This window comes from Variovorax paradoxus EPS (assembly GCF_000184745.1).
Lineage (GTDB): Bacteria > Pseudomonadota > Gammaproteobacteria > Burkholderiales > Burkholderiaceae_C > Variovorax > Variovorax paradoxus_C.
Genome location: NC_014931.1, coordinates 677422 through 735092 on the forward strand (window position 1 = coordinate 677422; position 57671 = coordinate 735092).

The following is a 57671-nucleotide window of genomic DNA, read 5'->3' on the forward strand; positions in this document are numbered from 1 at the left end:
CCCGGTTCCGCATGAAGGAGATGGCCGCCGACCTCTTCGCCGACCGCATTCCGGCCGAGCGCATGGAAGAGTTCCATGCCGACTTCACCGCCTATCGCTTCGACGAGGTGCTGGGCGACTGGAAGCCCTACGAGGTGGTGCTGAAGAACGCGGTGCGGCGCCTGTGCAAGAAATGGAAGATCCAGTACTTCGACCTGGACGCGCAGAAGATCTACGACGCGGTGCCCACCTGGAGCCCGCACGATGACGTGGCGGCCGGCCTGGCAAAGGTCGCCAAGGAGATTCCCCTGGTGATCCTGTCGAACGCTTCCGACGACCAGATCCAGAAGAACGTCGCAATGCTCGGCGCGCCCTTCCACCGCGTCTACACCGCGCAGCAGGCGCAGGCCTACAAGCCGCGCCTGCAAGCCTTCGAATACATGCTCGACTCGCTGGGTTGCAACCCGGAAGACGTGCTGCACGTGTCGTCCAGCCTGCGCTACGACCTGATGTCGGCGGACGACATGGGCATCGTCAACAAGGTGTTCGTGAACCGCGGCCACGGCCCGGGCAACCCGGCCTATCGCTACACGGAAATCCAGGACATCGGCGGCCTTCCCGGCGTCGTCGGTCTCTGATCGCTCCGCGGCCCGCACGCCTCATCACGCCATGAAGCTCGACTCCTACTGGACCGATTCGGCGCCGGCCTTTGCCCCCGCAGCGTGTGCGCTGCCGGGGCAGGTCGACGTCGCGATCGTCGGCGGTGGCTTCACCGGCCTCTCGGCGGCGCTGGCATTCGCCCGGCGCGGTGCCCGCGTCGCGGTGCTGGAGGCCGGCACGCGGGTGGCGGCGGAAGCGTCGGGCCGCAACGGCGGGCACGTCAACAATGGGCTGGCCGTGGACTATGCCGATGTGGCGGCCAAGGTCGGCGTTGAAAAAGCCCGCGCCTGGTACCACGCCTACGACGCCTCGGTGGACGCCGTGGCGCGGCTGGTGCGCGACGAGGAGATCGACTGCGACTTCATGCGGCACGGCAAGCTCAAGCTCGCCACGCGCGCCAGCCAGATGGACGCGCTCGAACGCAGCGCGCAGCGCCTCGTCGACGACGGCGTGGACACCGAGGTCGAGATTCTCGATGCGGCGCGGGTGCGCGGCGAGGTGCAGAGCGATCGCTTCCACGGCGGCCTGCTCTACAAGCGCAGCGGCCAGATGCACATGGGCCGCTTCGCCCACGGCCTGGCCACGGCCGCGCAGCGCCACGGCGCGCAGATTCATACAAGCACCGCCGTCGAACGCATCGAGCGCCTGGGCCAGGGCCACGCGCACAGGCTGCACACGGCGCGCGGCAGCGTCACCGCGCAGCAGGTGCTGCTGGCCACCGGCGCCTCGCGCCATGGCGGCTACGGCAGCTTCGGCTGGCTGCGCCGGCGCATCGTGCCGATCGGCAGCTTCATCGTGGTGACCGAGCCGCTGGGCGCCGAGCGTGCGCACGCGCTGCTGGCGGCGCGGCGCACCTACACGACGGTCGCGAACATCCATCACTACTTCCGCCTCACGGCCGATCACCGGCTGGTGTTCGGCGGGCGCGCGCGCTTCGCGATCTCCAGCCCGCAGTCGGATGCCGCGAGCGGCGAGATCCTGCGCGCGGGGCTGGCCCAGACCTTTCCCCAGTTGGGCGCGGTGCGCCTGGATTACTGCTGGGGCGGGCTGGTCGACATCACGCAAGACCGCCTGCCCCATGCGGGCGAACGCAACGGCCTCTACTACGCCATGGGCTACAGCGGCCACGGCACGCAGATGTCGGTCCACATGGGCGAGCGCATGGCCGCCGTGATGAATGGCGACGCCAACGCCAACCCCTGGCGGGACCGTGCATGGCCCGCCATCCCCGGCCACTTCGGTGCGCCCTGGTTCCTGCCGGCGGTGGGCATGTACTACCGGCTCAAGGACAGACTGGCCTGAGCGCCCGCTGCCGATCTGCGTTTTCCCCTTTCGATTTCTTCCACCCCACGGCCTCCCAGGAGTACCCACCATGAGCGACAGCAACAAAAAGAGCCTCGAACATCTCGTCGGCCCCGGCGAAAGCCTTCGCGTGATGGATTCGCTGAAACGCGGCGCCTCGCGGCGCGACATCCTCGCGATGCTGATGGCCGGCGGCATGCAGGCCACGCTGGCCGGCAGCCTCGCGGGCATGGCGGTGTCGGCGCATGCGCAGACGCCGCGGCGCGGTGGGCGCATTCGGGTGGCGGGCGCCACGGCCGCGGCAACCGACACGCTCGATCCGGCCAAGCAGTCGAACCAGACCGACTACTCGCGCTGCAACATGGTCTACAACGGCCTGACCTCGCTGGACGGCAGCCTCACGCCGCAGCCCGCGCTGGCCGAATCGTTCACCACCAAGGACGCCAAGACATGGGTCTTCACGCTGCGCAAGGGCGTGACCTTCCACGACGGCAAGTCGCTCTCGCCCGCCGACGTGGTGTTCTCGGTGATGCGCCACAAGGACCCAGCCACCGCGTCCAAGGCCAAGGTGCTCGCCGACCAGATCGAGAGCGTCAAGGCCACCGGCGCCAACGAAGTGACCTTCGTGCTCACTGCGCCGAACGCCGACCTGCCGGTGATCCTGGGCACCTCGCACTTCCATATCGTCAAGGAAGGCACCACCGACTTCAACGCGGGCATCGGCACCGGTCCCTACAAGCTGAAAGAGTTCAAGCCCGGCATCCGTTCGGTGGTGGTGCGCAACGACGCCTACTGGAAGCCCGGCAAGCCCTACCTGGACGAGATCGAGTTCGTGGGCATCGGCGACGAGAGCGCGCGGGTCAATGCGCTGCTGTCGGGCGGGATGGATCTGGTCGGCGTGGTCAACCCGCGTTCGGTGGAACGCGTGAAGGGAACGCCGGGCTTCAGCATCTTCGTCACGCAATCGGGCCAGTACACCGACCTGGTGATGCGCAAGGACGTGGGCCCCGGCGCCAACCCGGACTTCGTGCTCGGCATGAAGCATCTGTTCGACCGCGAACAGATGAAGAAGACCATTGCGCTCGACTACGCGGTGATCGGCAACGACCAGCCGATCGACCCGACCAACCGCTTCCACTTCGGCGGCCTGCCGCAGCGTCCTTTCGACCTGGACAAGGCGAAGTTCCACCTGCAGAAGTCCGGCGTCACGGGCAAGGTGCCGATCGTGGCTTCGCCGGTGGCGCTGTACTCGGTGGAGATGTCCCTCATGCTGCAGCAGACGGCGCAGCGCGCGGGGCTGGAGCTGGACATCAAGCGCATGCCGGCCGACGGCTACTGGTCGAACCACTGGCTCAACAGCCATGTGGGCTTCGGCAATGTCAACCCGCGCCCGAGCGCCGACGTGTTGCTCACGCAGTTCTTCCAGTCGGGCGCGGCCTGGAACGAGTCGCGCTGGAAGAGCGAGAAGTTCGACCAGCTGCTGCTCGCCTCCCGCGCCGAGACCGACCTGGCCAAGCGCAAGCAGATGTACGCCGACATGCAGACCATGATCCACCAGGACGCGGGCCTCGGCATTCCGCTGTTCCTTGCGAGCATCGACGGTCACACGTCGAAGCTCAAGGGCCTGTCGCCGATTCCGCTGGGCGGGCTCATGGGCTACAACTTCGCCGAGAACGTGTGGCTCGAGGCATGACGCGCGCGGGCCATCGCTGCATGGGATGTTCGCCATGAACCGCGTGATCCTCAAGCTCCTCGGCCAGCGCATTGCGCTCGCGCTGCTGTCGCTGCTGACGGTGTCGGTGGTCGTTTTCGCGATCACCGCGGTGCTGCCGGGCGACGCGGCGCAGGAGCAACTCGGCCAGGACGCCACGCCCGAAGCGGTGGCGGCCCTGCGCGCCCAGATGGGCCTGGACGTGCCGGCGCCCCAGCGCTATGCGAAGTGGCTCTTCGGCATGCTGAAGGGCGACCCCGGCCTTTCGTCCACCACGCAGATGCCGGTGGCCGAAATGGTGGCCAGCCGCCTGCCCAACTCGTTGTTGCTGGCCGCCGTCACGGCGCTGTTCTCGGTGCCGATCGCGCTGACGCTGGGCATCGCCTCGGCGGTGTGGCGAGGCTCCTGGTTCGACCGCGCGGCCTCCACCACGGCGGTGGGCGTGGTGTCGGTGCCGGAGTTCCTGGTCGCGACGCTCGCGGTGCTGGTCTTCGCGGTCAAGCTGCGATGGTTGCCTGCGCTTTCGTTCGTGAGCGACATCGAGTCGCTGGGCCAGATGCTGCGCGCCTTCGCCATGCCGGTGCTGGTGCTGTGCTGCGTGATCGTGGCGCAGATGATGCGCATGACGCGCGCCGCGGTCATCGACCAGCTCGAGGCGCCCTACATCGAGATGGTGCGCCTGAAGGGCGCTTCGCCGATGCGCATGGTGCTCGCGCATGCGCTGCCCAATGCGGTGGGGCCGATTGCCAACGCGGTGGCGCTGAGCCTGTCTTACCTGCTGGGCGGCGTGATCATCGTGGAGACGATCTTCAACTACCCGGGCATCGCCAAGCTGATGGTCGACGGCGTCTCGCAACGCGACATTCCGCTGGTGCAGACCTGCACCATGATCTTCTGCTGCGCCTACCTGATCCTGGTGACGACGGCCGACATCTTCGGCATCCTTGCCAACCCGCGGCTGCGGCACCGCTGAAGGGAATCTCATGGAAACCTCCACATCTTCAGCCGTTGCGAACGCCGCGGTGCCCGCGGTGCCGGTGCCGCAGAAACGCAGGGGCCGCATGCTGCCGTGGCTCGGCGGCTTCGGCGTCTCGGGCCTGCTGGGCCTCGCGGTGCTCGTGTTCTGGCTGCTCGCGGCGCTGCTCGGCCCGTGGCTGCTCTCGCACGGCACGGCCGCGATGGGCACCTCCAACGTCTTCGAGCCGATCAGCGCGGCGCACTGGCTCGGGACCGACTACCTTGGCCGCGACATGCTGGCGCTCATCATCGAAGGCGCGCGCTACACGATCGGCGTCGCGCTGCTGGCCACGCTGCTGGCCAGCGGAACCGGCACCACCCTCGCGCTGCTGGCCGCCGCCAGCGGCCGCTGGACCGATTCGGTGCTCAGCCGCGGGCTGGACACGCTGACCGCGATCCCGAGCAAGATGTTCGCGCTCATCATGGTGGCGGGCTTCGGTTCGTCGGTGGCGATGCTGGTGGTCACCGCGGCCATCATCTACGTGCCCGGCGCCTACCGCATGGCGCGCTCGCTGGCCGTGAACATCAACGCGCTCGACTACGTGACCGTGGCGCGCACGCGCGGCGAAGGCACGCTCTACATCATGCTGCGCGAGATCCTGCCGAACATCCTCGGCCCGATGCTGGCCGACCTGGGCCTGCGCTTCGTCTATGTGGTGCTGCTGCTGGCGAGCCTGAGCTTCCTGGGCCTGGGCATCCAGCCGCCGGCGGCCGACTGGGGTTCGCTGGTGCGCGAGAACATCGGCGCGCTGGCCATGGGCGGTGCCTCGGTGATCGTGCCGGCGCTGGCCATCGCGAGCCTGACCATCGCGGTCAATCTGGTCATCGACAACCTGCCCGGCCGAGCCGCGCGCGAACGGGGGAAGCTCTGATGGGTGCCTCACTCACTGTCAAGGGCCTGTGCATCTGCGCAGGCACCAGCACGCTGGTCGACAACCTGAGCTTCTCGGTGCAGCCGGGCGAAGTGCTCGCGCTCATCGGCGAATCGGGCTCGGGCAAGACCACCACCGCGCTCGCGCTCATGGGCCATGCGCGCGACGGCTGCCGCATCTCGGGTGGCAGCGTGCGCATCGGCGAGACCGACGTGCTGGCGCTCGATGCCCGTGCGCAGCGCGCATTGCGCGGCCGCACGGTCGCCTACATCGCGCAGAGCGCGGCCGCATCGTTCAACCCGTCGCGCACGATCATGGACCAGGTGGTCGAGCCCACCGTGATCCACGGCCTGTGCAAGCGCGCCGAGGCCGAGGCCAAGGCGGTGCAGCTCTTTCGCGAGCTCGCGCTGCCCGATCCGGAAGGCATCGGCGCGCGCTATCCGCATCAGGTGTCGGGCGGCCAGCTGCAGCGGCTGATGGCGGCGATGGCGCTTATCGGCGACCCCGACCTCGTGATCCTCGACGAGCCGACCACCGCGCTGGACGTGACCACGCAGATCGAGGTGCTGCGCGCCTTTCGCCGCGTGGTCCGCGAGCGCCGCGCCACCGCGGTGTACGTGAGCCACGACCTCGCGGTGGTGGCGCAGATGGCCGACCACATCCTGGTGTTGCGCAACGGCGGCATGCGCGAGATGAACGCGACCGCGCAGATCCTCGCCGCGCCGGCCGACGACTACACCAGGAGCCTGCTGGCAGCGGCCCGGCCGGTGGTGCGCGCGTCGGCCAAGGCCGCGAACGACGATCCCGAGTTGCTGCTGGAAGTACGCCAGCTCTCGGCCGGCTACGGGCCGGTGGATGCACAGGGGCGGCCGGCCAAGCCGATCCTGGAAAACATCGACCTCAAGCTCTACCGCGGCCAGGCCATCGGCGTGATCGGCGAATCGGGCTCGGGCAAGACCACGCTCGCGCGCGCCGTGGCGGGCCTGCTCAAGCCCAGCCACGGCAGCGTGCTGTTCCATGGCCGCGAACTGAAACCGACGCTGCAGCAGCGCGAGCGCGACGAGTTGCGCCGCATCCAGATCGTGTTCCAGATGGCCGACACGGCGCTCAACCCGTCGCAGACCATCGAGCGCATCCTGGCGCGGCCGCTGCAGTTCTACAAAGGCCTGCGCGGCGAGCCGCTGCGCAAGCGCATCCGCGAGCTGCTCGACCTGGTGAAGCTGCCGCAGACCGTGGCCGGTCGCCTGCCGGGCGGCCTCTCGGGCGGGCAGAAGCAGCGGGTGAACCTCGCGCGCGCGCTGGCGGCCGATCCGGACCTCATCCTCTGCGACGAGGTGACCTCGGCGCTCGACACGGTGGTCGGCGCGGCGGTGCTCGACCTCATGGCGGAGCTGCGGCGCGAGCTGGGCGTGTCGTACCTCTTCATCAGCCACGACCTGCACACGGTGCGCGCGGTGTGCGACGAGATCGTGGTGATGCAGCACGGCAAGAAGCTCGCGCAGGTGGCGCGCGCCGACTACGACCGCGGGCCGCACCACCCCTACTACGAACTGCTCGCGCGCTCCGTTCCCGAACTGCGCTGCGGCTGGCTCGACGAGATGGACCGCGCCGCGACCGCGACTGCCACCTCCGCCGCCACCACCATCGCCACACCATGACAAGGACCGAGATGACACCGACCTTTCGCATTGCGCTGATCGCCGGCGACGGCATCGGCAAGGAAGTGATGCCCGAAGGCCTGCGCGTGGTGCTGGCCGCCGCGGAGCGCTTCGGCTTCGAGCTCGATTGCCGCACCTTCGACTGGGCCAGCGCGGACTACTACGCCGCACACGGCCAGATGATGCCGGACGACTGGAAGGCGCAGCTCAAGGGCGTCGATGCGCTGTACTTCGGCGCCGTCGGCTGGCCCGCGACCGTGCCCGACCATGTGTCGCTCTGGGGATCGCTCTTGAAATTCCGCCGCGAGTTCGACCAGTACATCAACCTGCGCCCGGTGCGCCTGTTCGAAGGCGTGCCCTGTCCGCTGGCCGGCCGCAAGCCTGGCGACATCGACTACCTCGTGGTGCGCGAGAACACCGAGGGCGAATACACCTCGCTGGGCGGCGTGATGTACGAAGGCACGGACCGCGAGATCGTGATCCAGGAGTCGGTGTTCTCGCGCCACGGCACCGACCGCGTGCTGCGCTACGCGTACGAGCTGGCCAACAGCCGCAAGCGCAAGCACCTCACGGTCGCCACCAAGAGCAACGGCATCGCGATCAGCATGCCCTGGTGGGACGGCCGCGCCGATGCGATCGGCAGCGAATACGCCGATGTGACGGTCGACAAGCAGCACATCGACATCCTGTCGGCGCGCTTCGTGCTGCAGCCCACGCGATTCGACGTGGTGGTGGCGAGCAATCTGTTCGGCGACATCCTCTCGGACCTCGGGCCGGCGACCACCGGCACCATCGGCCTCGCGCCCTCGGCCAACCTCAATCCGGAGCGAAGGTTTCCGTCGCTCTTCGAGCCGGTGCACGGCTCGGCGCCCGACATCTACGGCCAGAACATCGCCAACCCGATCGCGATGATCTGGTCGGGCGCGCTGATGCTGGACTTTCTCACGCAAGGCCAGGGCGCCGGCCGCGCGGCGCACGACGCCATCCTGGGCGCGATCGAGGCGGTGCTGCGCGAAGGGCCGCGCACGCGCGACCTGGGCGGCACCGCTTCCACGACGGAACTGGGCATCGCCATTGCCGAACGCGTGGCCGCGGCCTGAAGCGTTCCCTGCCTCAACTCTTTACCGACCTCTTCATTCCATGCCACTCACCCTTCAACGCCAGGACCTGCTGCCGGGCCTTCATCTCATCGGCGCCGAATGGCGCGACGCCAGCGATGCGCGCCGCCTCGACGTGACCGACCCCGCCACCGACAGCGTCTTCGCGAGCGTGCCCGACGGCACGGCCGCCGATGCGCGCGCCGCGGTCGATGCGGCGCATGCCGCCTTTCCCGCCTGGCGCGCCGTGCCGGCCAAGCAGCGCGCGCAGATCCTCAAGCGCTGGAACGACCTGATGCTCCTGCACCAGGAAGACCTGGGCCGCCTGATCTCGCGCGAACAGGGCAAGCCGCTGGCCGAGGGCCGCGGTGAAGTGGCTTATGCGGCCAGCTATGTCGAGTGGTTCGCCGAAGAGGCCACGCGCGCCAACGGCGAGGTGATTCCCGCGCCGGTGAGCGGCCGCCGCATGCTCGCGCTGAAGGAGCCCGTGGGCGTGGTCGCCGCGATCACGCCGTGGAATTTCCCGGCCGCGATGATCGCGCGCAAGATCGCCCCCGCGCTCGCTGCGGGCTGCACCGTGGTCTGCAAGCCGGCCGAAGACACGCCGCTGACTTCGCTCGCGCTCGTGAAGCTGGCCCAGGAAGCGGGCGTGCCGGCAGGCGTGCTCAACATCGTCACCGCCTCGCGCGAACGCACGCCCGAGGTGGTCGATGTGTGGCTGGCCGATGCGCGCGTGCGCAAGATCAGCTTCACCGGCTCGACACCCGTCGGCAAGCACCTCGCGCGCGCCTCGGCCGATACGTTGAAGAAGCTGTCGCTCGAACTCGGCGGCAACGCGCCCTTCATCGTGTTCGAAGACGCCGACATCGATGCCGCGGTCGAGGGCCTGATGGCCGCCAAGTTCCGCAACGGCGGCCAGACCTGCGTGTGCCCGAACCGCGTGTTCGTGCAGGCCAAGGTGCACGACGCCTTCGTCGACAAGCTGGCGGCGCGCGTCGGTGCGCTCCAGGTCGGCCCGGCCACCGAACCCGATTCGCAGATCGGCCCGATGATCAACGCGCGCGCCGTGGACAAGATGGAGCGCCACGTGCGTGATGCCGTGTCCCGCGGCGCGCGCATCGCGGTCGGCGGCGAGCGGCTGCGTTCGGCGCGCTGCGACGGCCCCAACTACTACGCGCCGACCGTGCTGGTGAATGCCGACGCCAGCATGGAATGCAGCTGCGAGGAGACCTTCGGGCCGGTGGTTCCGGTCACGCGCTTCGAGACCGAGGCCGAGGTGATCGCCGCCGCCAACGACACGCCCTTCGGCCTTGCCGCCTACTTCTATTCGACCGACGCGCGCCGCATCTGGCGCGTGACCGAGGCGCTCGAATCGGGCATCGTCGGCGTCAACGAGGGCGCGCTGGCCGCCGAGGCGGCGCCCTTCGGCGGCGTGAAGGAATCGGGCTACGGGCGCGAAGGCTCGGTGCATGGCCTGGACGACTACATGCACATCAAGTACGTGTGCCAGGGGCAGCTTTAACGGCGCATCGTTTCGCCCTGGTTGCGTCGAGAAAAACCCAACCGCAGGCTACCGAACCAGCCGGTGGACCGCACCTCCTTCTCGACGCGCCAACGGCCACCGCACGATCCATCAGCGCACGCCCGCAAAGACATATTTCCCGCTGTTATCGCCCGCTGGTTCAGCATCAACGCAGCCGGAATTTTTCTAGCATTGGTTCACCATCCAACCAACGCGAACAGGGTTTCACATGTCCAAGCTTCTTGTCCCTTTCAACCTCGACCAACTCGGCGAACCGCGTGAATACCGGCCGCCGGCGGAACGCGTCATCGAGGGCGATGTCGTATGCCGCAACTGGGACGTCGACAGCGCGAAGGACGGCAAGGTGCGCGCCGGCGTGTTCGAGTCGACCGTTGGCGTCAATCACTCCATCAAGGGCGAGACGTGGGAGTTCTGCCTGATCCTTTCGGGCGTGGTGGAAATCACGGAGCAAGGCCAGCCCCCGTTGACCTACCGAGCCGGCGACTGCTTCATCATGAAGCCGGGCTATGTCGGAACGTGGCGCACCATCGAAACCGTCCGCAAGGTGTGGGTCATAGCTTGACCGGAAAGCGCCGTGATGACAACTGAACTACGCATGAACGACGCCCGCTTCTATATCGATGGATGCTGGCAAGACCGCACCGATGCCGCAGGCATTGCGGTCGTCGATCCGTTTACCGAAGAAGTCATCGGGCACGTTGCAGCGGGCTCGTCGACGGATGTGGACCTGGCCGTCGCCGCGGCCCGGAGGGCTTTCGAAACGTTTTCGCGAAGTTCCGTCGAGGCGCGGCTTGCGCTGCTGGGCCGAATCCTGGCGTTGCTGGAAGAACGCGCGGAGTTGTTCGCCCAAGCCATCGTGGCGGAGATGGGTGCGCCCATCGGATTCGCCAGGGCCGCCCATGTGCCCTTCGGCATCGCGCATGTTCGCGCGCAGATGGAAGTGCTTCAGCGCTACAGGTTTCTTTCCTTGGATGGCAGCACCGCGATTTCGAAAGAGCCGATCGGCGTCTGCGCACTGATCACGCCGTGGAACTGGCCGCTGTATCAGATCACCGCCAAGGTCGCGCCGGCAATCGCCGCGGGTTGCACGGTCGTCCTGAAGCCCAGTGAGTTGTCGCCCTACAGTGCGCAGCTTTTCGCGCAGGTGATGCACGACGCCGACACGCCGGCCGGCGTCTTCAACCTGGTCGGGGGCAGGGGAGAGGTGGTCGGTGCGGCACTGGCAGCGCATCCCGATGTCGACATGATCTCCATCACCGGATCGACGCGCGCCGGCGTGCTCGTGGCCCAGGCCGCCGCGGTGACGGTGAAGCGCGTCGTGCAGGAACTGGGCGGCAAGTCGCCGAACCTGTTTCTGGACGACGCCGATTTCGAACAAGGCGTGGCCAAGGGCGTGCTGGCGGGAATGCGCAACGCGGGCCAGTCGTGCAGCGCGCCGACACGGATGCTGGTGCCCGCGTCGCGCCTGGCCGAGGTGGAAGCATTGGCGCAAGCGGCGGTGATGGGCATCAACGTTGGCGATCCACGCGACGAAAAAACCTCGATGGGTCCGATCGCAAACGCTGCGCAATATGCGAGGGTGCAGGAGATGATCGCCAGCGGCATAGAAGAGGGCGCCAAGCTGGTCTGCGGCGGTCCGGGCAGGCCGGCCGGTTTGACGCATGGCTACTTTGCACAGCCGACCGTGTTCTCCAACGTAACGCCCGACATGCGGGTGGCGCAGGAAGAAATATTCGGCCCCGTGCTGGTCATCATTCCGTATCGGGACGAGCAAGAGGCCATTGCGATTGCGAACGACACGGTCTATGGCCTCGGTGCCAGCGTGCAGTCCGGCGACCGGGAGCGAGCGCAGCGCGTAGCCAGGCAAATTCGCGCCGGCCAGGTGCACATCAACTATCCGGCGTGGAACAGCCATGCGCCGTTCGGCGGATACAAGCGGTCCGGCAATGGCCGCGAATACGGCGTCCATGGGCTCGAGGAGTACCTCGAAACCAAGGCCATCCTCGGCTATTGACCTTGCTTCCAAGAAACGAGGAAGCGAGGAAGCCGCGTCACGCGAAACCAAACCTGTCCTCCAGTTTTCACTGAACTTTCATTGGTAATCACAAGCATGCCCGCACCTCTAGTTTCCGTCGAGTCCAGTCCAGAACTGCCGACGCACGCCGACGTTGTCGTGATCGGCGGCGGCATCATCGGCGTCTTTGCCGCGTACTACATGGCCAAGCGCGGGATGAAAGTCGCGCTCGTCGAAAAAGGACGTGTCGGCGCCGAGCAATCGAGCCGCAATTGGGGTTGGTGCCGTCAGCAAAACCGCGACGCCCGCGAGTTGCCGATGGCCACGAAGAGCCTGGACCTGTGGGAGCAGTTCGCTGCGGAAACCGGCGAGGTCACGGGGTTCCAGCGATGCGGGTTGCTGTACCTCAGCAACAACGAGAAGGAACTGGATGGGTGGGCACGCTGGGGCGAATTTGCGCGCACCGTCGATGTGAAAACCCACATGCTGACGGCCGACGAGGCGGCTCGACACGGTCGTGCCAGCGGCAAGCCCTGGAAGGGAGGCGTCTTCTCGCCGACCGACGGCACCGCGGACCCCTCGCGAGCGGCCCCCGCCGTGGCGCGGGCCTTGATGAAGCTCGGCGGCACGATTCACCAGGGCTGTGCGGCGCGAGGTATCGAGACCGAAGGCGGGCGCCTCTCGGCCGTGGTCACCGAGCGCGGCACCATCCGCACCAAGGTCGCGGTGCTCGCCGGCGGCGCCTGGGCATCGTCGTTCTGCCGCCAATACGGCATCCGGTTTCCGCAGGCGTCGATCCGCCAGACGATGCTGTCGGTTGCCACGGGCAGCAAGGAGATTCCGCCTGCGCTCCACACGACCGGCGTTTCCATGACGCGGCGCATGAACGGCGGATACGCGATCGCCATCAGCGGCCGTGGTCGCGTGGACCCGACGCTGCAGCTCTTGCGTTTTGCACCGCAGTTCCTGCCCATGTTCCAGCGGCGATGGCGCAATCTCGCGCCCGGTGGACTCGAAGGCGTCCGCTCGGGCCATGAAGCCTGGTCCCGCTGGCGGCTCGACAAGCCGACGCCGATGGAGCGGATGCGCGTGCTCGATCCGAAGGCGGACGCCTCGGCTGTTCGCCTCACGTACAAGCGCGCCGTCGAACTGATGCCGACGCTGAAGGGGAGTTCGGTCACCGCATCCTGGGCCGGCTATGTGGACAGCACGCCCGACGGTGTGCCGGGCATCGGCGAGATCACGAACCTGCCCGGGCTCGTGCTGGCGGCAGGGTTCAGCGGCCATGGCTTCGGTATCGGTCCAGGGGCCGGGCACTTGATCGCCGACATCGTCAGCGGTGCAGAACCCCTTGTCGACCCGCGCCCGTATCACCCGGACCGATTCCTGTCTTCGGCCTGGGGCAAGGTCTCGGACTTCTAGGCCGTGCCATGACGCTCGACCCCTCTCGTGGCCTGCACGCGCCGGCGCACAAGACGGCGCCGCACCTCATCGCGCTGCGCGCCGATCATTTGCCGGGTGCGGTCCAACAATCGGTCGCGCTGGGATGGCCGTACCGGGAAGCCGACTGGCGCTTCGCCTTCGATCTCGGCAGCGGCTTCGCGGCGGAAGTCGACGGCCGCCTGGTCGCCACGGCGCTGTGGTGGCCCTATGGACAGACCCATGCCTCGATGGGCATGGTCATCGTCGATCCGGGCATGCAAGGCCGCGGCCTCGGGCGGGCCTTGATGGAAAAGCTGCTCGACGAGTCGCGCGATCGCACGGTGTTCCTGAACGCCACCCAGGAAGGTCTTCCGCTCTATACACAGCTTGGGTTCGTTGCCCGCGGGCAGGTGTTTCAGCATCAGGCGGTACTGCCCGCGGACACCGTTCTTGCCGCGACACCGGCGGGCGTGCGCCCCATGCGAGCGGCAGACGACGAGAGCGTGCGCCGCCTGGACCTGGCCGCCACGGGGATGGACCGAACCGCATTGCTGAGCGCGTTGTTCGCGGCCGGGACGACGATGGTCGTCGACCGCGGTGCCGGTGTGTCGGCCTACGCCTGCGCGAGGGAATTCGGACGTGGCGTGGTGATCGGCCCGGTGGTCGCATCGGGCGCAGACAGTGCGGCGGACGCAATGGATCTCATCGCCGCACTGGCTGGCCGAACCCGCGGCCGGTTCCTTCGCATCGACGTGACCGAGAGCAGCGGGCTGTCTGCATGGCTGAGCGAAATGGGGCTGCCCTGCGTTGGCCATGCGGTGCCCATGGTGCGCGACATCCAGGCGCGTGCCATCGGTGCGGATGCAGATGCAGATGCAGATGCAGATGCGGACGCGCGCCTGTTCGCCCTTTCCAACCAGTCGTTCGGCTGACGCCGCGACCCACCTCGCAAATTCGTCCCCAAGACGATGAAAGTTTGTCCATGAAGCTGATGCCCTACTGGCTCGATACCGCGCCCAAGTTCACCGCCGCACAGACCGAAGCGCCCAGCGGCGATGTCGATGTGGCGGTGGTCGGTGCGGGCTTCACCGGGTTGTCCGCGGCCATCGCGCTCGCCAAGAAGGGTGCGAGCGTTGCGGTGTTCGACGCCAGCACGGTGGGCAGTGCCGCGTCCGGCCGCAACGGCGGCATGTGCAACAACGGCTTCGCACAGGACTATGTCGCGTTGTCGGGCAGGCTCGGACGAGAGCGCGCCAACATGCTCTATCGCGCCTTCGACGCGGGTGTGTGCAAGGTGGAATCGCTGATCGCGGAGGAAGGCATCGACTGCGACTTCAAGCGTGTCGGCAAGCTCAAGCTCGCTGCCAAGCCGGAGCACTACGACAAGCTGGCCCGCGCGCAGGCACTGATGGAGAAGGAATGCGATCCGGACACCCACATGGTCACGCGGGCGGACCTGCGCAGCGAGATCGGGTCGGATCGGTACTTCGGCGGCATGGTCTTCGGCAAGAGCGCCGGCATGCACGTGGGCCGCTATGGCCACGGCCTTGCCGTGGCGGCAGCCCGGCGCGGCGTGCGCATCTACGAGAACGCGCCGGTCGTCGGCCTGCAGCGCCAGGGCGGTTCGGTGCATCAGGTCGAAACCCCCGACGGCAGCGTTCGCGCCAAGCAGGTGCTGCTCGCGACCGGCACGTCGGCCATAGGGCCGTTGGCATGGTTCCGCCGCCGCATCGTTCCCGTGGGGGCATTCATCATCGTGACCGAGCCGCTGTCGGTCGATGTGCTCGACCGGCTCACGCCGCGGCGCCGGATGACGACGGACACGAAGAACTTCGTCAACTACTTCCGCGTCACGCCGGACAACCGCCTGCTGTTCGGCGGCCGCGCGCGTTTCGCGGCGACCAATCCCAAGTCGGACATGAAGAGCGGCGTCATCCTGCAACGGTCGCTCGTGGAGGTTTTCCCCGAGCTGAAAGACACCCGCATCGACTACTGCTGGGGCGGCATGGTCGACATGACACGCGACCGCCTGCCGCGCGCCGGCGAGCGCAACGGCCTTTTCTATTCCATGGGCTACAGCGGGCATGGAACGCACATGTCGACCTACATGGGCGCGGTCATGGCGGAAGTGCTGGATGGCCGCGCCGACCTGAACCCCTGGCGTGATTTCGACTGGCCTGCGATTCCGGGCCATTTCGGCAAGCCATGGTTTCTTCCCATCGTCGGGGCGTATTACCGCTTTCAGGATCTGTTGCGCTGAATGCCTTTGCCTCGGTCCACACAGTCGCGAGCGTGAGCAGTGCTGCGACTCGGCAGTTTGTGCGTTGAGTGCCCAGTTATGAATACAGATCTGATCCGTCAACGCCGAAGCTTCAGAGGTCCAGCTTCAGGCTGGCCACGATGCTGCGTTTTGCTCCGGGAATCACGTACAAGGTGCTCCACGAGGCGGTATAGAAGTTCCTGTTGAAGAGGTTGTGCACATCGATCGACACGCGGGCAGTCTTGTTGACTTGCCAGAAGCTCACCAGCTTGACGGTGGTGTAGGCGGGCAGGGCATAGGTGTCGGCGCTGTTGCCCGAACGGTTGCCCACGTAGTTGATGCCGGCACCGATCCCATAGCGGCTGCCATCGGCCAGTGCATCTTCACGGATGGCGAACAGGCCCGCGCTCGTCCTCGGGATGTTCGCGATTCGTGTGCCTGGCGCCAAGGTGGCGTCCTTGGAGACGCGGGCATCGATATGGGCGAAATTCCCGCTGACCCGCCAGTTCTTGTCGATCTGGCCATAGAGATCCGCCTCGAAGCCGCTGCTCTTGACTTCGCCCGCCGCCACGGAGAAGCCTGGCGTGTCACTTGCAGTGAGGACGTTGGTCTTCTTGATGTCGAACACGGCCAGGTTGGCCCCCAGGCGCTGGTCGGGCGTTTGCAATTTCAAGCCGGCCTCGAGCGCGGTGGAGTGCTGGGGATCGAATGCCCGGCCGTTCTTGTCGGTGCCGCTGTTGCCGCGAAACGACTTGCCGGCAGAGACGTACCAGGAACTCCAGTCGTTCGGCAGATAGGTCAGCCCGGCGCGGGGCGAGACGGCATCGTGCTGCTGAGCACTGTTGCGGGTCGCGACGCGATCCTCGATGCTCTGTCTGAAGTGGTCGTAGCGGGCGCCCACCAGAAGCTTCCATTGCGGCGAAAGGCTGATCTGGTCTTGCAAGAAAAGTGCACTCGCGCGCTGATGCTCGTCCGTGCTGGAGGTCAGCGACGCGAGCGGCGGCTGGGGTCTTCCATACACCGGCTGGTAGATGTCGATCGGATAGTTGCCCGAGCGAAGGATCTCGGTGTTCATCCAGAGCCTGGACGCTTCCATGCCGATCAACAGCGTGTGGGCCAGGAAACCGGTCGTGAACTTTCCTTCCAGTTCCGCCTGGAAAGACGTGTCGCGCGACGGCAACTGACGCCAGGTCGCGCGGCGGTTGAGGGTCCGGTTGTCGCCGGCCAGCGAAGTCGCTTCGGTGTAGTTGCCGGAAAAGGTGCTTTCCTTGTAGCTCGCGCCCATGCGGGCACGCCAGTTCTGCGAGAACTCGTGCTCCAGCGTGAGTTGGTGCGTATTGCTGGTGAGCGTCATGTTGCCGTCGCCGGGTTCGTTGAGCACCCGGTCGCGAGGCAGGGTTCCTAGCACGCCGCGAACGTTGATCAGTCCGCGGTCGAGCGGCGTTTTCGAACGCAGGAACTCGGACTCGTAGTTGAGCACTGTCTTGTCGTCGATGACCCAGGTCAGCGCGGGCGCGACCAGGGTGCGTCGGTTGCTCAACAGATCGCTTCGGCTGTCGCCTTCTTCCACCGCCAGGTTCAGGCGGTAGGCCACGTTCCGGCTCAGCGCGCCGGTGCTGTCCAGGGTGCTGCGGCGCAGGCCCTGGCTGCCGATGCTGAAGTCGGCCGTATTGCGGCGCGTGAACTGCGGCTTTTTCGTGACGATGTTGATGGTGCCGCCCGGCTCGCTGCTGCCGTACACGGCCGAAGCGGGGCCCTTGAGGAATTCGAAGCGCTCGACAGTGGCGGTGTCTCGCTGCGGGTTGTAGCCGCGTGATCCGGGGAAGCCGTTGACCAGAAATCCCATATCGGTGCTGCTGAAGCCGCGAATACCGAAGTTGTCCCATGTGCCGCCGAAGTCGTTGAGGCGCGTGATCCCGCTCACAAAATCCACCGTGTCGGCCAGGCGCGTCGCACCCATGTCTTCGATCATCTGGCTGGAGATGATGCGTACCGATTGCGGCACCTCACGAAGCGGCGTGCTGGTGCGTGTGGCGCCGCTGCTGTTTGTCGGGTTGTAGCCGCCGGAGTCGGGCTCCGAAACGACATGCACTTCTGGCAGCGAATTGCTCATAGGAGCGGCCGGTACGTTGCCGGTGCCGTCTTGTGCGGCTGCGAGGGAGGCGAGAGAGGCTAGGGGAAACAAGGCGAAGGCGATACGGAACATCAAGGAGCTTTGCTACACGTTATTGAGAATGAATCTTATTTTCATTTTATAAGAAGCACTTGGCTATCCGCCAACGATGGCCCCTCGCTCGGCGCGTTGTTGCGCGGCAATGCATCCCGCACGAAGCTGATCCATGTGCGTGCCGAACAGCGCCGTCAAAAATGCCAGGCCGCTCGCGCATTGACCAAGAATCTGCTCGGTATCCACAGCGATATGGCATCTCCTGCAGAGGGGGCAAACCTAGACTTGTTTCCTCTCAACGCAGCAGGTCTACCGATGATCTTCAAACCCAAATTCATCAGCTTCGATTGCTACGGCACGCTCATCAATTTCGAGATGGGCCCGACGGCAAAGGTCTTGTTCAAGGACCGCGTTCCAGCCGAGCGGATGCCGGCATTCCTGGACAGCTTCAAGGCCTACCGCCTCGACGAGGTGCTGGGCGACTGGAAGCCTTTTTTCGACGTGGTGCAAAACGCGACCCAGCGCACCTGCAAGGCGCACGGTATCGAATGCCTGGCATCGGATGCAGTCGCCTTGTACGCCGCGGTGCCGACCTGGCAGCCGCATCCGAACGTGGTCGAAGTGCTGGAGGCGATTGCGCCGCATGTGCCGCTGGTGATTTTGTCGAACTCGATGGTCGACCTCATTCCCCACAGCGTCGCGCACCTCAAGGCGCCTTTCCACGCGGTCTACACCGCCGAGGAAGCGCGCGCCTACAAGCCACGCATGCAAGCCTTCGAGCACATGTTCGACCGGCTGGGATGCGGACCCGACCGCATGATGCATGTCTCCTCGAGCTTCCGGTACGACCTGATGACGGCGTCCGATCTCGGCTTCATGGCCAAGGCCTTCATCGACCGAGGCCACGAACCCACGTCGACCGAATACGGCGTGAACCGCCTGACAGACGTTCGCCAGCTCCCCGCACTGCTGGGACTCTGATGGCCAGCCTCGACTCCTCCCCTGGCCGCCAGGGAGCGGTGCCCGAAGAGCGCCCGGACGAGGCCGCCGAACTGGGCACCGCAGTGCCCGACCTGGCGCCGGCCGAGGTGCAGGCGCTGGTGGCGCATCTGTACGGCATGGATGTCGGCGTGAAGGCACTGGCCGGCGAGCGCGACCAGAACTGCGCGCTGGAATCCTCGGACGGCGCGCGCTACGTATTCAAGATCAGCAACCCTTCGGAGCCGGTGTCGCTGGTCGATTTCCAGATCGCCGCCATCGAGCACATCGCCCGCACCTCGCCCGGCCAGCCGGTTCCCCGCGTCGTGCGAATGCTCGATGGACGTGCGCGCGGCACCGTGGCGCTCGCCGACGGCACCCCCGCCACCGTGCGCATGCTCACCTACCTGGAGGGCGTCCAGATCCGGGAGACGCCGCGCACCGCCGCCCAGCGCATCGCGATGGGCAAGGGCCTCGCCGAACTGAACCTTGCCCTGAGGGACTTCACGCATCCCGCGGCCACGCACGACCTGCTGTGGAACGTGTCGGCAGCGCACCGGCTGACCGCGCAGCTCGACAGCCTGGCCGAAGGACCGCGGCGTGCGCTGGCCCGGTCGTTCATGGCGCGCTTCACCGCGCGTGTGCTGCCCCGCCTTGCATCGCTCCGGGCGCAGGTGATCCACAACGACTACCACCTCTACAACGTGCTGGTCGCGCCCGATGACCCGGCGCGCATCACCGGCATCATCGATTTCGGCGACATGCTCCACGCGCCGCTGGTGGGCGAGGTGGCGACGGCTGCCGCCTTCCACATGACCGGCAGCGCGGATCCGTTCGAAGGGCCGGCGCAGTTCGTCGGCGCCTACCAGTGCGTGCTGCCGCTGACCGCGCCGGAGCAGGAAGTCGTGGCCGACCTCATGGCGACGCGCCATCTCATCACTGCGTTGATCTCGGAGTGGCGCGCCCTGCGCTATCCCGAAAACCGCGCCTACATCCTGCGGCACAACCCCGCGGCCTGGGAGGGGCTGTCGCAGATGGCAGACCTCTCCCGCCACGACGCGCGCGACCGCTTGCTGACCCCCACACGAACCGGAGCCTCCTCATGAAAACCACTGCCGACTTCAACATGGTCAACGCCTACATTCCCGGCCGCGCCAACGTCGGGCCCGCCACCGAGGCGATGATCGAGCGGCGCAATGCGCTGCTCGGCCCGGCCTACCGGCTGATGTACGAACACCCGCTGCACATCGTGCGCGGCGACGGCGTCTGGCTGATGGACCCGGAAGGCCGCCGCTACCTCGACGTCTACAACAACGTCACCTCGCTCGGCCACTGCCACCCCGCGGTGACCGAGGCGATCTGCCGCCAGGTGCAGACGCTCGCGACCAATACGCGGTACCTGCACGACACCATCCTCGAGTTGGCCGAACGCCTGATCGCCAGCGTGCCTGGCACGGACCTGGCCCACCTGATGCTCACCTGCACCGGCAGCGAGGCCAATGACCTGGCCTACCGCATCGCCAAGGTGCGCACGGGCGGCACGGGTGTGATCGTGACCGACACGGCATACCACGGCATCACCGACGCCGTGTCGCAGTTCTCGCCATCGCTCGGCGTGACGGTCGCCCTCGGCCCGCACGTTCGGCTGGTGCCGGCCCCGCGCCTGTACCACGCCGAAGGCGCCGACCTGGGAGAGCGCTTCACGCGCGACGTGGAGGCAGCGATTGCCGACCTGCAGCGGCACGGCATCAAGCCGGCGGCATTGATCGTCGATTCGCTTTTCACCAGCGACGGCATCCTGCCCGAGCCCGCGGGCTTCCTGAAGGGAGCGGTCGAGGCGATCAAGCGCGCCGGCGGGCTCTTCATTGCCGACGAGGTGCAGCCAGGCTTCGGCCGGACCGGCGAGCACATGTGGGGCTTCCAGCGCCATGGCCTCGTTCCCGACATCGTCACGCTGGGCAAGCCGATGGGCAACGGCCAGCCGATCGCGGGGCTTCTTGCGACCGCCGACGCGCTGGCGGAATTCGGCAAGCACTCGCGCTACTTCAACACCTTCGCCGGCAACACGGTCTCTTGCGCGGCCGCGCTGGCGGTGCTGGAGACCATCGAACGGGAGCGGCTGTTGCCGCACGCCGCCCACGTTGGTCGGTTGCTGCGCGACGGCATCGCCGGGCTCGCCGCAAGGCACGAGGCCATCGGCGACGTGCGCGGCGCGGGGCTCTTCGTGGGCGTTGAACTCGTATCGAACCGCGCGACACGCGCGCCGGATCGCGGCCTCACCAGCCGGGTGGTCAACCTGATGCGCGACAAGGGCGTGCTGCTCAGTGCCTGCGCGCAGGGGCACAACGTGCTCAAGATCCGCCCGCCGCTGGTGCTGTCGGCGGAGCAGGCGGGCATGGTGATCGAAGCGCTCGACGCCTCGCTCGCCGAGGCGCAGCGCACGCCGCAAGCGTCGGCTTGAACGTACGATGGCGCGATGAGATCCGCAGTTTCCTTCGACCGGTTCGACCTCAAGATCCTTGTGCATCTGCAGCGCGAGGGGCGCTGCTCGAACGTCGACCTGGCGGAGTCGGTGGGCCTGAGCCCGAGCCCGTGCCTGCTGCGCACCAAGCGGCTGCAGGAGACCGGGCTGATCCGCGGCTACGGTGCCGACATCGCGCTGGAAAAGCTGGGCGACCACGTCATCGTGTTCTCGGAGGTCACCATCGGCAGTCACCGCCCGCACGATTTCCGCAAGTTCGAGGAGGCCGCCGCGAAGTACGAGGAAATCGTCGAGTGCTACAACGTCAGCGGCGGCTACGACTACCTGCTGAAGATCGTGGCGCCGGGCATCGGCTACTTCCAGGCGGTGATGGACAAGATGCTGGAAGAAGACATCGGCATCGAACGCTTTGCCAGTCGAATCGTCCTTCGCCACTCGATGGGACGGCGTGGATATCCGCTGGGCATCATCGCGACGCAAAAGCGGTGGGAGTGAGGTTGTGGGTCTCACGCCCGATGCGAGGAGTGGCAGGATCGCACCGTGCGCCTCTTCATCGCTGGGCTCGAAGTTATTCAGCTTGCCGGATCTTTGCTTCACATCACGGTCCGGGGCAGTGTCCTGTTTGATATCGGCGGCGTGTTGAATGCGGGGCGTGCAGCTGGAGCAGTGCGCATCCCGACCACGATTTCACTCGCTTGCCCTGCAGTTCTTTTTGGGGCCAGTAAAGTACCGGGCACTTTTTGAACTCCGCTTGCTTGCTTTGAACTCCACCAGCCTCGACCTCATTTATTTCGATGCCGCCATCGTCGACCTCGACGGCACCATGGTCGACACGCTCGGCGATTTCGCCGAGTCCCTGAACCGCATGCTGCGCGACCTCGACCTGCCGCCGGTGGCGCCCGCCGCCATCGAACGGATGGTGGGCAAGGGCTCCGAGCACCTGATTCACTCGGCGCTCGTGCATGTCATGACGCCCGCCGGCGCGGTCGATGTCCAGGCCAGGGCACAGGCGCTCTTCGAGCGCGCCTGGGACCGTTACCAGCACCACTACCTGGCGATCAACGGCCAACACTCGGCGTTGTACCCGGGGGTGATCGAGGGGCTGAATGCGTTGCGCGCGCGGGGCTTGCGGCTGGCCTGCCTCACCAACAAGCCGACCTCGTTCGCCAGACCGCTGCTGGCCGCGAAAGGTCTGGATGGTTTCTTCGAGCTGGTGTTCGGTGGCGATGCCTTCGAGCGCAAGAAGCCCGATCCGCTGCCGCTCCTGAAGACCTGCGAGGCGCTGTGCACGGTGCCGGCGCGCACGTTGATGGTCGGCGACTCGAGCAACGATGCGCGCGCCGCAAGGGCCGCCGGTTGCCCGGTCGTGCTCGTGACCTACGGCTACAACCACGGCGAGCCGGTGCGCGGCGTGGATGCGGACGGCTTCGTGGATTCGTTGGCCGATCTCTAGCCTCCAGTGGCTAGGAGGACTTGCCGAGCAGCGCGTCCTTGAGCTTCCAGTCGGCGGGGCTCGGGCCGAGCCAGATGCGCAGCAGCGCATTGAAGAAGGCCGGCTCCTTCACTGGATCGGGCTGCGGCACGCCGCGCACGGTGATCACCGTGCCGGTGCCGGGCAGCCAGTCGATGGTGAAGGTGTCGCCGGTCTTCAACTGCTTCTGGTCCGCGAACATCTGGCCCATGCGCAGCAGGCCCGGAATGAGGTTGACCATTTCGCTCTTCGGCGAGTTCTCTTCCACACCCTTGGTGAAGAGCTTGCCCAGTTCGTTGGCGTCGATGTCGCGCAGCATCGTGATCGCCACGCGCTTGGGGCCGGGGGCGGCCAGCGCCTCTTCGGGAGTGGACACCTTCTTGCCGACGTACAGGCCTGCCGTGTAGACCTTGAAGATCGCCTTGAAGCGAACGCCCGCGCCGTTGAGCTGCAGCGGGGTGCCGCGCAGGTCGAGGTGGTCTTCCAGCTTGACGCCGGCGACATCCACTTGCGCGGCCGAGGCGCCGAGCGCCGACGCCAGGCAGGCCAGCAGGGCGAGACGCGAGAACACCTTGGGGATCGAGAATGCGGGCAAGTGAAGCCTCCTTGAATTTGCGAACGGTCGTGCGAATGTATCTTTTCGTGTTACCGCCAAGGCTTCGGGGGAACCCTGAAACCGGCTTTATTGCTCAATCGGCCGTTTTCGTGGGCTAAACTCCCGCTTCCATGTTCGTTCATCACATCAATCAAACAGGTGAAGGCAGCCGGGGAGCCTGGCCCTGGCGTAGCCATACTTCGCTGACTGTTTGATTGCACGGCGCACGCCGTGCGCCCGCGGCGCCGGATCGATCCCTTCGACTCCGGGCCACCAGTGAATGACCTTGCCACCGACCGAAGAAGCGTCGGCCGGCAATTGGAGAACGAATCCGTGATCACCGAACTTGAATTCAAGAGCCTCAGCGCCCAGGGCTACAACCGCATCCCGCTGATGGCCGAGGCCTTTGCCGACCTCGAAACGCCCCTTTCCCTCTACCTCAAGCTCGCCCATTCGCAGGGCGGCGGCAAGCACAGCTTCCTGCTCGAATCGGTCGTGGGCGGCGAGCGCTTCGGGCGCTACAGCTTCATCGGCCTGCCCGCACGCACCTTGCTGCGCGCAAGTGGTTTCGGCGCCGATGCCGTGACCGAAGTGGTGACCGACGGGCAGGTCGTCGAGACCGCCGCCGGCAATCCACTCGACTTCATCGCCGACTACCAGAAGCGCTTCAAGGTGGCGCTGCGGCCGGGCCTGCCGCGCTTCTGCGGCGGCCTCGCCGGCTACTTCGGCTACGACACGGTGCGCCACATTGAGCGCAAGCTCGAAAAAAGCTGTCCGCCCGACACGCTCGGCTGTCCCGACATCCTGCTCTTGCAGTGCGAGGAGCTCGCGGTCATCGACAACCTCTCGGGCAAGCTCTACCTCATCGTCTACGCCGACCCGAAGCAGCCCGAGGCTTACGCCAACGGCAAGCGGCGCCTGCGCGAGCTGAAGGAAAAGCTCAAGTACTCGGTGAGCGCGCCCATCGTGAAGCCCACGCAGGCGCATCCGCCCGAGCGCAGCTTTGCCAAGGCCGACTACCTTGCGGCCGTGGAGCGCGCCAAGGAAATGATCGCCGCCGGCGACTTCATGCAGGTGCAGGTGGGCCAGCGCATCAGCAAGCGCTACACCGAGTCGCCGCTGTCGCTGTACCGCGCGCTGCGGTCGCTGAACCCGTCGCCCTACATGTACTACTACCACCTGGGCGACTTCCATGTGGTGGGCGCATCGCCCGAGATCCTGGTGCGCCAGGAAAACACGGACGATGGCGAGCAGAAGATCACCATCCGCCCGCTGGCCGGCACGCGCCCGCGCGGTGCTTCGCTCGAGCTGGACAAGGCGGCCGAGGAAGAACTGATCAACGACCCGAAGGAGCGCGCCGAGCACGTGATGCTGATCGACCTCGCGCGCAACGACATCGGCCGCATCGCCAAGACCGGCACCGTGAAGGTGACCGAGGCCTTCGCGGTGGAGCGCTACAGCCACGTGATGCACATCGTGAGCAACGTCGAAGGCACGCTGAAGGACGGCATGACCGCCATCGACGTGCTCAAGGCCACGTTCCCGGCCGGCACGCTGACCGGCGCGCCCAAGGTGCATGCGATGGAACTCATCGACCAGCTCGAGCCCACCAAGCGCGGCCTCTACGGCGGCGCCTGCGGCTACATCAGCTATGCGGGCGACATGGACGTGGCGATCGCGATCCGCACCGGCATCGTGAAGGACCAGATGCTGCACGTGCAGGCCGCGGCCGGCGTGGTCGCCGACTCGGTGCCCGAGCTGGAATGGAAAGAAACAGAGGCCAAGGCGCGCGCACTCCTGCGTGCCGCCGAACTGGTCGAGGAAGGTTTGGAATGAGCGCAGCGCCGGGCCGCCCCAAGCAAGCTCGCACCGCAGTGCGCAGCACGGAGGTAATACGATGAATTCCGCACCCGATATTCAGAACGATTTTTCGCACGAGATCATCGGCGCGGCTGTCGAAGTACAGCGCGTGCTTGGCACGGGGCTCGACGAAAGCGCCTACGCCGCGGCGCTGGCCATCGAACTGGCCGAGCGCGAGATCGGCTTCACGCGCGACGTGGCGCTGTCGGCCACCTACAAGGGCCGCTCGCTCGGCGAGGTGTACCGCGCGGGGTTCGTGATCGAGCAATCGGTCATCGTCGAGCTCAAGGCGGTCGATGTGCTGACCGACCTGCACCGCGCCCAAGTGCTCGCGGCGCTGCGTCTCTCTGGCCTCAAGCTGGGCCTTCTCATCAACTTCAACGTGTTCCCCGTCGTCAAGGGCGTGCACCGGATTGTGAGCAAGCCATGAAACTGCTGATGATCGACAACTACGACAGCTTCACCTACAACATCGTCCAGTACTTCGGCGAGCTGGGTGCGGATGTGCAGGTGCATCGCAACGACGAGATCACCGTCGCGCAGATCGGCGAGCTGATCGCCTCCGGCGTGACGCGGCTCGTGGTGTCGCCGGGGCCGTGTTCGCCGGCCGAGGCCGGCGTGTCGGTGGCGGCCATCGAGGCCTTCGCGGGCAAGCTGCCCATCCTGGGCGTGTGCCTCGGCCACCAGGCCATCGGCGCGGCGTTCGGCGGAAAGATCGTTCGGGCGCAGCAACTGATGCATGGCAAGACCAGCGAGATCACGACCACGCAAGAGGGCGTGTTCGCCGGGCTGCCCGAGAAGTTCATCGTCAATCGCTACCACTCGCTCTCGATCGAGCGCGAGAGCTGCCCGAAGGAATTGGCTGTCACCGCGTGGACCGAGGATGGCGAGATCATGGGGGTGCGGCACACCGGATTCGCGCACGGCGTGCGCATCGAAGGTGTGCAGTTCCACCCCGAATCGATCCTCACCGAGCACGGTCACGCCATGCTCAAGAACTTCCTGGACTGACCCACCATGACCGAACGCACTTCCGTCGTCGACCTGCGCAGCGACACCGTCACCCAACCCACGCCCGCGATGCGTGAAGCCATGATGGCCGCGCCGCTCGGCGACGACGTCTTCGGCACCGATCCGACCGTCAACGCGCTGCAGGAAAAGATCGCCGCGCTGCTGGGTTTCGAGGCGGCGCTGTTCGTGCCGACCGGCACGCAGAGCAACCTCTGCGCGATCCTGTCGCACTGCGGTCGCGGCGACGAATACATCGTCGGCCAGCAGGCGCACTGCTACCGCTGGGAAGGCGGCGGCGCCGCGGTGTTCGGCAGCGTGCAGCCGCAGCCGCTGGACCACGCACCCGACGGCACGCTGCCGCTCGCGCAGATCGAGGCGGCGATCAAGCCCGACGACGCGCATTTCGCGCGCACGAAGCTGCTGGCACTGGAAAACACGCTGGGTGGCAAGCTGCTGCCGTTCGAGTATGTGCAGGCCGCAACGGATCTCGCCAAGAGCAAGGGCCTGCAGCGGCATCTGGACGGGGCGCGCCTCTTCAATGCCGCAACGGCGCAGGCTGCGCTGAATAAGCGCAGCGATATCCGCGCCGAAGCCCGGCGCATCGCGCAGTGCTTCGACAGCGTGTCGGTGTGCTTCAGCAAGGGCTTGGGCGCGCCCATCGGCTCGGCGCTGGTCGGTTCGCGTGAGTTCATCGCGCGGGCGCACCGCATCCGCAAGATGGCGGGCGGCGGCATGCGGCAGGCGGGGCTGCTGGCTGCGGCTGCGTCGCATGCACTCGATCACCATGTCGATCGCCTGGCTGACGACCACGCGCTGGCCCAGCGCCTCGCGCAGGGGCTCGAAGGCATCGAAGGCCTGACCGTCGAAGCGCCGCACACGAACATCGTTTTCGTCGATCTCACGGGTGCGGCGCAGGCGCGTTCGTCGGAACTGCTCGCGAGCCTCAACAGCCAGGGCATCCTCGCGACGGGCCTCTACCGCCTGCGCTTCGTGACGCACCTGGATGTCGACGCGGCCGGTGTGGACCGGGCCGTCGCTGCGATCCGCGACTTCTTCAAGTCCTGAGCCCGGCGAGGACGCGATGCCTGATCTTCCCCATCTGCTCGCCTTCATCGCCGCCGGCTGGCTGCTGAATCTCACGCCCGGGCCCGACGTGCTCTACGTCGTGACGAACTCGCTGCGCTCCGGCGTGCGCGCAGGCATCGTCGCCGGGCTCGGCATCACCGCCGGCTGCTTCGTCCACATCTTCGCGGCGGCGGTCGGCGTCGGCACGCTGATGGCGACATCGGCAGCGGCCTTCACCGTGCTCAAGTACATCGGCGCGGCCTACCTGCTGTACCTGGGCGTGCGCATGGTGCTGTCGCGACCAGCGCCGCCTGCAGATCTCGGCAGGGCGGCCGCAGCAGACGGGGAACGCGGCCTCAAGGCGATCTTCCTCGGCGGTTTCTGGACGAACGTGCTCAACCCCAAGGTGGCGTTGTTCTTCCTGGCCTTCGTGCCGCAGTTCATTGCGCCCGGCGCCGATGACAAGGCGCTGTACTTCGTGCTGCTGGGCGTGCTGTTCAACCTCAACGCCATCCCGGTCAACGTGGGATGGGCCGTGGCGGCGGGCTGGATGGCGCGCCGCGGCGCCGTGCAGAAGGGCATGCACTGGCTCGACCGTGCGGCCGGCGTTCTCTTCATCGGCTTCGGCCTCAAGCTCGCGTTCACCGACGCACCGGCCGGTCGCGTCGGCCACTGACCACAGACAGACACCAGGAGACTTCCCATGATCACCCCCCAGGAAGCGCTGCAGCGCACCATCGAGCACCGCGAGGTCTTCCACGACGAGATGCTGCACATCGTGCGGCTCATCATGAGCGGCGAGTGCTCGCCCGTGATGATGGCCGCGCTGATCACGGGCCTGCGCGTGAAGAAGGAAACCATCGGCGAGATCACCGCCGCCGCGCAGGTGATGCGCGAGGTCTCGACCAAGGTGCCCGTGACCGACACCACGAATCTCGTGGACATCGTGGGCACCGGCGGCGACGGCTCGCACACCTTCAACATCTCGACCTGTTCGATGTTCGTTGCGGCCGCGGGCGGCGCGAAGGTGAGCAAGCACGGCGGGCGCAGCGTGTCGAGCAAGTCGGGCAGTGCCGATGTGCTGGAGTCGCTGGGCATCAACATCAACCTGAAGCCCGAGCAGATCGCGCGCTCCATCGAGCAGTGCGGCATCGGCTTCATGTTCGCGCCCAACCACCATCCGGCGATGAAGAACGTCGCCCCGGTGCGCAAGGAGTTGGGCATCAAGACCATCTTCAACATCCTCGGCCCGCTGACCAACCCCGCGGGCGCGCCGAACATCCTGATGGGCGTGTTCCACGCCGACCTCGTGGGCATCCAGGTGCGCGCGCTGCAGCGCCTGGGCACCGAGCATGCATTGGTGGTCTACGGCCGTGACGGCATGGACGAGATCTCGCTGGGCGCCGCCACGCTGGTGGGTGAGCTCAAGAACGGCGAAATCCGCGAGTACGAACTGCACCCCGAGGACTTCGGCTTCGCGATGTCGAGCAATCGCGCGCTGCGTGTGGAAACGCCCGAGCAGTCGAAGGCGATGCTGCTGGGGGTGCTCGACAATCAGGCCGGTCCGGCGCTCGACATCGTGCTGCTGAACGCCGGCGCGGCGCTGTATGCGGCCAACGTGGTCGACTCGGTGGCCGCGGGCGTCGAACGCTCGCGCGACGTCATCGTGTCGGGCGCGGCGAAAGCCAAGCTCGCCGAGTTGGTCAAGGCCTCCGCGACCGTTTGAGCCCCTAAAAAAAGAAAGCATCACAAGCCATGTCCGACATCCTCGACAAGATCGTTGCCGTCAAGCGCCAGGAAGTGGCGGCGGCGCTGAAGCGCGCACCGCTCGAAGCCGTTCGCTTCGACGCCGAAAGCCGCGTGCTCACGCGCGATTTCGAAGCCGCCCTGCGCGCCAAGATCGCTGCGGGCCAGGCCGCCGTGATCGCCGAAGTCAAGAAAGCCAGCCCGAGCAAGGGCGTGCTGCGCGAAGACTTCATTCCAGCGGACATCGCGCAGAGCTACGCCGAGGGTGATGGCAAGGTCAGCGCGGCATGCCTCTCGGTGCTGACGGACAAGCAGTTCTTCCAGGGCGGCGTGGACTATCTCAAGCAGGCCCGCGCCTCGTGCGACCTGCCGGTGCTGCGCAAGGACTTCATCATCGACGCGTACCAGGTGTACGAGTCGCGCGCGATGGGCGCCGATGCCATCCTGCTGATCGCCGCGTGCCTGGACGATGCGCAGATGAAGGACTACGAAGCGATCGCGCGCGGGCTCGGCATGGCGGTGCTGGTGGAGGTGCACGATGCGGCCGAACTCGATCGCGCGCTGAAGCTCAAGACGCCGCTCATCGGGGTCAACAACCGCAATCTGCGCAACTTCGAGGTGTCGATCCAGGCCACGATCGATTTGTTGCCGCGGCTTCCGGCCGATCGGTTGCCGGTGACCGAATCGGGTATCGGCACGCGCGAAGACGTTGCCACGCTGCGTGCGGCGGGCGTCAACGCCTTCCTGGTCGGTGAAGCCTTCATGCGCGCCAAGGAACCCGGCGAGGCACTCGCTGCGTTGTTCGAATGAACCGGCCGGATCAGCTGTCGAGCAGCGATCCTGCCGACTGGCCTGTGGCGTCGGGCTGGCAGCCGCTGGTCGACGATTTTTTTGCGGGCGTCGTGGGACAGAAACTGCTCGGCTTCCTGCGCGAGCGCCTCGATGCGCACGCCGTGATCTTTCCGCCGCAACCGCTGCGGGCACTGGAATTGACGCCGCCTGAAGACGTGCGCGTCGTGATCCTGGGCCAGGACCCGTACCACGGTCGCGGACAGGCCGAAGGACTCGCGTTCTCGGTCGCGCCCGGCGTGGCGCTGCCGCCGTCGCTGCGCAACATCTTCAAGGAACTCCAGCGCGACCTTGGCACGGCGCCGCCGCAGTTTCCGAATCCAGGTGGCAGCCTGGTGAAGTGGGCGACGCATGGCGTGCTGCTGCTCAACACCTGCCTCACGGTGGAAGAAGCCCAGCCGGCGAGCCATTCAGGGCGGGGTTGGGAAGTGCTGACCGATGCCGTCATCCGACATGTATCAGACGGCGCAAAACCTGTTGTTTTTATGCTGTGGGGTTCGCATGCGCAAAGTAAGCGTGCGTTGATCGATGTTGGGCGCCACAAGGTGCTGATGTCGAATCATCCGTCGCCACTTTCCGCGTTGCGTCCGCCGGTGCCGTTCATCGGATGCGGTCATTTCGGCGAAGCGCGAGCTTGGCGGGAAGCGCATCAGGAAGGCGGCTGAATTCGCGGATAATCCGCGCAGTTCATGCCTCGGGCAGTTCTCTCGCTTCTTCTTGGTGCCGGGAGTTCTGTGTAGTCACAAAACCGTGCTATATTTCGAGGTTCGCCGGAGAGGTGGCCGAGTGGTTAATGGCAGCAGACTGTAAATCTGCCCTCTTACGAGTACGCTGGTTCGAATCCAGCCCTCTCCACCAGCGATGAATTTGGTTTCTAAGAGCGATTGGATCTAGCGCTTTGGGTGCCTTGAAGTGCCCCCGATGCGGGAGTAGTTCAATGGTAGAACCCCAGCCTTCCAAGCTGATGACGCGGGTTCGATTCCCGTCTCCCGCTCCAGAGACCCGGTTCGACGCCGGAAGCGATTGGTTAGACAAAAGCCCTTTTGGCTCAGTGGTAGAGCACTCCCTTGGTAAGGGAGAGGTCGCGGGTCCGATTCCCGCAAAGGGCACCAGTTTCTGGGGGTTGCAACGGCAGATTTGCAACCCATCTGCATACGTTGAAATCGTTTTTTTCGGAGTCGAAAAATGGCAAAAGGTAAATTCACCCGCACCAAGCCGCACGTGAACGTGGGCACGATCGGTCACGTTGACCACGGCAAGACGACGCTGACGGCTGCGATTGCAACCGTTCTGTCGGCCAAGTTCGGTGGCGAAGCCAAGGCTTACGACCAGATCGACGCAGCGCCCGAAGAAAAGGCCCGCGGCATCACGATCAACACCGCGCACGTCGAGTACGAAACGGCCAACCGCCACTACGCACACGTCGACTGCCCCGGCCACGCCGACTATGTGAAGAACATGATCACCGGCGCCGCTCAAATGGACGGCGCCATCCTGGTGTGCTCGGCCGCTGACGGCCCGATGCCCCAGACCCGTGAACACATCCTGCTGGCTCGCCAGGTGGGCGTGGGCTACATCATCGTTTTCCTGAACAAGTGCGACATGGTCGACGACGCCGAGCTGCTCGAGCTGGTCGAAATGGAAGTGCGCGAGCTGCTGGACAAGTACGAATTCCCTGGCGACGACACCCCCATCATCCACGGCTCGGCCAAGCTCGCCCTGGAAGGCGACAAGGGCAAGCTGGGCGAAGAAGCCATCATGAAGCTGGCTGAAGCGCTGGACACGTACATCCCGACGCCTGAGCGCGCCGTGGACGGCACGTTCCTGATGCCTGTGGAAGACGTGTTCTCGATCTCGGGTCGCGGCACTGTGGTGACCGGCGCCGTCGAGCGCGGCGTGATCAAGGTCGGTGAAGAAATCGAGATCGTCGGCATCCGCCCGACCGTCAAGACCACCTGCACCGGCGTGGAAATGTTCCGCAAGCTGCTGGACCAAGGCCAAGCTGGCGACAACGTCGGCGTGCTGCTGCGCGGCACCAAGCGCGAAGAAGTCGAGCGCGGCCAAGTGCTGTGCAAGCCCGGCTCGATCAAGCCGCACGTGCACTTCACCGCCGAGGTGTATGTGCTGTCCAAGGACGAAGGTGGCCGTCACACGCCGTTCTTCAACAACTACCGTCCCCAGTTCTACTTCCGCACGACGGACGTGACCGGCGCGATCGAGTTGCCCAAGGACAAGGAAATGGTCATGCCTGGCGACAACGTCAGCATCACCGTCAAGCTGATCAACCCGATCGCGATGGAAGAAGGCCTGCGCTTCGCCATCCGTGAAGGCGGCCGTACCGTGGGTTCGGGCGTCGTGGCAAAGATCCTCGACATCTAAGCCGAGCGAAAAGAGTACCGGAGGGGTATAGCTCAATTGGCAGAGCGTCGGTCTCCAAAACCGAAGGTTGTAGGTTCGATTCCTACTGCCCCTGCCACCTAGGTGGCACTCCGAAAAAGCCCATCGTGACCCGATGGGCTTCGGCGTCTCAAGAGGCGCATTGAATTGAAGGTCGAAAGACCACAGGAAATCAGCCGAACATGGCCACTTCTCAAATCGAAACCGTGAGCACGGGCGCCGACAAGGCCAAATTGGCCGCAGCCGTGGTGCTGGCAGTGGGCGCCATCGTGGCGTTCTACCTGCTGTCCCGCCAAGGCTCGCTGGTGCAATGGGCTGCGCTGCTGGTCGGTCTGGCTGCAGCCGTGGGCGCGTTCGGCAGTTCGGAGAATGGCCGTCAGTTGTGGGCCTTCGGCCGCGACTCGTGGCGCGAGGTCAAGAAGGTCGTCTGGCCGACCCGCAAGGAAGCGATGCAGATGACGGCCTATGTGTTCGCCTTCGTGGCGATCATGTCCGTCTTCCTCTGGCTCACCGACAAGACGCTCGAATGGGTGTTTTTCGACCTCATTCTGGGCTGGAGAAAATAATGACCGACGACGTAGTTGAAACCACGCCGAGCGCGCCCGAGGAAGAAAACACCTCCGTGCTGGCTCCCGCCGCCAACCCTGATCTGCGTTGGTACGTGGTGCATGCCTATTCGGGCATGGAGAAGGCCGTCGAGCGCAACATCACCGAGCGCATCAACCGCGCCGGCATGCAAGACAAGTTCGGCCGCATCCTGGTCCCGACCGAAGAAGTGGTCGAGATCAAGAACGGCCAGAAGCGCACCACCGAGCGCCGCTTCTTCCCAGGCTACGTGCTGGTCGAAATGATCATGGACGACGAGAGCTGGCACTTGGTGAAGCACACCAACAAGGTGACCGGTTTCGTGGGCGGCGCCAAGAACCGTCCGGCCCCGATCTCGCAGAAAGAGGTCGAGGACATCGTCAGCCAGATGCAGCAGGGCACCGAGAAGCCGCGCCACAAGGTCGAGTTCACCGTTGGCGAATTCGTGCGCGTCAAGGAAGGCCCGTTCACCGACTTCAATGGCACGGTGGAAGACGTCAATTACGAGAAGAGCAAGGTCAGCGTGTCGGTCATGATTTTCGGCCGCTCCACGCCCGTCGAGCTCGAATTCAGCCAGGTCGAGAAGACCTGAGCCTTGGGCCGAGAGGCCTGAACCATTTCCGGCTGCGCGCTGTCCGACTCGGCGCGCGGCCTTGAGCAGAAGAGTCGTTAAACCCCGGGGAGCCGCGGCGAAAGCCAAGGCGATATCACCCGCAAGGAGCAAAAAATGGCGAAAAAAATCGTCGGCTTCGTCAAGCTGCAAGTGCCAGCTGGTAAAGCCAACCCATCACCACCGATCGGTCCCGCACTGGGCCAACGTGGTTTGAACATCATGGAGTTCTGCAAGGCGTTCAATGCGCAAACGCAGAGCTACGAGCCGGGTCTGGCGCTGCCGGTGGTCATCACCGCGTTCGCCGACAAGAGCTTCACCTTCATCATCAAGTCGCCGCCCGCTGGCGTGCTGATCAAGAAGGCGATCAAACTGGACAAGGGTTCGGCTCGCCCGCACCTGGACAAGGTCGGCAAGATCACGCGCGCTCAGCTCGAAGAAATCGCCAAGACCAAGATGAAGGACCTGACGGCCGCCGACATGGACGCCGCGGTTCGCACCATCGCCGGTACTGCCCGCTCGATGGGCGTGAATGTGGAGGGCGTGTAAATGTCCAAGATCACCAAGAAGCAAAAAGCGCTCGAAGGCAAGGTCGACAGCAACAAGCTGTACCCGCTGGCTGACGCGATCGTCATCGTCAAGGACGCCGCCACCGCCAAGTTCGACGAATCGATCGACGTGGCCGTGCAACTGGGCATCGACGCGAAGAAGTCGGACCAGGTCGTTCGCGGCGCCGTCGTGCTGCCCAACGGCACCGGCAAGACCAAGCGCGTGGCCGTGTTCGCCCAAGGCGCCAAGGCTGAAGAAGCCAAGGCCGCCGGCGCCGACATCGTCGGCATGGACGACCTCGCTGCGATGGTCAAGGCTGGCGACATGCCTTTCGACGTCGTGATCGCTGCCCCCGATGCCATGCGCGTCGTCGGTACGCTCGGCCAGATCCTCGGCCCGCGCGGCCTGATGCCCAACCCCAAGGTTGGCACCGTGACCCCGGACGTCGCCACGGCAGTGAAGAACGCCAAGGCTGGCCAGGTTCAGTTCCGCGTCGACAAGGCCGGCATCGTGCACGGCACGATCGGCCGTCGTTCGTTCGACAACGACAAGCTGCAGGGCAACCTCGCCGCGCTGATCGACGCTCTGGTCAAGGCCAAGCCGGCGACCAGCAAGGGCGTGTACCTGCGCAAGGTGGCTGTGTCGTCGACCATGGGTCTGGGTGTCCGCGTGGACACGCAAACCATCTCGGCGAGCTAAAGAGATTGGCCCGGCTCCGAAAGGAGCAGGGCGAATGTGGTGGGTCGCAGCAGCTTCGGTTGCCGTGAGCCATCCAAGACCGCTGGTGTGCAGGGCGCTGCACTTAATGGCCGGATCGATCCTTCCGGTGTCCAGCGCAGATGGCGATCCCGCTGCGAGGAATTTGATTTTTGTTCCGAACAGTTGGTCGCTGCATGAAGCGCGATCCGAGGCCCCGGCCGAAGGTCGCATTAAAAGGAGTAGACCTTGAGTCTGAATCGCAGTGAGAAAGAAGCGGTCATCAGTGATGTGACCAGCCTCGCCGCTAAAGCTCAAACGCTCGTGATGGCGGAATACCGTGGCATCACGGTTGCCGATATGACCAAACTGCGCAGCGAAGCTCGCAGCAAGGGTGTGACCCTCAGCGTGTTGAAGAACACGCTGGCACGCCGTGCTGTCGCTGGTAGCGCATTCGAAGTCGTCGGTGACCAGATGACCGGTCCGCTGATCTACGGCTTTTCCGAAGACGCAGTGGCCGCCGCCAAGGTGGTGGCCGACTTCGCGAAGACCAACGACAAGTTGGTGATTCGCGGTGGCGCGTTTGGCGGCAAGGCCCTGGACGTCAACGGCGTGAAGCAACTGGCCAGCATCCCTTCCAAGGAAGTGCTGCTGTCCCAATTGCTGGGCTTGATGCAATCCCCCGTTTCCCGTACGGCACGCGTTCTCGCGGCGCTGGCTGCGAAGCGTGGCGAAGGCGAAGCTGCACCCGTCGCCGAAGCACCGGCAGAAGCGCAGGCTGCTTAAGCCTTGCGTTTGAAGTATTCAACCCAATTGTTAGGAAACAAAAATGGCATTCGATAAAGACGCATTTCTGACCGCGCTCGACAGCATGACGGTCCTGGAACTCAACGACCTGGTCAAGGCCATCGAAGAGAAGTTCGGCGTGAGCGCCGCAGCAATGGCCGCTCCGGCTGGCGCTGGTGGCGGTGCCGCTGCTGCTGCAGTGGAAGAGCAGACCGAATTCAACGTCGTGCTGGCCGATGTCGGCGCGAACAAGGTGTCGGTCATCAAGGCCGTGCGCGAAATCACCGGCCTGGGCCTCAAGGAAGCCAAGGACCTGGTGGAAGCCGCTCCCAAGGCTGTCAAGGAAGCCCTGTCCAAGGCTGACGCTGAAGCCGCCAAGAAGAAGCTGGAAGAAGCCGGCGCCAAGGTGGAACTGAAGTAATTCAGACCCCCTAGAGGGCTGGAGGCGCCTGAAAAGGCCCTCCAGCCTTTGCCGCTTTCAGAGCGCACCCAAAAGCCGGCTCGATGCCCGCTTTCCCCGAGACCATCAAGGCCGACGGAAAGCCAGATCAAGACGATTTTTGAGTGTCTTCTGACCCCGACTGCAGAAGACCCCTTGGTTCGGGCGATGTGCAACGCATCGCTGTCCGCCAACGGCTGGTAGTGGCCAGCCGCCAAGCAGTGGTGCCGTTCGTCCCGGCATTGCTGACAAGTCGCTGAAGATCTCAAGCTCCGGAGCTCTCATGGCCCAATCGTCCGCGTACAGTTACACCGAACGCAAGCGCATCCGAAAAAGTTTCGGTAACCGCGACAGCGTCGTCGAAATCCCCTACCTGCTGCAGATGCAGAAAGACGCGTACACCGCGTTCCTGCAAGCCGGCATCGCCCCCAAACAACGCACCGTCGAAGGCCTGCAGGCCGCGTTCGACGCCGCGTTCCCGATCGTCTCGCACAACGGTTTTGTCGAGATGAAGTTCCTCGAGTACAACCTCGCGAAGCCGGCTTTCGACGTGCGTGAGTGCCAGACCCGCGGTCTGACCTTCGCCTCGGCCGTGCGCGCCAAGGTCCAGCTCATCATCTATGACCGCGAGTCGTCGACGTCGCAGTCCAAGGTGGTCAAGGAAGTGAAGGAACAAGAGGTCTACATGGGCGAAGTGCCGCTCATGACCGAAAAGGGTTCGTTCATCATCAACGGCACCGAGCGCGTGATCGTGTCGCAGCTGCACCGTTCGCCCGGCGTGTTCTTCGAACACGACAAGGGCAAGACGCACAGCTCGGGCAAGCTCCTGTTCTCGGCCCGCGTGATTCCTTACCGCGGTTCGTGGCTCGACTTCGAATTCGATCCGAAGGACATGCTGTACTTCCGCGTGGACCGTCGCCGCAAGATGCCGGTCACCATCCTGCTGAAGGCCATCGGCCTGAACCCGGAATCGATCCTCGCGAACTTCTTCGTGAACGACAACTTCCGCCTGATGGACAGCGGCGCGCAGATGGAGTTCGTCTCCGAGCGCCTGCGCGGCGAAGTCGCGCGCTTCGACATCACCGACAAGTCGGGCAAGGTCGTGGTTGCCAAGGACAAGCGCGTCACCGCGCGCCACACGCGCGAACTGGAGCAGTCGGGCACCACGCACATCAGCGTGCCGGAAGACTTCCTGGTCGGCCGCGTGATCGCCCGCAACATCGTGGACGCCGACTCGGGTGAAATCCTGGCCAAGGCCAACGACGAACTGACCGAAGCGCTGCTCAAGAAGCTGCGCACGGCCGGCGTGCAGGACATCCAGGTCATCTACACGAACGAACTGGACCAGGGCGCGTACATCTCGCAGACCCTGCGCATCGACGAAACGGTCGACGAGTTCGCAGCCCGCGTGGCCATCTACCGCATGATGCGCCCCGGCGAGCCGCCGACGGAAGACGCGGTGCAGGCTCTCTTCCAGCGCCTGTTCTACAACCCGGACACGTACGACCTGTCGCGCGTGGGCCGCATGAAGTTCAACGCCAAGGTCGGCCGCGACGAATCCACCGGCCCGATGGTGCTGACCAACGAAGACATCCTGGCCGTGGTCAAGATCCTCGTTGACCTGCGCAACGGCAACGGCGAAGTCGACGACATCGACCACCTGGGCAACCGCCGCGTGCGTTGCGTCGGCGAACTCGCCGAGAACCAGTACCGCACCGGCCTGGCACGTATCGAGAAGGCCGTGAAGGAACGTCTGGGTCAAGCGGAACAAGAGCCGCTGATGCCGCACGACCTGATCAACAGCAAGCCGATCTCGGCCGCGCTGAAGGAATTCTTCGGTGCCTCGCAGCTGTCGCAGTTCATGGACCAGACGAACCCGCTGTCGGAAATCACCCACAAGCGCCGCGTGTCGGCCCTTGGCCCGGGTGGTCTGACGCGTGAACGTGCAGGCTTCGAAGTGCGCGACGTGCACGTGACCCATTACGGCCGCGTCTGCCCGATCGAAACGCCCGAAGGCCCGAACATCGGCCTGATCAACTCGCTGGCCCTGTACGCCCGCCTGAACGAATACGGCTTCATCGAGACGCCGTACCGCCGCGTGGTCGACAGCAAGGTCACCAACGAGATCGACTACCTGTCGGCCATCGAAGAAGGCAAGTACGTCATCGCCCAGGCCAATGCGGCCCTGGACAAGGACGGCGTGCTGACCGGCGACCTGGTTTCGGCACGTGAAGCCGGTGAATCGATCCTGGTCGGTGCCGAGCGCATCCAGTACATGGACGTGTCGCCCGCGCAGATCGTGTCGGTGGCTGCCTCGCTCGTGCCGTTCCTGGAGCACGACGATGCGAACCGCGCGCTGATGGGTGCCAACATGCAGCGTCAGGCCGTGCCCGTGCTGCGCCCCGAAAAGCCGATGGTCGGTACCGGTATCGAGCGCGTTTCCGCGGTCGACTCGGGCACCGTGGTCACGGCTTCGCGCGGCGGTATCGTCGACTACGTCGATGCGACCCGCGTGGTGGTGCGCGTGAACGACGCCGAAGCGGCAGCCGGTGAAGTCGGTGTGGACATCTACAACCTGATCAAGTATCAGCGTTCGAACCAGAACACCAACATCCACCAGCGTCCGATCGTCAAGCGCGGCGACAAGATCGCCAAGGGCGACGTGATCGCCGACGGCGCATCGACCGATCTGGGTGAGCTGGCTCTCGGCCAGAACATGCTGATCGCGTTCATGCCCTGGAACGGCTACAACTTCGAAGACTCGATCCTGATCTCCGAACGCGTCGTCGCCGAAGACCGCTACACCTCGATCCACATCGAGGAACTGGTGGTGATGGCTCGCGACACGAAGCTGGGCGCGGAAGAAATCACGCGCGACATCCCGAACCTGGCAGAGCAGCAGCTCAACCGCCTCGACGAATCCGGCATCATTTATGTCGGCGCCGAAGTGCAGCCGGGCGACACGCTGGTGGGCAAGGTCACGCCGAAGGGCGAGACCACGCTGACGCCGGAAGAGAAGCTGCTTCGCGCCATCTTCGGCGAGAAGGCTTCCGACGTGAAGGACACCTCGCTGCGTGTGGATCAGGGCTCGCAAGGCACTGTGATCGACGTGCAGGTGTTCACCCGCGAAGGCATCACGCGCGACAAGCGCGCCCAGCAGATCATCGACGACGAGCTCAAGCGCTTCCGCCTTGATTTGAACGACCAGCTTCGCATCGTCGAAGCCGACGCGTTCGACCGTATCGAGAAGCTCCTGACCGGCAAGGTCGCCAACGGCGGCCCGAACAAGCTGGCCAAGGGCACCAAGCTCGACAAAGCCTACCTGTCGTCGGTCGAGAAGTTCCACTGGTTCGACATCCGCCCGGCGGAAGACGAAGTGGCGACGCAGCTCGAATCGATCAAGAACTCGCTGGAGCAAACGCGCCACAGCTTCGACCTCGCGTTCGAAGAAAAGCGCAAGAAGCTCACGCAGGGCGACGAGCTGCCCGCGGGCGTGCTCAAGATGGTCAAGGTCTACCTGGCCGTCAAGCGCCGCCTGCAACCCGGCGACAAGATGGCCGGCCGCCACGGCAACAAGGGTGTGGTGTCCAAGATCGTTCCGGTCGAAGACATGCCCCACATGGCCGACGGCACGCCGTGCGACATCTGCCTGAACCCGCTGGGCGTGCCTTCGCGGATGAACGTGGGTCAGGTGCTCGAAGTGCATCTGGGCTGGGCCGGCAAGGGCATCGGCCAACGCATTGGCGACATGCTGCAGCAGGAGGCCAAGGTGGCTGAAGTGCGCAAGTTCATGGAGCAGCTGTACAACGGCTCGGGCCGTCCGGAAGACCTCTCCCAGCTCAGCGATACCGACGTGCTCGCCATGGCGGCCAACCTGCAAAGCGGCGCGACCTTCGCCACGCCGGTGTTCGACGGCGCCTCGGAAGAAGAAATCCGCGGCATGCTGAAGCTCGCCTACCCGGACGACATCGCCAAGCTCAAGGGCCTGACCGATACGCGCACGCAGGCCTACCTGTACGACGGCCGCTCCGGCGACCAGTTCGAGCGTCCCGTCACCGTGGGCTACATGCACTTCTTGAAGCTGCACCACTTGGTGGACGACAAGATGCACGCCCGCTCGACCGGCCCGTACTCGCTCGTCACGCAGCAACCGCTGGGCGGCAAGGCACAGTTCGGCGGCCAGCGTTTCGGGGAAATGGAAGTGTGGGCGCTGGAAGCTTACGGCGCTGCCTACGTCCTGCAGGAAATGCTGACCGTGAAGTCCGACGACGTGCAAGGCCGTACCAAGGTGTACGAAAGCATCGTCAAGGGCGAGCATTCGATCGAAGCCGGCATGCCGGAATCGTTCAACGTGCTGGTCAAGGAAATTCGTTCGCTGGGGCTCGACATCGAGCTCGAGCGTTCTTAAGTTGAAAAGGGAAAGAGTCTTATGAAATCGCTACTCGACCTGTTCAAGCAATTCACGCCCGATGAGCATTTCGATGCCATCAAGATCGGCATGGCTTCGCCCGAGAAGATCCGTTCGTGGTCTTTCGGTGAAGTGAAGAAGCCAGAGACGATCAACTACCGCACGTTCAAGCCCGAGCGCGACGGTCTCTTCTGCGCCAAGATCTTCGGCCCCATCAAGGACTACGAGTGCCTGTGCGGTAAGTACAAGCGCCTGAAGCACCGCGGCGTGATCTGCGAGAAGTGCGGCGTTGAAGTCACTCAGACCAAGGTGCGTCGCGAGCGCATGGGTCACATCGACCTGGCCGCGCCCTGCGCCCACATCTGGTTCCTGAAGTCGCTGCCATCGCGTCTGGGCCTCGTGCTCGACATGACGCTGCGCGACATCGAACGCGTGCTGTACTTCGAAGCCTATGTGATCACCGATCCGGGCATGACCCCGCTGAAGAAGTTCGGCATCATGTCCGAGGACGACTACGACGCCAAGCGCAAGGAATTCGGCGATGAATTCGTTGCCAAGATGGGCGCCGAAGGCATCAGGGATCTGCTCGAAGGCATCGAACTCGACAGCGAGATCGAGCGCCTGCGCGGTGACCTGACCGGCTCCGAAGTCAAGGTCAAGAAGAACTCCAAGCGCCTGAAGGTGCTGGAAGCCTTCCGCAAGTCGGGCATCAAGCCCCAGTGGATGGTTCTCGAAGTGCTGCCCGTGCTGCCGCCGGACCTGCGTCCGCTGGTGCCGCTGGACGGCGGCCGCTTCGCGACCTCCGACCTGAACGACCTGTATCGCCGCGTCATCAACCGCAATTCGCGTCTGCGCCGCCTCTTGGAGCTGAAGGCTCCGGAAATCATCGCGCGCAACGAAAAGCGGATGCTGCAGGAGGCTGTCGACTCGCTGCTGGACAACGGCCGCCGCGGCAAGGCCATGACGGGCGCCAACAAGCGCGCACTCAAGTCGCTGGCCGACATGATCAAGGGCAAGAGCGGTCGTTTCCGCCAGAACTTGCTGGGCAAGCGCGTGGACTACTCGGGCCGTTCGGTCATCGTGGTGGGCCCGACGCTCAAGCTGCACCAGTGCGGCCTGCCCAAGCTGATGGCACTCGAGCTGTTCAAGCCCTTCATCTTCTCGCGCCTCGAAGCCATGGGCATCGCGACCACGATCAAGGCTGCCAAGAAGGAAGTCGAATCGGGCACGCCGGTGGTCTGGGACATCCTGGAAGAAGTGATCAAGGAACACCCGGTCATGCTGAACCGTGCGCCTACGCTGCACCGTTTGGGCATCCAGGCGTTCGAGCCGATCCTGATCGAAGGCAAGGCCATTCAGCTGCACCCGCTGGTTTGCGCCGCCTTCAACGCCGACTTCGACGGCGACCAGATGGCCGTTCACGTGCCGCTGTCGGTGGAAGCGCAAATGGAAGCCCGCACGCTGATGCTGGCCTCCAACAACGTGCTGTTCCCGGCTTCGGGCGAACCGTCGATCGTTCCTTCGCAGGACGTGGTGCTGGGTCTGTACTACACGACCCGCGACCGCATCAACGGCAAGGGCGAGGGCCTGATCTTCTCCGACATCGGTGAAGTGCAGCGCGCGCTGGACGCCAACGAAGTCGAACTCACCGCCAAGGTGGCAGTGCGCATCACGGAATACACCAAGGACAAGGAAACCGGCGTCTTCACGCCGTCGACCTCGCTCGTGGACACCACCGTGGGCCGTGCCCTGCTGTCCGAGATCCTGCCCAAGGGCCTGCCGTTCTCGAACATCAACAAGGCGCTGAAGAAGAAGGAAATCTCCAAGCTCATCAACGTCTCGTTCCGCAAGTGCGGCCTGAAAGAGACCGTCGTGTTCGCCGACAAGCTGCTGCAAAACGGCTTCCGCCTGGCGACCAAGGCCGGTATCTCGATCGCGATCGACGACATGCTGGTGCCCGCCGAGAAGCACGGCATCATCGAGCGCTCCGCCAAGGAGGTGAAGGAGATCGAACAGCAGTACGTTTCCGGTCTCGTGACCTCCGGCGAGCGCTACAACAAGGTGGTGGACATCTGGGGCAAGGCCGGCGACGAAGTGTCGAAGGTCATGATGGCCAAGCTCTCGAAGCAGAAGGTCATCGACCGCCACGGCAAGGAAGTCGAGCAGGAGTCGTTCAACTCCATCTACATGATGGCCGACTCCGGCGCCCGCGGTTCCGCAGCGCAGATCCGCCAGGTGGCCGGCATGCGGGGCCTGATGGCCAAGCCGGACGGCTCGATCATCGAGACGCCCATTACCGCGAACTTCCGCGAAGGCCTGAACGTGCTGGAGTACTTCATCTCCACCCACGGTGCCCGTAAGGGTCTGGCCGACACGGCGCTGAAGACGGCGAACTCGGGTTACCTGACCCGTCGTCTGGTCGACGTGACGCAAGACTTGGTCGTGACCGAGCAGGACTGCGGTACGCATGGCGGCTACCTGATGCGCGCGATCGTCGAAGGCGGTGAAGTGATCGAGTCGCTGCGCGACCGAATCCTCGGCCGCTCGGCTGCGGACGATGTGCTGCACCCGGAAAACCGCTCGGTGCTGCTGAAGGCCGGCGAGATGTTCGACGAAGACAACATCGAAGTCCTGGAAGCCCAGGGCGTCGACGAAGTCAAGGTCCGCACCGCGCTGACCTGCGAAACCCGCTTCGGTATCTGCGCAACCTGCTACGGCCGCGATCTGGGTCGTGGCGGCCTGATCAACATCGGCGAAGCCGTCGGTGTGATCGCGGCGCAGTCGATCGGCGAACCCGGCACGCAGCTGACGATGCGTACGTTCCACATCGGTGGTGCGGCATCGCGTGCGGCCATCGCTTCGAGCGTGGAAGCCAAGTCGAACGGTTCGATCGGCTTCAACGCCACGATGCGCTACGTGACCAACAGCAAGGGCGAGCTGGTCGTGATTTCGCGTTCGGGCGAGATCGTCATTCATGACGAGCACGGCCGCGAGCGCGAGCGCCACAAGGTGCCGTACGGCGCGACCCTGGCCGTCAAGGCCGACCAGCAGATCAAGGCCGGCCACGTGCTCGCCAACTGGGACCCGCTGACGCGCCCGATCATTACCGAGTTCGCCGGCAAGACGCAGTTCGAGAACGTCGAGGAAGGCCTCACGGTCGCCAAGCAGGTGGACGAAGTGACCGGCCTGTCGACCCTGGTCGTGATCGATCCGAAGCGCCGCGGCGCTGCCAAGGTCGTGCGTCCGCAGGTGAAGCTCATCGACGCCTCCGGCGCCGAAGTGAAGATCCCGGGCACCGACCACTCGGTGACGATCGGCTTCCCGATCGGCTCGCTGGTGCAGATCCGCGACGGCCAGGACGTGGGCCCCGGCGAAGTGCTGGCGCGTATTCCGGTCGAAGGCCAGAAGACCCGCGACATCACCGGCGGTCTGCCGCGTGTTGCCGAGCTGTTCGAAGCGCGTTCGCCGAAGGACAAGGGCATGCTGGCCGAAATGACCGGTACCGTGTCGTTCGGCAAGGAAACGAAGGGCAAGATTCGCCTGCAGATCACCGATCCCGAAGGCGGCGTCTACGAAGACCTCGTGCCGAAGGAAAAGAACATCCTGGTGCACGAAGGCCAGGTGGTGAACAAGGGCGAGTCGGTGGTCGACGGTCCGGCGGACCCGCAGGACATCCTGCGCCTGCTGGGTTCGGAAGAACTGGCGCGCTACATCGTGGACGAAGTGCAGGACGTGTACCGCTTGCAGGGTGTGAAGATCAACGACAAGCACATCGAGGTGATCGTTCGCCAGATGCTGCGCCGCGTCGTGGTCGACAACATCGGCGAGACCGGCTACATCTCCGGCGAACAGGTCGAACGCAGCGAAATGCTCAACACCAACGACGCCCTGCGCGCCGAAGGCAAGATCCCCGCGACGTTCACGAACCTGCTGCTGGGTATCACGAAGGCATCGCTGTCGACCGACTCGTTCATCTCGGCTGCTTCGTTCCAGGAAACGACGCGCGTGCTGACCGAAGCCGCGATCATGGGCAAGCGCGACGAACTGCGCGGCCTGAAGGAAAACGTCATCGTCGGCCGCCTGATTCCCGCAGGCACCGGCATGGCTTACCACCAGGCTCGCCGGGCCAAGGACGCGATGGACGACGCCGAGCGCCGCGCCATCGCCGAATCGGAAGCCGCCGAACTGGCGGGTTCCTCGAGCGATGCGACGAGCACGGCCGACGCCAGCGAAGGCGCCGCGACCGAATAACCGGCTAGCATCACCGGCCATGACCGGTACCCCACGCCCCCCGACCGCCTCCGGTTGGGGGGCGTTTTTCTTTGTGCTTTCCTGATGATGATGAGGTGTCGTTTCCGATGAGCGTGTTGCCCGAATCGCTGGCCAGCTGGATCGTCATCGCGGTGCTGTTGTTCTGGTTTGTCGGCGCCTACAACCGGCTGGTGCGCCTGCGCGCGGCAGTGCTGCAGTCCTATGCGACGCTCGACGCGGCATTGGGCAGGCAGCTCGATTTCGTCCAGGCCAGCATCAGCGCCGCACCGCAACAGGACCCGCCGTCGCAGGAGCTCCTGTCGTCGATCGCGCCGCTGCAGGCGGCCACCACCCAGCTGGCCACCTTGCTGGGCGCGACGCGGCTGCATCCGCTCGATGCCGGCGGCATGGCCGCGCTGGGCACGGCACTGCAGGTGCTGATTTCCGCCTGGCAGCGCCAGCATCCGGATGCGGTGACGGTCTTCGATGCCGACGGGACGCTGTCGCGGCCCGTGCCGGCGCAGCCTGGCGCTGTCGCTGTCGCGGCGCCGAATACGGTCGAGCCGATCGCCTGGCCCGAACCCTCGGCGGCCGCGGAAATCGCTCGCAGCCAGTTCAACCTGGCGGTGAGGAACTACAACGAGGCGATCGTCCAGTTCCCTGCGCTGCTGGTGGCATGGGCCGTGCGTCTGCGTCCGGCCGCACCCCTGCGCTGAGAGGCTGACAGGCCGTCGTTTCCTTTTTTACATTGCATGGCGTAGTGCCTTCGGCCCGCCCCTTACCATCCGCCCCAACTTGTCCGAACTACCTTCCGATTCCCCCGGCAACGCAGCGCCCTCGCTGCAGCCACCGCTCTGGCGCCAACTGCAATTGACGGCAGGGGCGCTGGCGTCGATTCGCGCCGGCACCTCGGGCTCCGTCGCGTTCGAGGCCGTCGAACCCGCGCTGCGGCCCGGCGTGCAGGCGCTCGGCTTCCAGGTGCTGCGCTGGCTCGGCCGCGCCGAGGCGCTGCGCCGCCACCTGGCCAAGCGCACGCCGCCGCCGCTGCCCGACGCCTTGCTCTGCACCGCGCTCGGCCTGGCCTGGGACCCCGAACGCGCGCCCTACGAGCCCTTCACGCTGGTCGACCAGGCCGTCGAAGCGGCCAAGCGCAACCCGGCGACCCGGGCGCAGGCGAGCTTCATCAACGCGTGCCTGCGCCGATTTCTTCGGGAGCGCGACGAACTCGTCGCCATCACCGACCAGGAACCGGTCGCGCAGTGGAACCATCCGCGCTGGTGGATCGAGAAGCTCAAGCGCGACCATCCCCGTGACTGGCAGCGGATATTGAATGCGGACAATGCCCAGGCGCCGATGACTTTGCGCGTCAACGCCCTGAAGTCTACGGCTGCTGCTTATTTATCAGAGCTGGAGGCCGCGGGCCTTGCGGCCACGCGCGTCGGCGCCAGCGGCCTTCAGCTGGGACGCGCGCGGCCAGTGCAGCAGTTGCCCGGTTTCGCCGACGGTGCCTGCTCGGTGCAAGACGCGGCCGCGCAGATGGCGGCGCCCCTGTTGCTCGAAGGACTGCTGCCGGCGAAGCCCGGCGTCGCGCCCCTGCGTGTGCTCGACGCCTGCGCCGCCCCGGGCGGCAAGACCGCGCACTTGCTCGAACTGGCCGGCCCGGGCGCCGCTGAAGTGATCGCCCTTGAGGTCGACCCCATCCGCAGCCGACGGATCGACGAGACCCTCGCCCGCCTCGGCCTGCAGGCCAAGGTGGTGGTGGCCGATGCGGCGCGTCCCGCCGACTGGTGGGACGGCACGCCTTTCGACGCCATCCTGCTCGACGCCCCGTGCACTGCGTCGGGGATCGTCCGGCGTCATCCGGACGTCCGGTGGCTGCGCCGCGAGAGCGACACCGCCCAGTTGGCGGGCCAGCAAGCCGCGCTCCTAGCCGCGCTCTGGCCACTTGTAAGGCCCGGCGGCCGGCTCCTTTACTGCACCTGTTCCGTCTTCCGGGAAGAGGGCTCGCAACAAATTGATGCGTTCCTTGCACACAACACTGACGCACGATTGCAACCGTCCCCGGGCCATTTGCTGCCCCAAAGCGGGGGGAATGTCCGTGGCGTCCCGGACAATCCCTCAGGTGACCACGACGGCTTCTTCTACGCCCTGCTTGAAAAACGCTGAGTCCGCTCGGCCGCGCCGAGCGGTCCTGCTGGCCGTGTTCCTGCTGGTCTGGGCGCTGATGCTGGCCTTCCTGCCGCCCCCCGCGGCCGCCCAGAACCGCCCGGGCGCGGCGATCACCCAGATGCGGCTGGAGCAGTCCGACGACGGCGTCTATCTCAGCGCTGCCGTGCAGTTCGAACTGCCGTCGCTGGTCGAGGAGGTGCTGGACAAGGGCATCGCCATCTACTTCGTGGCCGAGGCCGAGATGTACCAGGAGCGCTGGTACTGGACCGACCGCAAGGTCGCCCAGGTCACGCGCCACATGCGGCTGGCCTACCAGCCGCTCACCCGCCGCTGGCGGGTCAACGTGTCGCCGGTGCCGATCACCGGTGCCGCGGGTTTCGGCATTTCCCTGAACCAGAATTTCGACAGCCTCGGCGACGCGCTCGAGGCCATCAAGCGCATCGGCCGGCTGCGGATGGGCGATGCGGCCGAGATCGGCGACGACCCACTGCACCAGGTGACGTTCCGCTTCCGCCTCGACACCTCGCAGTTGCCGCGGCCGTTCCAGATCGGCGTGGTTGGGCAGGCCGACTGGAACATCTCGGCCGAACGCACCGCGAAGCTCGCGCTGGAGAAGCAGCGGTGAGCAGCAAACCGCGCAGCGGCGCAGCGGCCACACCCGCCGCACGCCGCTCGCGCGCGATGCGCTGGGCCGTGGGCGTCGGCGCGGCCATGGTCACGGCCATCGGCCTGGTGCTGATGTTCCTGCTGGCCCAGGCCACCAACAACCGGGAGCTCTACGAGCGCTACTACGTGCGCCTGTTCGGCATCAACGTCGTGGTGGCGGTGCTGCTGGTGCTGGTGATCGGCTGGGTCGCCTTCCGGTTGGCGCGGCGGTTGCGCCAGGGCAAGTTCGGCAGCCGGCTGCTGATCAAGCTGGCGGCGATCTTCGCGCTGGTGGGCGTGGTGCCGGGGGCGCTGGTGTACGTCGTGTCGTATCAGTTCGTCGAGCGCTCGATCGAGAGCTGGTTCGACGTCAAGGTCGAAGGCGCACTGGACGCCGGCCTGAACCTCGGGCGCGCCACGCTCGATTCGCTCTCCGACGACCTCGCGGCCAAGACGCGCGCCGCCAGCGCCCAGCTCTCGCAGGTGTCCGATGCGAGCGCCGGCCTCGCGCTGGAGCGCATCCGAGACCAGCTCGAGGCGAGCGACGTGGTGCTGTGGACCGGGACCGGCCAGCTCATCGCCGGCGCGGGCACCTCGCGCTTCCAACTCAATCCCGAGCGGCCGACCGCGCAGCAGTTTCGCCAGGTGCGTCCCGACCGCCCGCTTGCGCACATCGAGGGTCTGGACGAAACCGCCGCGCCCGGCGCCACCCAGCCCGTCGCGAGCGTGCGCGCGCTTGCCATGGTGCAGCGGCCCGGTTTCGATTTCGACACCGCGCCGCGCTACCTGCAGGTCACGCGGCCGCTGCCGCCGGCCGTGGTCAAGAACGCGCTCGACGTGCAGGAAGCCAATCGCGAATATCAGGAGCGGGCGCTCGCGCGCGGGGGCCTGCGCCGCATGTACATCGGCACGCTCACGCTGAGCCTGTTCCTCGCGGTGTTCGGCGCGGTGCTGCTGGCCGTGCTGTTCGGCAACCAGCTCGCGCGTCCGCTGCTCGTGTTGGCCGACGGCGTGCGGCAGGTGGCGGCCGGCGACCTGCGCCCCACCGCCGTGCTGCAGGGCAAGGACGAACTGGGCGGCCTCACCCGCTCGTTCGCCGTCATGACGCAGCAGCTGGCCGACGCCCGCGGCGCAGTCGAAAAGACCATGGGCCAGCTCGACGCGGCCCGCGCCAACCTGCAGACCATCCTGGACAACCTGACCTCGGGCGTGATCGTGCTCGACGCCAAGGGCACGGTGCTCTCGACCAACCCCGGCGCCACCCGCGTGCTGCGTGCGCCGCTCGCGGCCTACGAAGGCCAGGCGCTTGTCGATGTGCCGGGGCTGGCGGACTTCGGCGCCAAGGTGCAGCAGCAGTTCGACGACTTCCTGGTCGAGCGCATGCAGCACGGCCTCGATCATTGGCAGCACGCCTTCGAGCTGCACGCCACCGGCATGGACCTGCCGCAGCAGGACGGCGCGATCAACATCGTCGCGCGCGGCGCGGAGCTGCCCGGCGCCGCGCGGCTCTTGGTGTTCGACGACATCTCCGAGATCGTCTCGGCCCAGCGCGCGCAGGCCTGGGGCGAGGTGGCGCGGCGCCTGGCGCACGAGATCAAGAACCCGCTCACGCCGATCCAGCTTTCGGCCGAGCGCCTCGAGATGAAGCTCTCGGGCAAGGTCGCGGCGCCCGAGCAGGCGATCCTGGTGAAGTCGGTGAAGACCATCGTCGACCAGGTCGATGCGATGAAGCGGCTGGTGAACGAATTCCGCGACTACGCGCGGCTGCCCGCGGCCGACTTGAAGCCGGTCGATCTGAATGCGCTGCTGGCAGATGTGCTCCAGCTCTACAACGCCGAGAACCTGCCGATCGTGCTGCGCTCCGAGCTCGATGTGCGCTGCCCGCCGATCCGCGGCGACGAGCAGCAGATCCGCCAGGTCATTCACAACCTGCTGCAGAACGCGCAGGACGCCGCGGAGGCGGCAGCCAGCAGCACGGGGCGAGCGGGCGAGGTCGTCATTCGCACCCGGCTGGGCGATTCGGGACAGCGCGTGCGCCTCACGGTGCAGGACAGCGGCCCGGGCTTTGCAGAAAACATCTTGAAGCGCGCGTTCGAACCCTACGTCACGACGAAAACAAAAGGTACCGGTTTGGGGCTCGCGGTGGTCAAGAAGATCGCCGACGAGCACGGCGCGCGCATCGAGCTTTCCAACCGCGTTGTCGACGGGGCTGTGGCAGGGGCGCAAGTCTCGCTATCATTCGCGCTGGCAGGCGAGCCGCGGGCAGCGGCCGCTCACACCGAAGACTCGAAGTCTTCCACCGCCTGAGCGCCAACGAAATCCAGCGCGAGGGCGCTGGACAGGCCAGCGGACAAACACATACCAGCGCACACAACAAGCAGCACTCATGGCAAACATTCTCGTGGTCGATGACGAGCTGGGCATCCGGGACCTGCTCTTCGAAATTCTCAATGACGAAGGCCACAACGTGGAGCTCGCGGAGAACGCAGCCGAGGCACGCGCCGCACGTCAGCGCGCGCGGCCCGATCTCGTATTGCTCGATATCTGGATGCCCGACACCGACGGCGTCACGCTGCTCAAGGAATGGTCCACCGCCGGCCTCCTGAGCATGCCCGTCATCATGATGAGCGGCCACGCTACCATCGACACCGCGGTCGACGCGACGCGCATCGGCGCCTTCGCCTTCCTCGAAAAACCCATCACGCTGCAGAAGCTGCTCAAGGCCGTGGAGCAGGGGCTCGCACGCGAGAGCGCACGGCGCGCCGCGGCAGGCGTGGTGCCCGCACCAGTCGGCGGCCACCAGGCGGCAGCGATCACCACGACGGGCGACAGCATGCTGATGGCGTCGCTGGCCTCGGTGCCGGTTCCGGATGCAGGTCCGCAATCGACCCAGAGCTTCGACCTCGACCGCCCGCTGCGCGATGCGCGCGATGGATTCGAGAAGGCGTACTTCGAATTCCACCTGGCGATGGAGAACGGTTCGATGACCCGCGTCGCCGAGAAGACCGGCCTGGAGCGCACCCATCTTTATCGCAAGCTCAAACAATTGGGTGTCGATCTTTCAAGAGGGCGCAGAAGCGCTGTATAATCTAGGGCTGCACACAAAGGCCCGGTAGCTCAGTTGGTAGAGCAGCGGATTGAAAATCCGCGTGTCGGTGGTTCGATTCCGCCCCAGGCCACCAACATTACTTTCGCGGTTGTCCGCGTAAGTCCAAAAGCCCTAAGTAAATCAACTACTTAGGGCTTTTTCTATTGCGCTTGCCTCCACATCTTTCCGGGTGCTTCCGAGGCATTGTGCAGTAACAGCGTCAGTAACAGCGCCCTCCTGCAAAGAGGCGTGTGAAAGTTACTGCAGCATGTCCCCATTATTCACGCATCCGTTTACCCAGCCCCCTCAAGTGAACCTTGAGCCGTCGGTCCACACGGAAGCCTGACCGTTGTTGATCCAAACATATTGGTTGCAAATCAGATCTTTCCGTATACCTACCAGACGTTAGTTCCACAGTCAGCTTGAGACTGGATGCAGCCGGTCATTGAGCTGCCACAGGATGACCGCTGCCACCAAGAGCAGCCTCTGTCGACTCCCGGCGCCAGAGCACTCAAGGATCTCTCCCAGCAGGTTCTCGTCCTCAATATGAGCCACAAGGCACAGGCCAAACGCCATCTGCATCAACGTCCGGATGGCGCGGTTCTTCCATCAAGCGTCCATGCGTGTCCCGCAGTCGCTCGATGTGATCGAGGCAGGCGCTAGCCACTGAGGCAGTTGAATCGCCGCCAGCGGTCATGGCAAAAAGGGTCCGGCGAAACTCAGGCAAAGGCGCACTGAACCCCTCGAACCACCCCGATTGGCCCTCGACGTCCTTGCGGCCGACAGCAAGTTCTTCTATGACGTTCGCCAGGGCTGCGCCGTAGTGGCGAGCGTCCTTGCCGTAGCTGCGAACGAATGCGAGGGCGATCTCTTCTGTGCGATTCTCGGCCAACGTCTGTTCGAGGATTGCCTTCATAGCACCAGGCGGTTGCCTTTCATACTCCTCGTACAGCAATTTGCCGAACGCTGGCAGCGCCTGGGCCAATTTGCTCAGCTCTTCGGCGGCGGTGCGCGCCTCCCTCCAGGCAGGCGGGCTATCCCCGGCAGCTTCATCGGTGATGACCTTCAGCAAGAGCATGGCCGCGGGCTCGGACCGGATTTGCAGCACGGCTTCCCGCCAATGGCGGTTCTTCGCGAGCTTGGGCTGCAGGTTGGCCAGCGCTTCGAGTATGAGCAATGCATCCGCCGAAGGCGTCTGGCTAAGCGCCTGGAGCAGATAGTCCATTAAGTCCGGGCTCAAAGGACGCCCCTGCAAGGTCGGCAAAATGTCGACGACCGCGAAGGGGCGGTCAGAGAATGGAAACAACTCGATCCAATCTCGGACCTCTTCATATCGCCATTGCTGGATGGCTGCCTCCTGCAAGAGCTCCGCAAGCGCTGCTTCAAGATCCGCAGCAGGCAGTGTGAGGCCAGCTCTCGCCATGCCGGTCAGCAACTTCAGCTTGAATGCCCGAGGTTGGGGTAGCTCAAGCAGGGAGGCCGCTTCCGCAGCTTTATCGCCATGAGGCAAGGCCAACCCGGCGGCGGCCAGCTTGATGGCATGGCGCTGCGCCTCGTCCGATGACGGTGAAATCAGGAGCTGCCTCACCACTCGGAAAATCGCTTCCGCCGAATTGCAGGTTGGGGATGTATTCCCGGCCAAGGCGCGTTGTTGCCAGAGGTCCCTAGCTTGGGAAAATTTGTGCCGACTCCCGGGCCATGAATCCTCCAGGCTCGCTTGCGATCTCAGCCAGATCTCCACCAATCCCTGCGCCGCCATCTCCCCCACCTGCAGATCGGGAAGCCATTTCGCGAGTACCTGTTCTGCGGCAGCTCCGCCGATCAGGATAAATGCAAGTCGATACCGCTGTTCGAAGCTTGTGATGCCCCGTGCGGGATGAAGCTCTCGCTGGCGGGCCGATTCAGCTTGATCACGCTCCAACAGCCGGTCGATGTCGGGAAGAAGCTGCGGGTCACCCAAGGTGCCTGCCGCCTGCGCAAGCGTGGCAAGCTGTTCGCGGTTCGGCATCGATTCACCCAGAAGAAGATCGACCCACTGCTTCAGAGCGCCCACTAACGCGGACTTCGCCTCAGCCGGGATATCCCGGCGGGTTCGAGCGCCTTCCTGGCGCTGCACAAGGAGATCGGCCATCAGGCCAGCTTGCCTGGCGTTCGCAGCATGAGCTCGGCTCAGCAACGACGTGAAGAAGGCCATATCGCGGCTGCCGGCGACCAATGTTTGCAGAACCCGAAGCTTGTCGCCTCCTTCCTGCTCGGGCGCCAGGATCGCATCGAGAATCTTCAGGATTGAACTTGTGCTTGCGAGTGCGCTCGCGATGCCTGCAAGCTCGGAGATGTGGGTACTACCGAGTACGGTGTCCGCGATCGCCCCACCCTCATCGAAGTTTTCGTGCGGGGACAACGTCTTGGCGAAATCAACCGGAGGCCGCATTCCGCGTTGGGCCTGCATCCAAAACGCCTGAGCCATCTCCTGTGGGTAGGTCTTCGCGCCTTCTTGCAGAAAGTTGTAGATCCGGTGCTCGTTCCGGTCCAAATTCGTGGACTGCAGGAGCTGCAAGAACTCCTCGTGAGAGGAGGCGTCGTGCGCGCCGGCCTCCACTAGCCGGCATAGTTTGCGAATCGGGTCGGGTGATCCATCTGCTTGAAGATTCTTCTCGGCCTTCACTCGAGCCGCATGAGCTGGATCTTCAAGATCCTCGGGGCGCAGCCTCGCCGCCACTTGCGCCCAAACCGCGTTGCTCGCATTCGCCAGGATTTGCGCGACATGACGATCGGCGCGACGAAAAACAAGCGCCTGCAGTACCTCGGCAACCACCTGCGGATTCGGATCGGTGAGTGCGATCGAGGTCGCGAGCTCCATGCCGTCGAAACCGCTTTCCTCTGCGATTAGCGTGACGATATCGTCACGCTTCTCGTCGGGCAGCCCGGCCAATTGCTGCGCAGCGGCCTCCCCCAGCACCGATGGTCGGAAGCGAGGCGCGACGCGCATCGTGTCAACGCGGACATTCTCGGCGTCCGAGGCGATCAGCGGCCACACGAGCGGCGCGAACTCGGACTTGCCGGTGATGATCATGAAGCGTACCGCGCGATCGACCTTGCCCGGAGAGTGCCATTTCTTCACGAAAATCTGGATCTGGTCTCGCATCAGTTGCCAAGCCGCCATCGAGGACCTGTAGATCATCTGTGCCGCGAGCATCGGATCGATGTTCAGGGCCAAGAGCACTGCCCGCGCGACGGCGTCAGCCCCTGCGGGGGCACTGCGAGACATCCGCTCGCAGGCGAACAAGATAGATTCCTCCCAGGCAGGGCGATCCAGGATTTCCTTTCGAAAGGCCGCCAGGGCGGCTTGGTCACCCGACGCACTTTCCATCATCAACTGCTCTACAAACTGGGCGGCATACCACTCCTGAAACTGATGATGCTGGAACTGCACGTTGTCGCCTGCACCACCCGATTGCACAAGCAAGTGAACGCCGACCAGGACCTTCAGGGCTCTGCTTGGCTCGATGGCATTGACGAGTTGTCCCTGGTTGACCAACTTCCTGCCTGCATCGACAAAAGCGCGGCGTGCGTCGGCCGCGGGAATGAGCGTGCTGGTGATTCGATTCGCCTGCGCCCCCAACTCGCCAAGGAAATTGTCATGGAAGCCGTGCAACTCCTGTTCGAGGAGCTCGGCGCGCTCGGGCAGTGAAACGTGTTGCTGGACGAAGGTGCGAAGAACTTCCTCCTTGGTCTGCGGTAGGGCACTGCCAGCTGTGGTCTTGAGCAATGCGGTTAGGTAGAGAGGCGTCGCGATCAGCTCTCGCAAGCCCTCCGTGCGCCAGGCTTGGTCGACCAGCGCGGCTCCTTCGTCGCCTCTGTGCATGCGCGCTAGTTCCAACTGCTGATCTTCGGAAAGCGCTTCAATGTGAACCACCGGACTGTCGGCGACGAACAGGTCCGTACGGGTGCCTGCGATCATGCACAGCAGCGGGTAGTCGCGCTGCAACATGCCGAGCTCCCGAATGGCGCCCAGCCGGGCTTGGGGGGCCAGTTCATTCCAGCCGTCAAGCAGAAGGACAAGGCGGCCTGCATAGGCAAGCTGCATGAAGTGTTGAGCTGAGAAACCCAAAAACGCGCTGCGGTGCGTAAGGTGCTCAAGGATGCCTTCAGCGCGATCGGACCATTCGCCAAGGGGGACGAGTACGGGCACCGAGCGCCCTTGCGCAATGATGTTGTCGCAGAGCTGAACGAGGGTGGTTGTTTTTCCCGTACCTGGAGGGGCGACGATCGCGAGAGTTGAGGTGGCCTGCACGCTCGCAGCCAGGCCGCTGATCGTCACCGGGCGGTGGTCGCCTGACGACTCGAGGGTGAACTGAAGTTGGAGAACATGTTCCGGCCAGCTTCTCGCGCGTCGGAACGCGGTGATATCCGTGGCTGCCGCTTCCAGCATGCGCTTCGTCGCCGATTCCAGGTCGTCTGCGGCGGGAAGGGAAAGTGCTCTCGCGAATTGGAGATCGGCCTCGTCCTCAGGAATCGTTGCGGAGCGCGGCGGTGCCTGTCCGCCGGCCAAGGCTGCCAAGGCTCGCTGCGTTGCCGCCTTTTTCCATTCCTGCAGAAGCTCGACGGGGTGGCCCTTCACATCGGAATCGATGAGCTTGCCGCAGTTCTGGCAGAGCCAGATGCCGTTGCCCGCCGCCTTGCGATCTGCCGGGCTCATCGCCGCGTCATAGCGAGGGCCGCCTGGCGATGCTGCGGCGATGTGAGATGCGACCCCCAGATTCACCGTCCCGCTCTCATCGTCGGCGGGGCCGGCGGTTGGCCGGCCGCACTTCGGGTTTGAGCAGGAGAAACCCGCTCGAGTAGACAAGAGCCTGACGGTCTGCGCTAAAAAGTTGTCTCGCACTTCGGACGTTCGATCTATGGGACGCAATGCTGAGCATTAGATCAAAAGTCCTTTTGAGGCCGTCTGCAATGGGGACCGGTCACACCGACCCGCTGGACAGCGATGCCCGCAACGAGATCTTCCCGTCGTCAATACTCTATGTGGCGCATGGTTTTGAGAGGGAGCTATCCCGCCGCCTGCCTTCACACATGCGCGCCACCGCCGTTCCGGCCGATCGAATCGCCGGTCACCGGCGAGGCATTGCTCAAGTGGCTGGATGAGTTGGAACTGCGGGACGTCCCGCTGCCAATGGTCGACAGGACGCCAAGCAGCGGGGGGCATCATGTCGTCCCGTCTTGAGAGCGGAATGCCGCGTCTGCGCGCGGCGCTGAGCAGGCACTGCCTGCGCTTGTCGGGGAAGGTGTTCCTGCGCCTGATGAAGTAGGAGGTCTGGTCGTCGCCAAGCCAAAGCGCCGCCGGTACGACTCCCATCTGGGGGAGATCAGCCTGGCGCCGGAGAACCTACTCGCCCGCGACTTCACGGCCGCCGCCCCAAATGAGAAATGGCTCACCGACATCTCAGAGCTCCAGATCGCCGCCGGCAAGATGTACCTGTCACCCATGATCGACTGCTTCGACGGTAGGTCGTCAGTTGGTCGACGGGCAGGCGCGTGGACGCTGAACTTGTAAACACGATGCTGGACGCCGCCATCGAGGCGATTTCCGGTTGCGGCAAACGGCCTGTCGTCCACTTCGATCGCCGATGGGAAGCAATCGAGACTTTATTTTTGACCTGTCGGGGTGAACGTCAGCTGGTTGCAGCCAGTCATGCTTCGGGGAGGAACGGCGGCAAAGGCCGATATCAAATATTGGGTGTCTCAACCCGCTTGCGGCAGCCGCGCTTTGGGATTGAATCCGTGCGACGGCGGGCCTACGCCGCGACGAATGACTCGAGCCGTTAGGCTACCTTTTTTTGAAGATCGGCGATGAGCTCCATACGGGACGAGCCTGCGAACGAGTCGCGCTTCAATTTAAGTGCGTCAATCATGGCCTGGTTGGTCAGCAGGAAGTTGTCCAGCAACGTGTACCAGTTAAGCACAAAGCGCTTCATGCGCTCGTCGTCGCTGATCAGGCCAGGCAATCCTTTCGCGACCTGGCCCTGCATGCGACTACGAATCTCTGTGTCCGCCTCGGATATCTTGCGCCCGATCAGAATGAGCTCGAAGTGCATTGCCTCGCTGTTAAATTCCGCGTGCTTCTTAATGAGCTGTGCATAGCCATCGAGTTGCTGGAGGTGCTTGTAGTTAAGCGCGATGCTTGGGCGCTTGATCTCCACCACGATGCAACGATAAATCTTGCGGCCCATCGAATCGTGGTGCGGAACCTTGCGGGCGAGAAACAAATCCGTCTGCTTGCTCGCGCCCTCGATGGCTGCGGATTCATTTACTTCCAAGTCGTCCAGGGTAATGTCGTCGATCCCCTTGACCGCGTCGCGAAGCGATTTGGCGATCTTGGTGAACGTATCCTCCTCGGCCCCAAGCGTCTCGTAGGAGCTGCCAAAAAGCCAAGTGTTGGCCTCGATGATTCCTTGCAAGTCCGGCGTCTCGAGCGTCTCCAAATAGTGGTCGTTCATCAGCGTCCGCAGCTTGTCGGCTACCTCGTGCCTACGGCGGAGAACTTCGATCGCTGACACGATGCTTTGCAGCGATACGCTCTTGAGCTGCTTGGCGAACAGCTTAGTCGAGACTTCGTCGAGATCCAGCACGCTGTTGAGCACCTCGAAGATGGCGTCGTTCTCGTTCGAGATCGCCAGCTTGTCGAGGAGCCGAACGATGATCTTTTTCTGGTTCTTCTTTAGCGACTTCAACGCCGTCGGATCGGCGGTGTAGATGGCGCGCAGGATGCTCTTGGTGTTCTCAAAGCGCCAGTTCTTGTAGTCCTCCGGCAGGCCCGCGTAGGTAGGAAAGACGCCGTCGGCGACGTAGCCTTCAATCTCCCGCTCGAACTGCTTGCGCAGAAAGTCCTCATACACAGACTTGGTGATCTTGTTGAGCTCGCGCGCCACCTTTCGCCACGTCTCCGACTCGAAGCCCGTCGCATCTGGGCTGGCCAAGTCACCTCCGCTCGGCTCGAAAGCGTCAACCCACTTTGAGCCGACGTAGATGCTGGTGTGGAAGTCCCCCTTGTGGTTGAAGGTGCTCAGCCTCTTATCAACTGTCTTGCCCGAAGAGTTCAAGAGATAGACGTAGGACTTCTCAGAGCCTGGTTTTAGGTCCCAGCGAAGGACCGACACTTCGAAGTCATGGCCGTCGATGGAGAGCTTGCGCTGTGTGAGGTCGTGCGACGGTACCGCCACCTCCGTCTCATTAAGGCGGAGTTTCTTCGTGGGATTGAGTCCGAGGAACCAACCGAACTCGATGGAAAG

General features: G+C 64.9%; 45 protein-coding genes, 5 tRNA genes and 1 pseudogene (2 of these 51 only partly in view). 47 read left to right on the forward strand and 4 right to left on the reverse strand.

Translation table 11 applies throughout. The features are described 5' to 3' along the window. The 13 genes from VARPA_RS03025 to VARPA_RS03085 all read left to right on the forward strand — a co-directional run. Nucleotides 1-617 carry the 3' portion of a haloacid dehalogenase type II gene (locus tag VARPA_RS03025; RefSeq protein WP_013539075.1) on the forward strand. Its footprint begins 49 nt before the window's first position, so the window shows 617 of its 666 coding nt (coding positions 50-666); its start codon lies beyond the left edge, outside the window; it ends in the stop codon at nt 615-617. A 31-nt stretch (nt 618-648) separates the two neighbouring features. Next, nucleotides 649-1941 carry an NAD(P)/FAD-dependent oxidoreductase gene (locus VARPA_RS03030; protein ID WP_013539076.1) on the forward strand — a complete coding sequence of 431 codons (1293 nt, stop codon included), beginning with the start codon at nt 649-651 and terminating at the stop codon, nt 1939-1941. Nucleotides 1942-2011: 70 nt separating this feature from the next. After that, nucleotides 2012-3634: an ABC transporter substrate-binding protein gene (locus VARPA_RS03035; protein WP_013539077.1), complete on the forward strand. Its 1623-nt coding sequence runs from the start codon at nt 2012-2014 to the stop codon at nt 3632-3634. Between the two features lie 34 nt (nt 3635-3668). After that, the gene (locus VARPA_RS03040; RefSeq protein WP_013539078.1) at nt 3669-4625 is read left to right on the forward strand and encodes an ABC transporter permease; all 957 of its coding nucleotides are present in this window, start codon (nt 3669-3671) and stop codon (nt 4623-4625) included. A gap of 10 nt (nt 4626-4635) precedes the next feature. After that, nucleotides 4636-5541 carry an ABC transporter permease gene (locus tag VARPA_RS03045; protein ID WP_013539079.1) on the forward strand — a complete coding sequence of 302 codons (906 nt, stop codon included), beginning with the start codon at nt 4636-4638 and terminating at the stop codon, nt 5539-5541. Beyond that, nucleotides 5541-7199 carry an ABC transporter ATP-binding protein gene (locus tag VARPA_RS03050; protein ID WP_013539080.1) on the forward strand — a complete coding sequence of 553 codons (1659 nt, stop codon included), beginning with the start codon at nt 5541-5543 and terminating at the stop codon, nt 7197-7199. Before VARPA_RS03045 ends, VARPA_RS03050 begins: the two co-directional genes overlap by 1 nt. An 11-nt stretch (nt 7200-7210) precedes the next feature. Further along, nucleotides 7211-8299 carry a tartrate dehydrogenase gene (locus VARPA_RS03055; protein WP_013539081.1) on the forward strand — a complete coding sequence of 363 codons (1089 nt, stop codon included), beginning with the start codon at nt 7211-7213 and terminating at the stop codon, nt 8297-8299. Nucleotides 8300-8339: 40 nt separating this feature from the next. Further along, nucleotides 8340-9818 (forward strand): NAD-dependent succinate-semialdehyde dehydrogenase, encoded by a 1479-nt coding sequence (locus VARPA_RS03060; protein ID WP_013539082.1) that lies wholly within the window; start codon nt 8340-8342, stop codon nt 9816-9818. A 229-nt stretch (nt 9819-10047) separates the two neighbouring features. Further along, entirely contained in the window at nt 10048-10401 is a 354-nt protein-coding gene (locus tag VARPA_RS03065) for a cupin domain-containing protein (protein ID WP_013539083.1), read from the forward strand. Between the two features lie 33 nt (nt 10402-10434). Further along, complete coding sequence (locus tag VARPA_RS03070; RefSeq protein ID WP_013539084.1) at nt 10435-11853, forward strand: aldehyde dehydrogenase family protein; 1419 nt, start codon at nt 10435-10437, stop codon at nt 11851-11853. Nucleotides 11854-11949: 96 nt separating this feature from the next. Continuing rightward, the gene (locus tag VARPA_RS03075; protein WP_013539085.1) at nt 11950-13275 is read left to right on the forward strand and encodes an NAD(P)/FAD-dependent oxidoreductase; all 1326 of its coding nucleotides are present in this window, start codon (nt 11950-11952) and stop codon (nt 13273-13275) included. An 8-nt stretch (nt 13276-13283) separates the two neighbouring features. After that, nucleotides 13284-14207 carry a GNAT family N-acetyltransferase gene (locus tag VARPA_RS03080; protein WP_013539086.1) on the forward strand — a complete coding sequence of 308 codons (924 nt, stop codon included), beginning with the start codon at nt 13284-13286 and terminating at the stop codon, nt 14205-14207. A 50-nt stretch (nt 14208-14257) separates the two neighbouring features. Continuing rightward, entirely contained in the window at nt 14258-15535 is a 1278-nt protein-coding gene (locus VARPA_RS03085) for an NAD(P)/FAD-dependent oxidoreductase (RefSeq protein ID WP_013539087.1), read from the forward strand. Nucleotides 15536-15647: 112 nt separating this feature from the next. Here the strand turns inward: VARPA_RS03085 and VARPA_RS03090 are convergent, their stop codons facing one another. After that, entirely contained in the window at nt 15648-17741 is a 2094-nt protein-coding gene (locus VARPA_RS03090) for a TonB-dependent siderophore receptor (RefSeq protein WP_013539088.1), read from the reverse strand. A 276-nt stretch (nt 17742-18017) separates the two neighbouring features. On the opposite strand from VARPA_RS03090, the gene VARPA_RS03095 reads away from it, so the two are divergent. The 6 genes from VARPA_RS03095 to VARPA_RS03115 are packed head-to-tail and all read left to right on the forward strand — an operon-like array spanning nt 18018 to nt 22615. Continuing rightward, a complete protein-coding gene (locus VARPA_RS03095; RefSeq protein WP_013539089.1) occupies nt 18018-18683 on the forward strand; it encodes a haloacid dehalogenase type II in 666 nt (221 codons plus the stop codon). After that, nucleotides 18683-19786, forward strand: a complete 1104-nt coding sequence (locus VARPA_RS03100; RefSeq protein WP_013539090.1) for a phosphotransferase — start codon at nt 18683-18685, stop codon at nt 19784-19786. The genes VARPA_RS03095 and VARPA_RS03100 overlap by 1 nt, the downstream gene beginning before the upstream one ends. Continuing rightward, nucleotides 19783-21141 carry an aspartate aminotransferase family protein gene (locus tag VARPA_RS03105; RefSeq protein ID WP_013539091.1) on the forward strand — a complete coding sequence of 453 codons (1359 nt, stop codon included), beginning with the start codon at nt 19783-19785 and terminating at the stop codon, nt 21139-21141. Before VARPA_RS03100 ends, VARPA_RS03105 begins: the two co-directional genes overlap by 4 nt. Before the next feature lie 15 nt (nt 21142-21156). Beyond that, nucleotides 21157-21657, forward strand: a complete 501-nt coding sequence (locus VARPA_RS03110; protein WP_013539092.1) for an Lrp/AsnC family transcriptional regulator — start codon at nt 21157-21159, stop codon at nt 21655-21657. A 45-nt stretch (nt 21658-21702) separates the two neighbouring features. Next, a complete protein-coding gene (locus VARPA_RS31305; protein ID WP_167330529.1) occupies nt 21703-21906 on the forward strand; it encodes a hypothetical protein in 204 nt (67 codons plus the stop codon). Between the two features lie 16 nt (nt 21907-21922). Beyond that, nucleotides 21923-22615: a phosphoglycolate phosphatase gene (locus VARPA_RS03115; protein WP_041942754.1), complete on the forward strand. Its 693-nt coding sequence runs from the start codon at nt 21923-21925 to the stop codon at nt 22613-22615. Between the two features lie 10 nt (nt 22616-22625). On the opposite strand, the gene VARPA_RS03120 is transcribed toward VARPA_RS03115, so the two are convergent. Further along, a complete protein-coding gene (locus VARPA_RS03120) occupies nt 22626-23228 on the reverse strand; it encodes a chalcone isomerase family protein (protein ID WP_013539094.1) in 603 nt (200 codons plus the stop codon). 333 nt (nt 23229-23561) lie between these two features. On the opposite strand from VARPA_RS03120, the gene trpE reads away from it, so the two are divergent. The 27 genes from trpE (at nt 23562) to VARPA_RS03255 (ending at nt 50476) form a co-directional block, all read left to right on the forward strand. Further along, nucleotides 23562-25064, forward strand: a complete 1503-nt coding sequence (gene trpE / locus VARPA_RS03125) for an anthranilate synthase component I (RefSeq protein ID WP_013539095.1) — start codon at nt 23562-23564, stop codon at nt 25062-25064. A 61-nt stretch (nt 25065-25125) separates the two neighbouring features. Further along, nucleotides 25126-25518 (forward strand): GxxExxY protein, encoded by a 393-nt coding sequence (locus tag VARPA_RS03130; RefSeq protein ID WP_013539096.1) that lies wholly within the window; start codon nt 25126-25128, stop codon nt 25516-25518. After that, nucleotides 25515-26099 (forward strand): aminodeoxychorismate/anthranilate synthase component II, encoded by a 585-nt coding sequence (locus tag VARPA_RS03135; protein WP_013539097.1) that lies wholly within the window; start codon nt 25515-25517, stop codon nt 26097-26099. The genes VARPA_RS03130 and VARPA_RS03135 overlap by 4 nt, the downstream gene beginning before the upstream one ends. 6 nt (nt 26100-26105) lie before the next feature. Further along, nucleotides 26106-27164: a low-specificity L-threonine aldolase gene (ltaE, locus tag VARPA_RS03140; RefSeq protein WP_013539098.1), complete on the forward strand. Its 1059-nt coding sequence runs from the start codon at nt 26106-26108 to the stop codon at nt 27162-27164. Between the two features lie 16 nt (nt 27165-27180). After that, a complete protein-coding gene (locus VARPA_RS03145; protein WP_013539099.1) occupies nt 27181-27840 on the forward strand; it encodes a LysE family translocator in 660 nt (219 codons plus the stop codon). A gap of 27 nt (nt 27841-27867) precedes the next feature. Next, nucleotides 27868-28890, forward strand: coding sequence for an anthranilate phosphoribosyltransferase (gene trpD, locus VARPA_RS03150; RefSeq protein ID WP_013539100.1), 1023 nt, complete (start codon nt 27868-27870; stop codon nt 28888-28890). A 29-nt stretch (nt 28891-28919) separates the two neighbouring features. Further along, nucleotides 28920-29720, forward strand: coding sequence for an indole-3-glycerol phosphate synthase TrpC (gene trpC, locus VARPA_RS03155; RefSeq protein WP_013539101.1), 801 nt, complete (start codon nt 28920-28922; stop codon nt 29718-29720). Beyond that, nucleotides 29717-30424 carry a uracil-DNA glycosylase gene (locus tag VARPA_RS03160; RefSeq protein WP_013539102.1) on the forward strand — a complete coding sequence of 236 codons (708 nt, stop codon included), beginning with the start codon at nt 29717-29719 and terminating at the stop codon, nt 30422-30424. The genes trpC and VARPA_RS03160 overlap by 4 nt, the downstream gene beginning before the upstream one ends. A gap of 107 nt (nt 30425-30531) precedes the next feature. Further along, nucleotides 30532-30617 (forward strand) — tRNA-Tyr (locus VARPA_RS03165). A 65-nt stretch (nt 30618-30682) separates the two neighbouring features. Further along, nucleotides 30683-30756, forward strand: a tRNA-Gly gene (locus tag VARPA_RS03170). Between the two features lie 40 nt (nt 30757-30796). Continuing rightward, nucleotides 30797-30871 (forward strand) — tRNA-Thr (locus tag VARPA_RS03175). Nucleotides 30872-30944: 73 nt separating this feature from the next. Further along, entirely contained in the window at nt 30945-32138 is a 1194-nt protein-coding gene (tuf, locus tag VARPA_RS03180) for an elongation factor Tu (protein WP_013539103.1), read from the forward strand. A gap of 21 nt (nt 32139-32159) precedes the next feature. After that, nucleotides 32160-32235 (forward strand) — tRNA-Trp (locus VARPA_RS03185). A 103-nt stretch (nt 32236-32338) separates the two neighbouring features. After that, nucleotides 32339-32722, forward strand: a complete 384-nt coding sequence (gene secE / locus VARPA_RS03190; protein WP_007831049.1) for a preprotein translocase subunit SecE — start codon at nt 32339-32341, stop codon at nt 32720-32722. Continuing rightward, entirely contained in the window at nt 32722-33333 is a 612-nt protein-coding gene (nusG, locus tag VARPA_RS03195; protein WP_013539104.1) for a transcription termination/antitermination protein NusG, read from the forward strand. The genes secE and nusG overlap by 1 nt, the downstream gene beginning before the upstream one ends. Before the next feature lie 135 nt (nt 33334-33468). Continuing rightward, a complete protein-coding gene (rplK, locus tag VARPA_RS03200; protein ID WP_013539105.1) occupies nt 33469-33900 on the forward strand; it encodes a 50S ribosomal protein L11 in 432 nt (143 codons plus the stop codon). Next, nucleotides 33901-34599, forward strand: a complete 699-nt coding sequence (gene rplA / locus VARPA_RS03205; protein WP_013539106.1) for a 50S ribosomal protein L1 — start codon at nt 33901-33903, stop codon at nt 34597-34599. Between the two features lie 246 nt (nt 34600-34845). After that, nucleotides 34846-35382, forward strand: a complete 537-nt coding sequence (gene rplJ / locus VARPA_RS03210) for a 50S ribosomal protein L10 (protein WP_013539107.1) — start codon at nt 34846-34848, stop codon at nt 35380-35382. Between the two features lie 43 nt (nt 35383-35425). After that, nucleotides 35426-35803 carry a 50S ribosomal protein L7/L12 gene (gene rplL, locus VARPA_RS03215; protein ID WP_013539108.1) on the forward strand — a complete coding sequence of 126 codons (378 nt, stop codon included), beginning with the start codon at nt 35426-35428 and terminating at the stop codon, nt 35801-35803. A 301-nt stretch (nt 35804-36104) separates the two neighbouring features. Continuing rightward, nucleotides 36105-40229, forward strand: a complete 4125-nt coding sequence (rpoB, locus tag VARPA_RS03220) for a DNA-directed RNA polymerase subunit beta (protein WP_013539109.1) — start codon at nt 36105-36107, stop codon at nt 40227-40229. A gap of 21 nt (nt 40230-40250) precedes the next feature. Continuing rightward, nucleotides 40251-44480 carry a DNA-directed RNA polymerase subunit beta' gene (rpoC, locus tag VARPA_RS03225; RefSeq protein WP_013539110.1) on the forward strand — a complete coding sequence of 1410 codons (4230 nt, stop codon included), beginning with the start codon at nt 40251-40253 and terminating at the stop codon, nt 44478-44480. 107 nt (nt 44481-44587) lie between these two features. Then, nucleotides 44588-45196: a LemA family protein gene (locus VARPA_RS03230; RefSeq protein WP_013539111.1), complete on the forward strand. Its 609-nt coding sequence runs from the start codon at nt 44588-44590 to the stop codon at nt 45194-45196. A gap of 124 nt (nt 45197-45320) precedes the next feature. Then, nucleotides 45321-46646: a 16S rRNA (cytosine(967)-C(5))-methyltransferase RsmB gene (gene rsmB, locus VARPA_RS03235; RefSeq protein WP_041943231.1), complete on the forward strand. Its 1326-nt coding sequence runs from the start codon at nt 45321-45323 to the stop codon at nt 46644-46646. Continuing rightward, nucleotides 46633-47274, forward strand: a complete 642-nt coding sequence (locus VARPA_RS03240) for a DUF4390 domain-containing protein (RefSeq protein ID WP_041942755.1) — start codon at nt 46633-46635, stop codon at nt 47272-47274. Before rsmB ends, VARPA_RS03240 begins: the two co-directional genes overlap by 14 nt. Further along, entirely contained in the window at nt 47271-49601 is a 2331-nt protein-coding gene (locus VARPA_RS03245; protein WP_013539114.1) for a sensor histidine kinase, read from the forward strand. Before VARPA_RS03240 ends, VARPA_RS03245 begins: the two co-directional genes overlap by 4 nt. Before the next feature lie 79 nt (nt 49602-49680). Further along, entirely contained in the window at nt 49681-50382 is a 702-nt protein-coding gene (locus tag VARPA_RS03250; RefSeq protein WP_013539115.1) for a response regulator, read from the forward strand. An 18-nt stretch (nt 50383-50400) separates the two neighbouring features. Next, nucleotides 50401-50476 (forward strand) — tRNA-Phe (locus VARPA_RS03255). A gap of 447 nt (nt 50477-50923) precedes the next feature. Here the strand turns inward: VARPA_RS03255 and VARPA_RS30085 are convergent. Continuing rightward, entirely contained in the window at nt 50924-55081 is a 4158-nt protein-coding gene (locus VARPA_RS30085; protein WP_013539116.1) for an NACHT domain-containing protein, read from the reverse strand. Between the two features lie 529 nt (nt 55082-55610). Between VARPA_RS30085 and VARPA_RS30415 the strand changes: the two are divergent. Continuing rightward, nucleotides 55611-56013, forward strand: a pseudogene (locus VARPA_RS30415) (transposase); the annotation flags it as partial. A gap of 191 nt (nt 56014-56204) precedes the next feature. On the opposite strand, the gene VARPA_RS03265 reads toward VARPA_RS30415, so the two are convergent. Further along, nucleotides 56205-57671: the 3' portion of an ATP-binding protein gene (locus tag VARPA_RS03265; RefSeq protein WP_013539117.1), read on the reverse strand. The gene runs 525 nt beyond the window's last position; 1467 of the gene's 1992 nt are visible here — the last part of the coding sequence; its start codon lies off the right edge, out of view; its stop codon occupies nt 56205-56207.

Bases quoted from the DNA above. Each gene is read 5' to 3' on its own strand.
- VARPA_RS03060 (WP_013539082.1), top strand. From the start codon at position 8,340: ATGCCACTCACCCTTCAACGCCAGGACCTGCTGCCGGGCCTTCATCTC.
- VARPA_RS03135 (WP_013539097.1), top strand. From the start codon at position 25,515: ATGAAACTGCTGATGATCGACAACTACGACAGCTTCACCTACAACATC.
- rplL (WP_013539108.1), top strand. From the start codon at position 35,426: ATGGCATTCGATAAAGACGCATTTCTGACCGCGCTCGACAGCATGACG.
- VARPA_RS03250 (WP_013539115.1), top strand. From the start codon at position 49,681: ATGGCAAACATTCTCGTGGTCGATGACGAGCTGGGCATCCGGGACCTG.
- tuf (WP_013539103.1), top strand. From the start codon at position 30,945: ATGGCAAAAGGTAAATTCACCCGCACCAAGCCGCACGTGAACGTGGGC.
- VARPA_RS03070 (WP_013539084.1), top strand. From the start codon at position 10,435: ATGAACGACGCCCGCTTCTATATCGATGGATGCTGGCAAGACCGCACC.
- VARPA_RS03085 (WP_013539087.1), top strand. From the start codon at position 14,258: ATGAAGCTGATGCCCTACTGGCTCGATACCGCGCCCAAGTTCACCGCC.
- VARPA_RS30085 (WP_013539116.1), bottom strand. From the start codon at position 55,081: ATGAGCCCGGCAGATCGCAAGGCGGCGGGCAACGGCATCTGGCTCTGC.
- VARPA_RS03090 (WP_013539088.1), bottom strand. From the start codon at position 17,741: ATGTTCCGTATCGCCTTCGCCTTGTTTCCCCTAGCCTCTCTCGCCTCC.
- nusG (WP_013539104.1), top strand. From the start codon at position 32,722: ATGACCGACGACGTAGTTGAAACCACGCCGAGCGCGCCCGAGGAAGAA.
- VARPA_RS03080 (WP_013539086.1), top strand. From the start codon at position 13,284: ATGACGCTCGACCCCTCTCGTGGCCTGCACGCGCCGGCGCACAAGACG.
- ltaE (WP_013539098.1), top strand. From the start codon at position 26,106: ATGACCGAACGCACTTCCGTCGTCGACCTGCGCAGCGACACCGTCACC.
- rplA (WP_013539106.1), top strand. From the start codon at position 33,901: ATGTCCAAGATCACCAAGAAGCAAAAAGCGCTCGAAGGCAAGGTCGAC.
- VARPA_RS03230 (WP_013539111.1), top strand. From the start codon at position 44,588: ATGAGCGTGTTGCCCGAATCGCTGGCCAGCTGGATCGTCATCGCGGTG.
- VARPA_RS03095 (WP_013539089.1), top strand. From the start codon at position 18,018: ATGATCTTCAAACCCAAATTCATCAGCTTCGATTGCTACGGCACGCTC.
- rpoC (WP_013539110.1), top strand. From the start codon at position 40,251: ATGAAATCGCTACTCGACCTGTTCAAGCAATTCACGCCCGATGAGCAT.
- VARPA_RS03055 (WP_013539081.1), top strand. From the start codon at position 7,211: ATGACACCGACCTTTCGCATTGCGCTGATCGCCGGCGACGGCATCGGC.
- trpD (WP_013539100.1), top strand. From the start codon at position 27,868: ATGATCACCCCCCAGGAAGCGCTGCAGCGCACCATCGAGCACCGCGAG.
- VARPA_RS03050 (WP_013539080.1), top strand. From the start codon at position 5,541: ATGGGTGCCTCACTCACTGTCAAGGGCCTGTGCATCTGCGCAGGCACC.
- trpC (WP_013539101.1), top strand. From the start codon at position 28,920: ATGTCCGACATCCTCGACAAGATCGTTGCCGTCAAGCGCCAGGAAGTG.
- rplK (WP_013539105.1), top strand. From the start codon at position 33,469: ATGGCGAAAAAAATCGTCGGCTTCGTCAAGCTGCAAGTGCCAGCTGGT.
- secE (WP_007831049.1), top strand. From the start codon at position 32,339: ATGGCCACTTCTCAAATCGAAACCGTGAGCACGGGCGCCGACAAGGCC.
- VARPA_RS03075 (WP_013539085.1), top strand. From the start codon at position 11,950: ATGCCCGCACCTCTAGTTTCCGTCGAGTCCAGTCCAGAACTGCCGACG.
- VARPA_RS03065 (WP_013539083.1), top strand. From the start codon at position 10,048: ATGTCCAAGCTTCTTGTCCCTTTCAACCTCGACCAACTCGGCGAACCG.
- VARPA_RS03040 (WP_013539078.1), top strand. From the start codon at position 3,669: ATGAACCGCGTGATCCTCAAGCTCCTCGGCCAGCGCATTGCGCTCGCG.
- VARPA_RS03110 (WP_013539092.1), top strand. From the start codon at position 21,157: ATGAGATCCGCAGTTTCCTTCGACCGGTTCGACCTCAAGATCCTTGTG.
- VARPA_RS03160 (WP_013539102.1), top strand. From the start codon at position 29,717: ATGAACCGGCCGGATCAGCTGTCGAGCAGCGATCCTGCCGACTGGCCT.
- VARPA_RS03100 (WP_013539090.1), top strand. From the start codon at position 18,683: ATGGCCAGCCTCGACTCCTCCCCTGGCCGCCAGGGAGCGGTGCCCGAA.
- VARPA_RS03145 (WP_013539099.1), top strand. From the start codon at position 27,181: ATGCCTGATCTTCCCCATCTGCTCGCCTTCATCGCCGCCGGCTGGCTG.
- rpoB (WP_013539109.1), top strand. From the start codon at position 36,105: ATGGCCCAATCGTCCGCGTACAGTTACACCGAACGCAAGCGCATCCGA.
- VARPA_RS03035 (WP_013539077.1), top strand. From the start codon at position 2,012: ATGAGCGACAGCAACAAAAAGAGCCTCGAACATCTCGTCGGCCCCGGC.
- VARPA_RS03130 (WP_013539096.1), top strand. From the start codon at position 25,126: ATGAATTCCGCACCCGATATTCAGAACGATTTTTCGCACGAGATCATC.
- VARPA_RS03105 (WP_013539091.1), top strand. From the start codon at position 19,783: ATGAAAACCACTGCCGACTTCAACATGGTCAACGCCTACATTCCCGGC.
- VARPA_RS03045 (WP_013539079.1), top strand. From the start codon at position 4,636: ATGGAAACCTCCACATCTTCAGCCGTTGCGAACGCCGCGGTGCCCGCG.
- VARPA_RS03030 (WP_013539076.1), top strand. From the start codon at position 649: ATGAAGCTCGACTCCTACTGGACCGATTCGGCGCCGGCCTTTGCCCCC.